57 protein-coding genes (2 of these 57 cut by a window edge) are annotated in these 57671 nt (G+C 40.0%); 18 read left to right on the forward strand and 39 right to left on the reverse strand.

Annotated features, from left to right (window positions below; genetic code table 11):
• Positions 1–538, reverse strand: partial view of a cytochrome c biogenesis heme-transporting ATPase CcmA gene (gene ccmA / locus H5201_RS03940; RefSeq protein WP_149981467.1) — the 5' portion only. 83 nt of this gene lie to the left of the window's left edge; 538 of the gene's 621 nt are visible here — the first part of the coding sequence; it begins with the start codon at positions 536–538; its stop codon lies off the left edge, out of view.
• 102 nt (positions 539–640) lie between these two features.
• Here ccmA and H5201_RS23060 point away from each other — a divergent pair, with 102 nt between their 5' ends.
• Together H5201_RS23060 and H5201_RS03950 are read left to right on the forward strand one after the other, a co-directional pair.
• Positions 641–3307, forward strand: a complete 2667-nt coding sequence (locus H5201_RS23060; RefSeq protein ID WP_259399651.1) for a flagellar hook-length control protein FliK — start codon at positions 641–643, stop codon at positions 3305–3307.
• 3 nt (positions 3308–3310) lie between these two features.
• Entirely contained in the window at positions 3311–3619 is a 309-nt protein-coding gene (locus H5201_RS03950; protein ID WP_145239329.1) for an EscU/YscU/HrcU family type III secretion system export apparatus switch protein, read from the forward strand.
• 13 nt (positions 3620–3632) lie between these two features.
• On the opposite strand, the gene H5201_RS03955 is transcribed toward H5201_RS03950, so the two are convergent.
• From H5201_RS03955 to H5201_RS04105, 31 genes are all read right to left on the reverse strand, one after another.
• Entirely contained in the window at positions 3633–4037 is a 405-nt protein-coding gene (locus tag H5201_RS03955; protein WP_145239332.1) for a DUF2802 domain-containing protein, read from the reverse strand.
• 16 nt (positions 4038–4053) lie between these two features.
• On the reverse strand, positions 4054–4551 hold the full coding sequence (locus H5201_RS03960; protein ID WP_145239335.1) for a chemotaxis protein CheW: 498 nt from the start codon (positions 4549–4551) through the stop codon (positions 4054–4056).
• A 19-nt stretch (positions 4552–4570) separates the two neighbouring features.
• Positions 4571–5356 (reverse strand): chemotaxis protein CheW, encoded by a 786-nt coding sequence (locus H5201_RS03965; RefSeq protein ID WP_149981468.1) that lies wholly within the window; start codon positions 5354–5356, stop codon positions 4571–4573.
• Positions 5357–5359: 3 nt separating this feature from the next.
• Positions 5360–6130: a ParA family protein gene (locus H5201_RS03970; RefSeq protein ID WP_149981469.1), complete on the reverse strand. Its 771-nt coding sequence runs from the start codon at positions 6128–6130 to the stop codon at positions 5360–5362.
• An 8-nt stretch (positions 6131–6138) separates the two neighbouring features.
• Positions 6139–7098, reverse strand: a complete 960-nt coding sequence (locus H5201_RS03975) for a flagellar motor protein MotB (protein ID WP_149981470.1) — start codon at positions 7096–7098, stop codon at positions 6139–6141.
• Positions 7099–7103: 5 nt separating this feature from the next.
• Positions 7104–7868, reverse strand: coding sequence for a flagellar motor protein (locus tag H5201_RS03980; protein ID WP_149981471.1), 765 nt, complete (start codon positions 7866–7868; stop codon positions 7104–7106).
• Positions 7861–9003 carry a chemotaxis response regulator protein-glutamate methylesterase gene (locus tag H5201_RS03985; protein WP_182718173.1) on the reverse strand — a complete coding sequence of 381 codons (1143 nt, stop codon included), beginning with the start codon at positions 9001–9003 and terminating at the stop codon, positions 7861–7863. Before H5201_RS03985 ends, H5201_RS03980 begins: the two co-directional genes overlap by 8 nt.
• 68 nt (positions 9004–9071) lie before the next feature.
• Complete coding sequence (locus H5201_RS03990; protein ID WP_182783758.1) at positions 9072–11279, reverse strand: chemotaxis protein CheA; 2208 nt, start codon at positions 11277–11279, stop codon at positions 9072–9074.
• A 14-nt stretch (positions 11280–11293) separates the two neighbouring features.
• The gene (locus H5201_RS03995) at positions 11294–12058 is read right to left on the reverse strand and encodes a protein phosphatase CheZ (RefSeq protein ID WP_145239357.1); all 765 of its coding nucleotides are present in this window, start codon (positions 12056–12058) and stop codon (positions 11294–11296) included.
• A 17-nt stretch (positions 12059–12075) separates the two neighbouring features.
• On the reverse strand, positions 12076–12459 hold the full coding sequence (gene cheY / locus H5201_RS04000; RefSeq protein ID WP_016708035.1) for a chemotaxis response regulator CheY: 384 nt from the start codon (positions 12457–12459) through the stop codon (positions 12076–12078).
• A 40-nt stretch (positions 12460–12499) separates the two neighbouring features.
• Complete coding sequence (locus tag H5201_RS04005) at positions 12500–13210, reverse strand: RNA polymerase sigma factor FliA (protein ID WP_149981786.1); 711 nt, start codon at positions 13208–13210, stop codon at positions 12500–12502.
• A gap of 26 nt (positions 13211–13236) precedes the next feature.
• Positions 13237–14097 carry a MinD/ParA family protein gene (locus H5201_RS04010; RefSeq protein WP_149981477.1) on the reverse strand — a complete coding sequence of 287 codons (861 nt, stop codon included), beginning with the start codon at positions 14095–14097 and terminating at the stop codon, positions 13237–13239.
• Positions 14090–15553: a flagellar biosynthesis protein FlhF gene (flhF, locus tag H5201_RS04015; protein ID WP_182718176.1), complete on the reverse strand. Its 1464-nt coding sequence runs from the start codon at positions 15551–15553 to the stop codon at positions 14090–14092. Before flhF ends, H5201_RS04010 begins: the two co-directional genes overlap by 8 nt.
• 23 nt (positions 15554–15576) lie before the next feature.
• Positions 15577–17685: a flagellar biosynthesis protein FlhA gene (gene flhA / locus H5201_RS04020; RefSeq protein ID WP_149981479.1), complete on the reverse strand. Its 2109-nt coding sequence runs from the start codon at positions 17683–17685 to the stop codon at positions 15577–15579.
• Between the two features lie 95 nt (positions 17686–17780).
• A complete protein-coding gene (flhB, locus tag H5201_RS04025) occupies positions 17781–18911 on the reverse strand; it encodes a flagellar biosynthesis protein FlhB (RefSeq protein WP_182718178.1) in 1131 nt (376 codons plus the stop codon).
• A 9-nt stretch (positions 18912–18920) separates the two neighbouring features.
• Positions 18921–19700, reverse strand: coding sequence for a flagellar biosynthetic protein FliR (fliR, locus tag H5201_RS04030; protein ID WP_145239372.1), 780 nt, complete (start codon positions 19698–19700; stop codon positions 18921–18923).
• 1 nt (position 19701) lies between these two features.
• Positions 19702–19971 carry a flagellar biosynthetic protein FliQ gene (locus H5201_RS04035; protein ID WP_182718179.1) on the reverse strand — a complete coding sequence of 90 codons (270 nt, stop codon included), beginning with the start codon at positions 19969–19971 and terminating at the stop codon, positions 19702–19704.
• A gap of 43 nt (positions 19972–20014) precedes the next feature.
• Positions 20015–20755, reverse strand: a complete 741-nt coding sequence (fliP, locus tag H5201_RS04040) for a flagellar type III secretion system pore protein FliP (protein ID WP_182718180.1) — start codon at positions 20753–20755, stop codon at positions 20015–20017.
• Positions 20756–20759: 4 nt separating this feature from the next.
• Positions 20760–21143, reverse strand: coding sequence for a flagellar biosynthetic protein FliO (fliO, locus tag H5201_RS04045; protein WP_145239382.1), 384 nt, complete (start codon positions 21141–21143; stop codon positions 20760–20762).
• Positions 21140–21538 carry a flagellar motor switch protein FliN gene (gene fliN / locus H5201_RS04050; RefSeq protein WP_149981486.1) on the reverse strand — a complete coding sequence of 133 codons (399 nt, stop codon included), beginning with the start codon at positions 21536–21538 and terminating at the stop codon, positions 21140–21142. The genes fliO and fliN overlap by 4 nt, the downstream gene beginning before the upstream one ends.
• A gap of 22 nt (positions 21539–21560) precedes the next feature.
• Positions 21561–22652 (reverse strand): flagellar motor switch protein FliM, encoded by a 1092-nt coding sequence (fliM, locus tag H5201_RS04055; protein WP_149981487.1) that lies wholly within the window; start codon positions 22650–22652, stop codon positions 21561–21563.
• 9 nt (positions 22653–22661) lie between these two features.
• Positions 22662–23192, reverse strand: a complete 531-nt coding sequence (fliL, locus tag H5201_RS04060) for a flagellar basal body-associated protein FliL (RefSeq protein ID WP_149981489.1) — start codon at positions 23190–23192, stop codon at positions 22662–22664.
• A 102-nt stretch (positions 23193–23294) separates the two neighbouring features.
• Positions 23295–25589 carry a flagellar hook-length control protein FliK gene (locus H5201_RS04065; protein ID WP_182783759.1) on the reverse strand — a complete coding sequence of 765 codons (2295 nt, stop codon included), beginning with the start codon at positions 25587–25589 and terminating at the stop codon, positions 23295–23297.
• 129 nt (positions 25590–25718) lie between these two features.
• Positions 25719–26165: a flagellar export protein FliJ gene (gene fliJ, locus H5201_RS04070; protein ID WP_149981493.1), complete on the reverse strand. Its 447-nt coding sequence runs from the start codon at positions 26163–26165 to the stop codon at positions 25719–25721.
• Positions 26165–27499, reverse strand: a complete 1335-nt coding sequence (gene fliI, locus H5201_RS04075; protein ID WP_149981495.1) for a flagellar protein export ATPase FliI — start codon at positions 27497–27499, stop codon at positions 26165–26167. The genes fliJ and fliI overlap by 1 nt, the downstream gene beginning before the upstream one ends.
• 18 nt (positions 27500–27517) lie before the next feature.
• Entirely contained in the window at positions 27518–28336 is an 819-nt protein-coding gene (gene fliH, locus H5201_RS04080) for a flagellar assembly protein FliH (RefSeq protein WP_145239404.1), read from the reverse strand.
• Between the two features lie 3 nt (positions 28337–28339).
• Positions 28340–29380 carry a flagellar motor switch protein FliG gene (gene fliG / locus H5201_RS04085; protein ID WP_145239407.1) on the reverse strand — a complete coding sequence of 347 codons (1041 nt, stop codon included), beginning with the start codon at positions 29378–29380 and terminating at the stop codon, positions 28340–28342.
• Entirely contained in the window at positions 29373–31088 is a 1716-nt protein-coding gene (gene fliF, locus H5201_RS04090; protein ID WP_182718183.1) for a flagellar basal-body MS-ring/collar protein FliF, read from the reverse strand. Before fliF ends, fliG begins: the two co-directional genes overlap by 8 nt.
• A gap of 20 nt (positions 31089–31108) precedes the next feature.
• Positions 31109–31441 carry a flagellar hook-basal body complex protein FliE gene (gene fliE / locus H5201_RS04095; protein ID WP_145239413.1) on the reverse strand — a complete coding sequence of 111 codons (333 nt, stop codon included), beginning with the start codon at positions 31439–31441 and terminating at the stop codon, positions 31109–31111.
• 178 nt (positions 31442–31619) lie between these two features.
• A complete protein-coding gene (locus H5201_RS04100) occupies positions 31620–33098 on the reverse strand; it encodes a sigma-54 dependent transcriptional regulator (protein WP_182718184.1) in 1479 nt (492 codons plus the stop codon).
• Positions 33095–34207, reverse strand: coding sequence for a PAS domain-containing sensor histidine kinase (locus H5201_RS04105; protein WP_182739663.1), 1113 nt, complete (start codon positions 34205–34207; stop codon positions 33095–33097). Before H5201_RS04105 ends, H5201_RS04100 begins: the two co-directional genes overlap by 4 nt.
• Before the next feature lie 140 nt (positions 34208–34347).
• On the opposite strand from H5201_RS04105, the gene H5201_RS04110 reads away from it, so the two are divergent.
• On the forward strand, positions 34348–34968 hold the full coding sequence (locus tag H5201_RS04110; RefSeq protein WP_182783762.1) for a DNA-3-methyladenine glycosylase I: 621 nt from the start codon (positions 34348–34350) through the stop codon (positions 34966–34968).
• Between the two features lie 385 nt (positions 34969–35353).
• On the opposite strand, the gene H5201_RS04115 is transcribed toward H5201_RS04110, so the two are convergent.
• Positions 35354–36790 (reverse strand): sigma-54 dependent transcriptional regulator, encoded by a 1437-nt coding sequence (locus H5201_RS04115; RefSeq protein ID WP_149981502.1) that lies wholly within the window; start codon positions 36788–36790, stop codon positions 35354–35356.
• A 163-nt stretch (positions 36791–36953) separates the two neighbouring features.
• The gene (locus H5201_RS04120) at positions 36954–37739 is read right to left on the reverse strand and encodes a flagellin (protein WP_182783764.1); all 786 of its coding nucleotides are present in this window, start codon (positions 37737–37739) and stop codon (positions 36954–36956) included.
• 210 nt (positions 37740–37949) lie between these two features.
• Here H5201_RS04120 and pseB point away from each other — a divergent pair, with 210 nt between their 5' ends.
• Genes pseB through H5201_RS04135 form a run of 3 tightly spaced genes read left to right on the forward strand, consistent with a single transcriptional unit; the run spans position 37950 to position 41295 of the window.
• Entirely contained in the window at positions 37950–38951 is a 1002-nt protein-coding gene (gene pseB, locus H5201_RS04125) for a UDP-N-acetylglucosamine 4,6-dehydratase (inverting) (RefSeq protein WP_149981506.1), read from the forward strand.
• Complete coding sequence (gene pseC / locus H5201_RS04130; RefSeq protein WP_182783766.1) at positions 38948–40102, forward strand: UDP-4-amino-4,6-dideoxy-N-acetyl-beta-L-altrosamine transaminase; 1155 nt, start codon at positions 38948–38950, stop codon at positions 40100–40102. The genes pseB and pseC overlap by 4 nt, the downstream gene beginning before the upstream one ends.
• 56 nt (positions 40103–40158) lie before the next feature.
• A complete protein-coding gene (locus tag H5201_RS04135) occupies positions 40159–41295 on the forward strand; it encodes a Gfo/Idh/MocA family protein (protein ID WP_182761093.1) in 1137 nt (378 codons plus the stop codon).
• A 5-nt stretch (positions 41296–41300) separates the two neighbouring features.
• Here H5201_RS04135 and H5201_RS04140 read toward each other — a convergent pair whose 3' ends face one another.
• The 5 genes from H5201_RS04140 to pseI are packed head-to-tail and all read right to left on the reverse strand — an operon-like array spanning position 41301 to position 46779.
• Positions 41301–42827 (reverse strand): class I adenylate-forming enzyme family protein, encoded by a 1527-nt coding sequence (locus tag H5201_RS04140; RefSeq protein ID WP_182718188.1) that lies wholly within the window; start codon positions 42825–42827, stop codon positions 41301–41303.
• The gene (locus H5201_RS04145; protein ID WP_182783768.1) at positions 42817–44400 is read right to left on the reverse strand and encodes a hypothetical protein; all 1584 of its coding nucleotides are present in this window, start codon (positions 44398–44400) and stop codon (positions 42817–42819) included. The genes H5201_RS04140 and H5201_RS04145 overlap by 11 nt, the downstream gene beginning before the upstream one ends.
• A gap of 2 nt (positions 44401–44402) precedes the next feature.
• Positions 44403–44645, reverse strand: a complete 243-nt coding sequence (locus tag H5201_RS04150; RefSeq protein WP_076923517.1) for an acyl carrier protein — start codon at positions 44643–44645, stop codon at positions 44403–44405.
• Positions 44645–45733: an FkbM family methyltransferase gene (locus H5201_RS04155; protein ID WP_182718190.1), complete on the reverse strand. Its 1089-nt coding sequence runs from the start codon at positions 45731–45733 to the stop codon at positions 44645–44647. The genes H5201_RS04150 and H5201_RS04155 overlap by 1 nt, the downstream gene beginning before the upstream one ends.
• On the reverse strand, positions 45730–46779 hold the full coding sequence (gene pseI, locus H5201_RS04160; RefSeq protein WP_182783770.1) for a pseudaminic acid synthase: 1050 nt from the start codon (positions 46777–46779) through the stop codon (positions 45730–45732). Before pseI ends, H5201_RS04155 begins: the two co-directional genes overlap by 4 nt.
• Positions 46780–46965: 186 nt before the next feature.
• Between pseI and H5201_RS04165 the strand changes: the two genes are divergently transcribed.
• The 12 genes from H5201_RS04165 to H5201_RS04220 all read left to right on the forward strand — a co-directional run.
• On the forward strand, positions 46966–47691 hold the full coding sequence (locus H5201_RS04165) for a cytidylyltransferase domain-containing protein (protein WP_076923520.1): 726 nt from the start codon (positions 46966–46968) through the stop codon (positions 47689–47691).
• A gap of 68 nt (positions 47692–47759) precedes the next feature.
• The gene (locus tag H5201_RS04170) at positions 47760–48707 is read left to right on the forward strand and encodes an NAD(P)-dependent oxidoreductase (RefSeq protein WP_145239453.1); all 948 of its coding nucleotides are present in this window, start codon (positions 47760–47762) and stop codon (positions 48705–48707) included.
• On the forward strand, positions 48704–49312 hold the full coding sequence (locus H5201_RS04175; protein WP_182718193.1) for an SIS domain-containing protein: 609 nt from the start codon (positions 48704–48706) through the stop codon (positions 49310–49312). Before H5201_RS04170 ends, H5201_RS04175 begins: the two co-directional genes overlap by 4 nt.
• Positions 49312–50586: a hypothetical protein gene (locus tag H5201_RS04180; protein WP_182739662.1), complete on the forward strand. Its 1275-nt coding sequence runs from the start codon at positions 49312–49314 to the stop codon at positions 50584–50586. Before H5201_RS04175 ends, H5201_RS04180 begins: the two co-directional genes overlap by 1 nt.
• Positions 50587–50589: 3 nt before the next feature.
• Positions 50590–51585 carry a GDP-mannose 4,6-dehydratase gene (locus H5201_RS04185; protein ID WP_182783772.1) on the forward strand — a complete coding sequence of 332 codons (996 nt, stop codon included), beginning with the start codon at positions 50590–50592 and terminating at the stop codon, positions 51583–51585.
• Positions 51563–52255 carry a class I SAM-dependent methyltransferase gene (locus tag H5201_RS04190; protein ID WP_253188782.1) on the forward strand — a complete coding sequence of 231 codons (693 nt, stop codon included), beginning with the start codon at positions 51563–51565 and terminating at the stop codon, positions 52253–52255. Before H5201_RS04185 ends, H5201_RS04190 begins: the two co-directional genes overlap by 23 nt.
• Positions 52255–53211 carry a thiamine pyrophosphate-dependent dehydrogenase E1 component subunit alpha gene (locus tag H5201_RS04195; RefSeq protein WP_169019240.1) on the forward strand — a complete coding sequence of 319 codons (957 nt, stop codon included), beginning with the start codon at positions 52255–52257 and terminating at the stop codon, positions 53209–53211. The genes H5201_RS04190 and H5201_RS04195 overlap by 1 nt, the downstream gene beginning before the upstream one ends.
• The gene (locus H5201_RS04200; protein ID WP_076923526.1) at positions 53201–54256 is read left to right on the forward strand and encodes an alpha-ketoacid dehydrogenase subunit beta; all 1056 of its coding nucleotides are present in this window, start codon (positions 53201–53203) and stop codon (positions 54254–54256) included. Before H5201_RS04195 ends, H5201_RS04200 begins: the two co-directional genes overlap by 11 nt.
• A complete protein-coding gene (locus H5201_RS04205; RefSeq protein ID WP_145239465.1) occupies positions 54256–55026 on the forward strand; it encodes an SDR family oxidoreductase in 771 nt (256 codons plus the stop codon). The genes H5201_RS04200 and H5201_RS04205 overlap by 1 nt, the downstream gene beginning before the upstream one ends.
• On the forward strand, positions 55027–56805 hold the full coding sequence (locus H5201_RS04210) for a thiamine pyrophosphate-binding protein (RefSeq protein WP_076923528.1): 1779 nt from the start codon (positions 55027–55029) through the stop codon (positions 56803–56805).
• Positions 56805–57653, forward strand: a complete 849-nt coding sequence (locus H5201_RS04215) for an FkbM family methyltransferase (protein ID WP_145239468.1) — start codon at positions 56805–56807, stop codon at positions 57651–57653. Before H5201_RS04210 ends, H5201_RS04215 begins: the two co-directional genes overlap by 1 nt.
• A gap of 3 nt (positions 57654–57656) precedes the next feature.
• Positions 57657–57671 carry the 5' portion of an alcohol dehydrogenase catalytic domain-containing protein gene (locus H5201_RS04220; RefSeq protein WP_182718196.1) on the forward strand. Its footprint extends 1041 nt past the window's final position, so the window shows 15 of its 1056 coding nt (coding positions 1–15); its start codon is at positions 57657–57659; the stop codon falls past the right edge of the window.

Here is a 57671-nt window from a genome sequence, read left to right on the forward strand (position 1 = left end):
CACCTTGTGCTAGGTGAGCTAAAAAGCGTTGCTGCAAAAATGCGATACCGGCTTTATCTAAGGCTGTAAATGGCTCATCCAGCACCCATAACTTCGCATCATTAAGCCAAAGTCTGATCAACGCAACACGACGTTGTTGACCAGCAGATAGAGTACGCACAGGTACATCTTCAAGACCAACTAAGCCAATCTTAGCTAATAATGAGTAAAGATCTTGCTCAGTGTCGTAACCTTGAATCTGTAACCAAAATCGCAGGTTTTCAATCGCACTAAGTTGGCTATTCACCCCTGTTTTATGGCCGATAAATAACAATTGCCGGGCAAATTCATCATAATTTTTAGCAATTGATTCACCTTGCCACATAACTTGTCCTTCATCGGGCGCAGAAAAACCCGCAATTATACGCAGCAAGGATGTTTTACCAGCCCCATTTGGGCCTGCTAATTGCATGATTTGGCCTGATTTCAAGCTGAAATTAAGATCCGCAAACAAACAACGTTCTTGCTTGATGCAGGTGACGGACTTAATGTGTAACAAGATGATGATTCTCTATACCCAAAATTAGGCGTTAGTCTAGCATAATGATAGGGTAATACGAATAATGCTTTGCACCGATTAACAAAAACTTGATTTAAAATAATGAACAAACCTACACAGATAACATTAGCGAATTCGCTTCCTGTCAGTCATTCGTCGCACAATGGCGTTGCACAGCAATTACCTGTTTTCAGCGAGCAAACACTCAGCGCTAAAAACATCGTGTTCGCCAAAGGCTCTGTGCAGATGGAAGTCTATGTTGATAAGCATTGGCAAACATTACGCTTAGCTACAACTGGCACTGAAACAAACACTCAAAAAATTGCCAGTGCCGATATTCAACTCAGTAATGATGGTAAACAACTCACTATTTTACCAAAGCAAGCTGAGATCAGCTTGCGTCAAACAAACCAACTGCAAAGTGTTTTAAATTTAATTAACAGTGGTGTTCAGGTCGAGAATAAACCTTTGTCGTTGCAAATTATTTTACAGCCTGCTGCAAAATTACTGTTAAATCAGTTACACGCCAGTATTCCTATCAATAAAGAAGTCGCCCAACTACTGCACAATGAGCAAGATCTAAAAGCAATAATTACCCCGAACCGCAATAATTTTACCTTAAGTGTTGTTAATCGCTTTGCTGATACACTTCACCAGCAGCCAATCAGCCAAGCAAAACTTGCTCTTTGGCTTAGTAAACTGGTACCAAATGGGCAGCTACAGCTAGATAAAAATACCGCAATACTGAGCTTTAATAATTATAATGGCAATATTAAGCTCGCACTGCAGCAGCCGTTAAATAATCACAGCATACACTCAACTCAGCCTGGTGGGGTAATTCAAAAAGTACAATTAAATGCGCTTAATGAACAATTAATAATAAAAACGCAGCTACCAAAAATAGCTCTGCAGTTAAAAAATTCATTAGCCCATACTTTTAATTCATTGCTACAAAAAAGCCATGTACCAGGCCAGTTTAATACCCAAACAAGTGTCGCACCTAGCAGCCCCTTATTGGTCAGCAGCAGCCCAATAAGCTCGTGGTTGCAAGACAGTTTTGCTGACTTAAAAACCCGGATCAGTGACGCTGTACGCTATTTTGAAAGCAAACCATTTAGTCAAGTCAGCAATAAATCAGCTGTAGCACAATCACTAACACCAACAGATCAAACTGCACAAACCTTACTACCCAAATCACTCAGGCAAATAAACCTTGTGGCAATGGCGACAAGCAACACCCAACCATTACTGACAGATATTAGCCAAGGTACCGCGCTGCCAAAGCATTATCATCAATCGCCTCCCCTGGTACAGTTATTTCAGCGATTAAAAGCCAGTTTAGCAAGTATTACAGAGCCTAATGCGGTTAAAAATAACAGTACTACTGCGGCGCCACTGAGCAAAGATACCGATAACTACAAACAATTAAATAAACTAGCTGCCGCGATTCAATCCAGCGAGCAAACTACAGTAGCGCAAAATAAAACACCGCAGGTTACTGTTAATCCAAAACAAGCAGCATCTGATATTAATGCTCAACCTGCTCAGCTAAACAAAGAACCTATCGCTAAAGCGCTAGCACACAGTCCCGAACAAGTTCTACCCAGCAAAACCAATAGTACAACTGTCAATGTCAGTGATAATAGCGCTGTCGCCAAAACAGTTATAGCCGATGCTCAGCAAAAATTAAAAACAACTCCACCTTTTGCTGCAGGAGTAGATACCAAAGTAGCATCTCTAACAGCACAGCTAAACAACGACAACCTAAAAGCAAGTACTCACTTACATATAGAAGCACTATTAAAAGGACCGATAACCAGCGCTTTGCCAGCCAGCCAGATTAGCTTGCCACTGGAAGCCAAATTATTGGCACCACTTTTAAAAACGCCTATCGAAAAGCCGCTACCTAATTTTAAATCAGCAGCAAACTACGATAAACAGCATATCGCTTCACAAATTAATAAACTAGCAGCGACCAAAGTAAGTAATAATGTCGATTTAAATCGGCTAGTCAATCAAGCTTTTAGCCGCATGATTGACAGCCAATCGTTGCAACCGTTAACCATTCAACGAGAAATACTCAGTGTTTTGCGTCCAGAAAGCTTAACCACTAGTGCCCTGCAAAATAGTTTTAGCCAATCTATTGAGCATTTGGCAGTGGCGATTTTAGCGGCTCCAAGCTTAGCAAATATCAGTGCGTTGAATTTTAACAGTCAAAGCTCACTTGATGCTTTATTACAAATATTAGTGCCTAACTTTAAAGCAACTAACCCACAGAAACTGCAAGAACAATTACTACAGCCACAATCACAAGCCTTAGCGGCTGAGCTGAGCCAAATAAAAACTGCAATTAGCCAAATTAACAGCACCCCCATCAATCAGCAGCCTGATAATAATCCGTTAGTACAATTTTTACTGCCGATGCGACTGCCACCGGAAACCGCACAAACAGAAATTTCATTAGGACAATATAAAAAACCAAGCCAAAATAAACTCGAAGCTAAAAATGTTTGGTTTGTGCGACTTAATTTTGATTACGCTGAGCTTGGCCAATTACAGATCACCGCTGAATTAATGGATAAAGCACTCGATTGTCAATTACTTGCCTCAAGCCAAGATATCACCGCAATGGCTCATCCGCACCTTGAGAGTTTGCGTCATAAATTAACAGCTCATGGCCTACAAGTTGGTGAAATGAAGCTAAGCCAAGGTGCGCCGCAACACCAAGCTTTTTATCAATCCCATGCCATTATTAATATTAAGGTTTAAGCCATGAGTGAGATACCAAAACATAAGTCTGCAATTGGTTTAGTTTACGAAGCCGGTCGTACTCCTACAGTCAGTAGTAAAGGGTTTGGTGAGCTCGCAGAAGAGATCATTAAAGCTGCAGAAGAAAAAGGAATTTTGATCCACAAAGATGAAGCATTGGCTAAAACGTTATCGCATTTAGAGCTTGGCGAAGAGATCCCAAGAGAACTGTATTATGTGATTGCCGAACTGATTGCTTTTTCATATGTACTGCGGGGTAAATTCCCACCAGGCTGGCAAGACTTTCAAGGCAAGTTAAATATTCAGGCGTAAAAAGTAAAAGGCGCTAATTAGCGCCCTTTTGATGATGTAACGACATTAATAGTTCTGCTTCGGCACGCGGAAGTTCACACTCTCGTATGATCTCTTCAATATCGGCACCTAGTTCAACCATTTTCACTGCTCGAGAATAAATTTTCGCATCAGGATCGTCATATTTTTGCGCATCTTGTAATTGCGCTAACTCTTGATTTCGCTGCTCTACAGCGACTAATCGCTTACCAATACTTAGCATACCGGTGCGCATTTCTGCGACTTCACTGCGTAAAATACTGAGCTGTTGTTGAGTTTCTTGCAGTTGCAGTATTTTGCTTTTTAATGCTGCAGCGTACTTATTATTATTAATAAAAATTAGTCCCAAGCATACTAACACCAGTACAATTGAGACTCCAAGCAACGAGTATAACAACATAGTTTTTCCGTAAGCGTTATAAATCGCTCAACTCATCCCACTCTTCGTCATTTAGTAATTTATTTAAATCAACTAAAATCAATAATTCACCATCACGATTACTGACACCTTGAATAAACTTGGCACTTTCTTCAGTACCAATGTTTGGTGCACTATCAATTTCTGAGCTACGCAAATAAACCACTTCTGCTACACTGTCGGCTAAGATACCAATGACTTGCTCTTCAGCTTCAATAATTAATACTCGTGAATTGTCTGTTGCTTCTGCAGACATCAAACCAAATCGTGCACGCGTATCGATTACTGTTACAACATTGCCACGTAAATTAATAATCCCTAAAACATAGCTTGGAGCACCTGGTACTGGAGCAATTTCTGTATAACGCAAAATCTCTTGCACTTGCATCACATTCACACCATAGGTTTCTGATTCAAGCTTAAAAGTTACCCACTGCAATACTTCATCATTGCCATCGGTATTTTTACTGCTTGATAATAATCTTTGTTCACTCATGTTATTACTCCGAATATCGTTACTGGTCGCGGCTATCTAAACCTTGCTCTAATAATTGACCTAAGCTTTGCACATCAATTAAGGCACACATTTTTTCTTTAATTACACCTGCAAGCCAAGGCCGCTTGCCACTTTTAGCTCGCCATTTCACATCTTCACTGCGTAGTGTAATGTTATTAACCAGCTTTTCAGCCAACAATCCCCATTGGCTATTACCTAAAGTAATTAAGTATTGGTAGTTTAATTTGTCTTCTAACTCTTGGGTATACTTTTCTGGCATCACCCAAAGCGCTGTATCAACTACATTAAGATTCTCATCACGATTTAGCATCACTCCTTTAAACCACTTGGGTTTACCAAAAAGCTGATTAACTTCACCTAATTGATGAATACCACCTAATGCTTTTAATGGTACTGCGAGGGTAAGCCCAGCCACTTCAAAGAATAACGCCTGAAACTCACCATCAAAATAATCTTCTTGACGCTGTACAGGAGTTTTAGCTTCAGCAACATTTAGCTGTTCACTCACTTTAGCTATATCTTTGATATTAGCTTGGATCTGTGGTTTCTCAAGGGGCGCGGGTATTTCTTCCTCAATACTAGTCTTTGGCTCATCAAGTGCGTTTGGCTGCACAATGGTTTGCTGCGACGCCTTGAGTGGCATTTTATTGCTACTTTCTGTGGATGGAACTTGTTCGAGTAATTTTGCAACCGGGTGTAAGTCTGTTGACTCATCGTCTTCGCACAGTAAAGCCCCCAAGTACTGGGTCATTACTTTTTCATTAGCAAATAATTGCTTACTCATTCATTAACCTTGTTCAATCAAATAATCGAGTAATGCGCGATAAGCATAAACACCTCTTGAGCGTGGACAATACTGAATCGGTACTTGTTGAGCTAAACTTGCATCACGGAACTTAGTATCTACGGGTATTACCCCTGGCCATACTTTTTCTTGGTACGTTTGCTGTAATGTCTTATATGCTTCAAGGGATGCATTAGTGCGCTTATCATACATTGTAGGGATAATGGTATATTGATACTGCTTTGATTGCGAGCTTTGCATTAATTCCATGGTCCGCATCATTCGGTCTAGTCCTTTGAGTGCTAAAAACTCAGTTTGTACTGGCACTAAAATGCGCTCACTTGCAGCCAATGCGTTAACCATTAATACACCTAACACTGGCGGACAGTCTAAAATAGCGTAATCATAATGCTCACTAATTTTTGCTAAAGCTTTTTTTAAGATAAGCCCCATTCCGGTCTTATTACCCATACTGCGGTCAAGTGTCGCGATTGCCATCGTTGCAGGAAGAATATCTAAGTTATCTATGTTCGATGGACACAAAGCTTGCAATATTTCTTCACTTGCCATGCTGTTTCCACGGGCAAATATATCATATACACTGACTTCTAAATCTTCTGAATCAATGCCAAAGTAATACGTTAAAGATGCATGAGGATCGGTATCAATCAGTAATACTCGCTTTCCTTGCAGCGCTAATATACCAGCTAAGCTCACAGCCGTGGTCGTCTTCCCTACTCCACCTTTTTGATTTGCTACCGTCCAAATTTTCACATCACACCTTATTTTTGTTCGTTGCGCGTTGTAATTCTTATACCACCGTGTGGGAGTTGGATCACTTTAATAGTGTTGTCATCACTTGGCAACTCAATTGGTTGCTCTGCTTCAGTTTCTGTTGCTGGTTGCTCGGTTGTAACAATGGGCTTGGGTGGCAAACCATATTTTGATAATGCAACGACTACTTTACGATTTTCAGCACGTCCTTGCTCTGTATCATTATCAGCAAAAGGTGAATACTGTCCATATCCTTCAATGGCCATGCGCGCAGGGTTGATACCTAATGCATCAAGTTCGACTAAAATCGAGGTCGCTCTTGCAACAGATAGCTCCCAATTAGAACGAAACATTTCATTATGAATGGTTTCATTATCGGTATAACCACGCACTCTAACGTAGTTATCTACTGGGGCAATAATATCGTTTACTAATTTTATCACTGCTTTCGCGCGTTGATGCGCCACAGCACTGCCACTGGAAAATAACATTCCTGAGCTTAATTCAATGATCAACCAGTCTTGGTGCAACTCTAAACTTGCTTCGCCATCGCGTATTTCATCGATCAAGGCTGATTGTAATTTAGTTAATAAGCTATCTAAAGGTTTGCCTAAGTGTTTTTGTTTTATATTACTGGTATCGCTTTGTCCATCCAGTAACTCTGGGCCAGCTTCTTGCTTTTGAATACTTTCACCAAACAGTAGTTCGTTTTCAGGAGTCACTCTATCGGTTAATAAACCGGTCCCCGTCACGCCTTGACCCTCTTGACTATACTGACGAGCTGACTTGTCAAAAACCTGCTCCAGCGAATCAGATAAAATTTGGAAGCTTTCTTCTTTATTAATCGCAATCGCATACATCACTACAAAGAATGCAAACATAATAGTCATGTAATCAGCGTACGACACTAGCCAACGTTCTGTATGCTGACTTTTGGTCGATGAGTGACGAAGTCGACGGCGCATCATAATAATTATTCTTGAAGCTGACTTGGACGCTCTACACGATACGCTTCAAGTTTCAGCTCAATATTGACAGGGCTATCACCTTGGCTCATGGCAATAATTCCTTCAGCTAATAACTCATGAAACAGCATCTTTTGTTCTACTTGTTGTTTGAGCTTGTTAGCCATAGGTAAAAACAATAAATTTGCTAAGCCAACCCCATAAATGGTGGCAAGAAAAGCAGTCGCAACCCCTGCACCTAACTTTTCAGGTTCAGTGATAAATGACATCGCTTGGATCAGACCAAGCACTGCGCCTAATATACCGATGGTAGGACTGTAACCGCCCAACGCCTCATAAACTCGACTGGCTTCAAGCAGCCGTTCTCTTTCTAGCAACAAATCAATTTCTAGTGTGTCTCTGAGTTTTTGCTCACTGTTGCCATCAATCAGTAAACTCAAGCCTTTGGCAACATATGGATCCGGATGGGTTAACGCTATTTCTTCAAGTGCTAAATACCCTTCTTGGCGGGCTTTTTGTGACCAACTTTTAACTTGCTCAATTGCTCTGTTGATATCGTAACTTGGTGGGAAAAATACCCAGTGGCTTATTCTTAATGCTTTATTAAACGTACTTGCTGGTGTTTGTAGCATTACAGCACCTAACGTACCGCCCAACACAATGATTAATGCCGGGCCATTAAATAAAGCACTCACAACACCGCCTTCTAGTGAGTAGCCATAACCAATCGCCAAAAGTGCAACGAACAGGCCTAGAAACGACAACTTATCCACAACCAATCTCTCGAACTAACCGATTAGCAACGTCTTCAAGCGCAATGCTTGCCGATGATAACCCTGCGTTAGCAACCGCTTGTGGCATACCATATACCACACTGGTTTTTTCATCTTGTGCCCAAATAGTAGCGCCGGCTTGTTTAAGCATTCTTGCACCGTCTCTTCCATCTGCGCCCATGCCTGTAAGTACCACAGCTAATACATCACCTTGGAACGATTTGGCTGTACTTGCAAAAGTAACATCAACACTTGGTTTATAGGTGATCCGGGCACTATCGTCTTCAAAAACACGTAAAGTGCGATTGCCAGCCCGTCCCTCAATCAACATTTGTTGACCGCCCGGCGCTAGATACGCGACGCCTGGCATTAATCGGTCGCCTTGTTGTGCTTCTTTTACTTTTATTTTGCACAAGCCGTTTAAACGTGTGGCAAATGCTGGCGTAAACGCAGCTGGCATATGCTGTATTAACAAAATAGGGTGCGGAAAATTAGCGGGCAACTGAGTCAGAATTGTTTGCAGTGCAACAGGTCCTCCCGTTGAAGTACCTATTGCAACTATTTGATATTTCTTTCCTGAAGCGCGAGTGTTAGCTGCAATATTAGTCGCAGGTGCAGCGCTCCGGTTAAAGCTTCGATCTGGTTGAGTTATCGCAGGGCGACTTGTTGTACCTGCAGAAACGGGAGGTATTGGTGCCGATGCAGGAGGCGTTGTCGGCCGACTAAAGCGCGAAAGACGCTTGCGTCCAATTTCTTTTACTTTATTTTGTAATAACTTAATCGCATCTTCATTATTACGAGCAATATCTTCAAATTTTTTCGGTAAAAAATCTAGAGCACCCGCATCAAGTGCGTCTAAGGTTGCTGTTGCGCCATCACGAGTCAGTGAGGAGAACATCAGAATAGGGGTTGGATTTGCTGCCATGATTTCTTTTACAGCACTAATGCCATCAAGCACGGGCATTTCAACATCCATGGTGATTACATCTGGACGAAGTTGATTTGTTTTATCGACCGCTTCTCGGCCATTTACCGCAAAACCAATTACTTCGATATCCTTATCTTGCTCGAGTATTTCGCTCACTCTGCGGCGAAAGAAACTTGAATCATCAACAACTAAAACTTTAACTGCCATTGGCATACTCTTGTTAAATTTTATCTGTGAGAGCCATATTTAGCCCTCACAATAAGATAAGAATTGGCCTAACCTGCGTAGTGTTTTAACAGGTTTGGAACATCTAAGATCAGCGCTATACCACCGTCAGACGTGATCGTTGCACCTGCCATACCAGGTGTTCCTTGTAGTAAAGCATCAAGCGGTTTAATAACAACTTCTTCTTGACCAATCAATGAATCCACTACAAAACCAACTTGTTGCGTACCAATTTGTACAATTACAACATGGCCTTGAGCTTTGCGTAATGATCTGTCAGCACCTTTAACTAACCAATGTTCTAAATAAAACAACGGTCGTGCTTTCTTACGAACAATAATGGTTAATTGACCATCAACTACATTCGTTTTAGTTAGATCTAGGTGGAATATTTCATTAACACCAGCCAGTGGTAATGCAAATGTTTGCTCACCGACAACCACCATCAATGTCGGCAAAATAGCCAACGTTAACGGTACTTTAATTTCTAGGATTGTGCCTACACCTAGCTCAGATTGAATACTCACAGAACCATTTAGTTGGGTAATTTTGGTTTTCACCACATCCATACCCACACCACGACCCGAAATATCAGAGATCTGTTCTTTGGTGGAAAAGCCTGGTGCAAAAATAAGGTTATAGGCTTCTGTATCAGATAATCGAGCTGCTTGCTCGTGATCAAGCACCCCTTTATTGATTGCTATTTTTTTCAGTTTTTCAGGGTCCATACCTGCACCATCATCACGAATGGTGAGCAAAATATGATCACCCTCTTGCGATGCTGATAAAGTAACAGTCCCAGTTCTTGACTTACCTGCCGCTTCACGCACATCAGGCATTTCAATACCATGGTCAACCGAGTTGCGCACCAAGTGGACTAAAGGATCTGCCAGTGCCTCAACTAAGTTTTTATCTAAATCGGTTTCTTCACCCACGAGCAGTAAGTTAATGTCTTTTCTCAAACTGCGGGCTAAATCACGGACTACGCGAGGAAAACGACCAAACACTTTCTTGATCGGTTGCATCCGCGTTTTCATTACCGCACCTTGCAAGTCTGCGGTTACTACATCAAGATTCGAAATGGCTTTACCCATCGCTTCACTTTCAGTATTGGTTGCTAAACTGACTAAACGATTGCGAACCAATACCAGTTCACCAACCATGTTCATTATTTGATCTAGGCGTTTTGTATCAACACGCACCGTCGTATCAGCTTGTGGAGGAGCTGGTTTTTTAGCAACAGCTGTCGCTAGAGCTGGTGCGGATTTTTCAGCTGCTTTCACAGGCTCAGACACTGCTGGTTTGGGCACTGGCTTAGCTGCGGCAACAGGTGCAGGTGCAGGTGTTGGTGCTTTTTTAGCGGGTGCTGGCTCAGTCTCAGCGACCGCTTGTGGCGCGCTGCCTTTACCATGTAATTCATCAAGTAAAGCTTCAAATTCATCATCGCTGATTTCATCTGGACCATTACTTTTCGTCGATGCTGAAGGTGCTTGGGTCGGTTTAGGCGCAGCACTTTCGGTGCCTGCAGTATCTTTATTACTTACTAGACCGAAGCTACCAATACCGTGCAATTCATCCAATAAATTATCAAATTCATCATCAGTAATATCACTATTTGATGATTCATTGCTGACAGTGGTTGTTGGCGTTATAGGACTTTTCCCTTGTCCGTGGAGCTCATCAAGCAGACTCTCAAATTCATCTTCTGTTATCTCATCGATTTGAACATCTTTTTGATCGCTATCAACTTGACCATCAAATAATGAGTCTAGCGCAAATGGATCGTCAGAATCATCTAAAATATCATCAGCATCAACAACAGGGATATCGCCTGCAGGTTCAGCACTGCCAGTTAATTCTTCAGCCGTTGGCGGCAGCCCCAATTTATGTAAAACAGCGAGTAATTCTGGATTTGCTGGTTCTGGTTTTTCTCTACTTTGGATAGTCGCAAACATTTCGTTGATAGTATCGAGTGCTTGCAAGATCACGTCCATCAGTTCGGAATTAACCTTACGAACACCTTGACGCAATAAATCGAAAACGTTCTCTGCACCATGGCAAGCATCGACTAGTTCAGTCATGCTTAAAAAGCCTGCGCCGCCTTTTACCGTATGAAAACCACGGAAAATTGCATTGAGTAATTCGGTATCATCTGGGTTATTTTCAAGCTCCACCAGCTGTTCTGACAAAAGCTCAAGAATTTCTCCAGCCTCTACTAGAAAATCTTGTAAAATATCTTCATCGACTTCAAAGCTCATGCAGTTTTCTCCTCTTAGAAGCCCAAGCTTGATAATAAATCATCAACATCATCTTGTCCTGAGACAACATCATCACGAGATTCTTTATCAATAATTGGCCCTTCAGGGCCTGCAAGTGTATTTTCAGCAGGCGGTTTTTCAATGACTGGTGCTATTGTTTTTGTTTCGCTATCATCTTGGCTGCCAAATGCTGTCAACAAGTGGATCAAGCTGTCTTCTACTTCTCTAACAAGCTCGATAACCCGACGGATCACTTGACCGGTTAAATCTTGAAAATCTTGTGCCATTAACACATTGGTCATGAGTCCTTGCAACTCATCCGTTTTAGTTTGCGAGCTATTCATGAACTTATCTAAGCTATGGCAAAGTGTTTTAAATTCACCTAGCTCAATTTCACGGTTCATTAAACGATCCCAAGTGGGTTTAATGTCTGAAATGTCATCAGCAAGCTGTTGGGCAATGGGTAAACTTGCTTCTACAGCATCCATGGTTTTATTAGCAGCGTTTTCGGTCATTTCCATAACATAGTTAAGACGCTGCTTCGCGTCGGGTAGTGCATCTTTGGTCAAATCAGCTAAACGTGTATCAAGCTCAAAATTTTTCAACGCATCATGAAGCTGACGCGTAAGTTTGCCTACTTCGGCAAATAATTCTGATTGCTCTTTTGACGCCGCATCAATAATTAACTGATCAGCTTTATCTTGTTCACCGTTTTCAAGGTAAACCACAAGCTGACGGGCTTGTTCTAAACTGATCTGAGGCGCAGCAGGTGCTGACATAAGCCTCTCCTATTTATTTAACCTAAACGCTCAAACACTTTTTCCAATTTGGTTTTCAGTGTTGCAGCTGTAAATGGTTTAACGATATAACCGTTAACACCAGCTTGTGCAGCAGCAACAATTTGTTCTTTTTTAGCTTCTGCTGTTACCATTAAAACAGGAATGTGTTTCAGGCTGTCATCGGCCCTAATAGCGCGCAAGAGATCGATTCCTTGCATGCCAGGCATGTTCCAATCTGTAACTACAAAATCAAATTCTTGATTCTGCAACATCGGTAAAGCTGTTGAGCCATCGTCAGCTTCTTGTACATTTGTAAAACCCAAATCTCTTAACAGATTTTTGATAATACGTCTCATCGTCGAAAAATCATCAACAACAAGAATTTTCATGTTTTTATCCAAAACATCCTCCGGTGAGGTCTGAACCTATATTTACTTACTACTAATTAATCCAGTCATTGATTTTTGCTTTGAGCTTAATCATCGCCTGACCATGTATCTGACTCACACGCGATTCACTTACATCGAGTATATGTCCAATCTCTTTTAAATTCATTTCATCGTTATAATACAGCGACAATACTAACCCATCTCGTTCAGGTAAAGATTGTATAGCTGTTAATAATGATTGATTAAAGCGTTCATTTTTAACGTTATTAAAGGGCTTGTCCAGTGCTAAATCATGTCCCACTGGTGTGATAACATCTTCATCTACCCCTAAGTCTTCTATACCTAACACTTTACTTGAATTTACATCACTAAGAATATGATGGTACTCATCTAGCGTAATATCAAGTTTTTCAGCAACTTCACTGTCTTTAGGTTCTCGATTCAGGCTGCTTTCTAGCTCACTAATCGCTTCAGCGACTCTGCGGCTATTACGGTGCACTGAGCGTGGAGCCCAATCACCTCGGCGCATTTCATCCAGCATCGCACCACGGATACGAATGCCTGCAAAGGTTTCAAAGCTTGCACCTTTAGTCGCATCAAAGTTCTTTGATGCTTCAATTAACCCTATCATCCCCGATTGAATCAAATCATCGAGTTGCACACTCGCGGGTAAACGAGCGATTAAATGACAAGCCACTTTTTTGACTAAGGAAGCATGTCGCTCAACAATCACATTTAAATTTTGTGTCGATTGATATCCCATCGCTTTATTCACCGATGCCGTCATAGTTAGCCGTTTACTAATTTTTCTATGAAAAATTCTAAATGACCAGATGGTTGATTAGGTATAGGCCATTTAACTGCTTTTGTCGCTAATGTTTTAAATGCTATTGCTGCTGGGGAACTTGGAAATAAATCAACAATCACTTTCTGACGACGAGTTGCTTTACGCATATTTTCATCATACGGGACTGTTGCTACCAATTCCATTGAGACATCCAAAAAGCGATCCGTTACTTTTGAGAGCTTAGCAAATAGTTCCTGGCCTTCACGCATGCTGCGCACCATATTAGCAACGATTTTAAATTTATACACACCGTGCTCACGACTCAATACTTTGATTAATGCATAAGCATCAGTTATTGAGCTCGGTTCATCACATACTACTACCATGACATCTTGCGCTGCGCGCGAAAAACTTAATACCATGTCAGAGATACCAGCAGCAGTATCAACAATTAATATATCAAATTCGGTATTTAATTCACTAAAAGCGCGAATTAAACCAGCATGTTCTGATGGTGAAAGTTCCACCATACTTTGTGAGCCTGACGTCGCTGGTACTATTTTAATTCCTGCAGGCCCTTCAACTAAAATTTCATCGAGCTCGCATTCACCTGATAGTACATGAGATAGATTACGCTCTACCCTAAGTCCTAACATCACATCACAATTTGCTAAACCCAAATCGGCATCCAGTACTAACACTCGGTTTCCGAGCTGACCCAACGCAATCGCAGTGTTAAGTGAGACGTTAGTTTTCCCTACGCCACCTTTGCCACCTGTTACAGCGATAACTTTAACGCCGTTATTATTGTTTTGACTCATTTTACGCAGGCCACTTGCTTGATCTAATACTGTGTTAATCATACATCCCTACTGTGCTTGACGCTACTGCTTGGCGTCGTGAATGTTGTGCTTTTGTTCTTTTTAAATACAATTGTTCTGCTTTTTTTACTAATTTCTCTGCATTGGCGACCCGAATGTCCTCTGGAACGCGCTGACCGTTAGTAAGATACCCTATTGGAAGGCGATTTTGAATCGCTATACTAATAATCTCACCTAAACTTAATGATTCGTCTAATTTAGTGAAAATACAGCCACTTAATTGTACCTTCTTAAAGTGTCTTACGGTTTCTTGTAAAACATTAATTTGTGCGGTCGCACTGAGCACTAAATAATTGCGAATATCGACACGTTGATTACGCATTAGTGTATTTAACTGCTCAGTTAAACGTAAATCACGTTGGCTCATTCCCGCTGTATCTATTAATACTAGACGCTTATTTCGTAAATGATATAAAACTTCTGCTAATTCATTGGCATCTTTAACTTGTTTTACACCACAACCGATGATTCGGCCATAAGTAGCAAGCTGTTCATAAGCGCCAATACGGTAAGTATCAGTGGTAATAAGCGCAACTTTATCTGCGCCATATTTTTGTGCGCCAAGGGCTGCAAGTTTTGCCACGGTTGTAGTTTTACCAACCCCAGTAGGGCCAACAAGTGCATATACGCCGCCTTGGCGTAGTATTTCATTATTTGTAGTATGCATTTGGTTTTCAACCATTTGCAATAGCGCTTGCCATGCTTGCTGACGTGACACATCATCGGGAATAAAACAGGCCATTTGCTCTGCAACTTCACTGTCAATACCCATTCCGACTAAACGATCGATCATGCATGCGCGAGTAGGGTCGCGACGCGCTAAATCTTGTTGCATCAAGCCAGATACTTGATACTCAAGTAATTGACGCATCGCTGCCATTTCATCACGCATAGCGGTAATTTCATCTGTTTTGGCTGCACTTTTTGTTGGCATCGGAGTATCTAAATCATCAAAACCACTTTCTAGATCATCATCAAAACCTAAGCTATGTGCTTGCGTTTGTGGACGCGACGCAGTATCGCGACGAGCAAAATCATTATGTGCTTGTGGTTCATGGCGAGTTTGCTGTGGTTGATACTGAGTTGATGTATCAATCCCTGACTGGCTAAACATCGATGCAAGCTCAGGTGAGCGTGGACGCGGTGATTGGCGCTCTAATAATGCTTGTAAGCTATCAGCTACCGCAGCTTGCGGCTCAGGCTGTGAACGTTGTGGCGCAGGTTTAACAAAGTTAGCATTTGTTTGTGCTTGTGCCGTAGCAACATGTGCTTGTGCAGGTGCTTTCGGGGCTGCTTTTTCATAATCAACGGCGGCAACAATCTCTACCCCATTGGCTAATTTTTTATTTGACATGATTACAGCATCTACACCGAGTTCATCTTTAACTTCTTTCAGTGCGGTGCGCATATCTTTAGCAAAAAAACGTTTTATTTTCATGGTTCAACCCCTTTAAAATCCGATTATTGGCCTACTGAGCTGACAATCTTGATCTGTCTTTCGTCTGGTACCTCTTGATAAGACATCACTCGCAATCCTGGAATGGTGTACTTAACAAAACGAGATAACACAGTGCGTAACATTCCTGACGTTAGCAATATCGAAGGTTCACCGGCCATTTCTTGATTTTGATGCGCTTCATTTAATGATTGTTGAAGTCGCTCTGCAAGTCCTGGCTCTATTCCGGCACCTTCGTCGCCTGCATTTTGTAGTGACTGATGCAACATCTGTTCCAACTCAGGCGCCAAGGTTATGACAGGGATTTCTGATGACATTCCAACCGCGTCTTGAACAATTAATCTGCGCAGTGAAATTCGCACTGCTGCGGTTAATACATCAGGATCTTGGCTTCGAGGGCCATACTCAACAAGGGTTTGTACAATTGAACGCATATCGCGAATAGCAACGCCTTCATTTAATAAATTTTGTAATACTTTAACAATTGCTGTTAGTGGTAAAATATCTGGCACTAGCCCTTCAACTAAACGAGGATGACTTTTTGCCAGCATATCTAATAGATTTTGCACTTCCTCGTGGCCGAGTAACAAGGCCGCGCTGTTAGTTAGTAACTGACTAATATGCGTTGCTACCACTGTTGCTGCATCAACCACGGTATAACCGAGTGATTGTGCTTCATCTTTTTGATCTGGTTTGATCCAAATAGCGTCTAGACCAAAGGCCGGATCTTTAGTAGCAATGCCTTTTATTGGACCAAATACTTGGCCAGGATTAATAGCCAACTCATCACCGTGCTTAAGCTCCCCCTCACCACTTGAAACACCCATCATGGTAATTCTGTATGCATTTGGGTCTAACTCTAAGTTATCGCGAATATGCACCGGTGGAATTAAAAAACCAAGTTCTTGAGATAACTTTTTACGTACCCCTTTGATCCGGTTTAATAGTTCGCCACCTTGTGATTGATCAACTAATGGAATTAAGCGATAGCCAACTTCAAGGCCAATTACATCAACTTGTTGTACATCATCCCAACCTAGCTCTTTTTGCTCTTGCTTGTTAGCAACACCAGTGCCTGTTGCACCACCATTGGTAGCTTCTGCTTCTTTTGCTGCTGCTTCTTTTAGCTTATTTTGCTGGGTGTAATACGCTAAGTAACCAAGTAATGCACCAAGACTTAAAAAGGCAAAATGTGGCATACCCGGTACTAAACCCATCACGATTAAAATACCCGAGGCGATAAATAATGATTTCTCGTTACCGAGTTGTTTCTTAAATTGATCGCCCATATTGAGCGATTCATTTTGACGAGTAACAACAATTGCAGTGCCAATTGATAACAGTAATGATGGTAATTGTGCGACTAAGCCATCACCAATGGTCAGCAAAGTATACACTTCCATGGCGTTGCCAAAGCTTAAATCATGCTGGATCATACCAACAAACAAGCCGCCAACAATATTGATGATCAGTATTACAATACCAGCAATCGCATCACCTTTTACAAACTTGCTCGCACCATCCATAGAGCCATAAAAGTCCGCTTCACGGGTGACTTCTTCACGGCGATCTCGTGCTTGCTCTGCACTAATAAAACCCGCATTCAAGTCAGCATCAATGGCCATTTGTTTGCCTGGCATCGCATCTAAGGTAAAGCGTGCCGATACTTCAGAGATCCTGCCTGCACCTTTGGTGATTACCACAAAGTTGATGATAATCAAAATCAAAAACACCACTAAACCAACCGCGTAGTTGCCACCAATTACCACTGAACCAAAAGCTTCAATAACTTTACCTGCGGCATCACCACCGTTATGACCTTCAAGCAGCACCACCCGGGTACTGGCAACATTTAGTGCCAAACGCATAATCGTTGCAATCAATAGCACTGCTGGAAACATACCAAATTCAACAGGCTTCATGGTGTAAACTGTCACTAACAACACCACTAATGCTAAAGCTATATTAAACGAGAAAAGAATGTCGAGTAAAAATGGCGGTAACGGTAAAATCACCATACCCAACGCAGCGAGCACCAGCAAAGGTGTACCAACACCTTTTAAATACTCTTTTTTATCTTTATTAAGTTGTTGTAATACAGCTTTAAATTCCATAATTCTACAATTTCAAAAAATTGACACTAAACGGAATTTGCAATAACTATTCCAAGTTATTAATTACTAGCTTAAAAGAATACTGATTATTCAAATCAATACTTATAGGCATCTGGAATTGGGAGTGTTTTATTCAATTTTGTAGGGCGTTTACCACGGCCTTTTTGAAAGCGTTTAAGCTGAAATACATAAGCTAAAACTTGTGCGACTGCAGTAAATAGTTGGTCAGGGATTTGCTCTCCTACTTCGGCGGTATGATACAGTGCTCGAGTTAGCATGGGGGATTCAAGGATGGGTACCTCGTTACCAATGGCTATTTTCCTAATTTGCATCGCCATCTCATCAATGCCTTTGGCAACGACTATCGGCGCGCCAGCGCGCTCTGTGTCGTACTTTAATGCCACAGAGTAATGAGTAGGGTTGGTGACAACTACATCGGCATCTGGCACATCCTGCATCATGCGTCGCTGCGACATTTGTCTTTGCGTTTGTCTTATACGCGCTTTAATTTGCGGATCACCTTCAGAATTTTTATATTCATCTTTGACTTCTTGTAGAGTCATTTTTAATTCTTTGTGATGTTTATGGCTTTGGTATGGCGCATCAATCGCAGCAATAATGGTTAAGGTGCAGGTCAGTCCTAAAAACATCCATGCGAGTATCTCTAAGGCATGAATGATATTGCCCGGCGCACTTTCAATACTCAGATGAAGAATTTCATCAAAGAAGGTGTTGATCAAAAAGATAGCAAAGCCAGCTACTACCACAAACTTTAAAATCGATTTCACCAACTCGACGCCCGCTTGTGGACCTAACATCCGCTTTATACCTTTTGCTGGTGACATTTTACTGGCTTTAGGTGCTGCCGCCTCCCAACTAAAGTTAAAACCACCTAACAAGGTATTACCTATGATACCCGCCAGCACAATAATAAACACAAACATCGCCATCGGAAATACTAGCGCATCGGCCACCGCTCCCCACACTGAAAACATTTTAGTGGTATCGTACGTTTCATTACGGTTCAAGCTGAGCATGCGACCCATTATATTATACAGTCCCTTGCCAATCTCAGGTCCGTACATAAGTAATGAAATGGCTGAAAAAATAAGTACAAACATGGTGCCAAGCTCTTTTGAGCGCGCAACTTGGCCTTTCTTTTTCGCGTCGCTTACTTTTTTCCCCGTGGGTTCTTCGGTTTTTTCTTGACCTGAATCTTCAGCCATCACTCTCTCCTATGGGGAACAACCAACTAAAGTACACATTAACTCAATCATTTTTAACCATTGAAATTCAAATTGAGTAACAAAGTTACCTAAGGTTGCCCAAATAATGACTAAACCTGCAACCAAGGTAAACGGAAAACCGATTGAAAAAATGTTTAACTGCGGTGCTGCACGGGTCATCACACCAAACGACATATTAATCACCAGCATAGCTGTTAAAGGCGCCAAAGATAGCACCAAGGCGGTAGTAAACATCCAGCCGCCCCACGTCACTATGTCCCAATAATGATCAACCGCCCACCAATTACCGTCGATTGGCAGCACTTCAAAGCTATGCACTACCATTTGGATCATCATTAAATGGCCATTAAATACAAAGAATAATAGCGTTGCTAGAATCAAATAAAACTGCCCAACAGCAGGCACACTCATACCATTAGAAGGATCAACAACTGAGGCGAAACCAAGACCAGTTTGCATTGCTAATATTTGCCCTGCTAACACAAAAGTATTCAACATCAATACAGAAGCAAAACCTATCGCAACACCGATTAACATTTGTTGAATAACTACCAAGATCATCTCAAAAGAGAATAAGTTATTAAATGTCGCAGGCGGAAGTACTGGTACAACTAAAAAGGTAATCATTACCGCTAGACCCATCTTGATCCGCGTAGGCACATTTTTAGCACCCAGCCCCGCCATGATCATAATCATCGAGCTGATCCGTACTAGTGGTAACAAAAAGTCACTCAGCCACTGAATAATGACTGAAAAAGGAAACTCCATACTAGCCTGCTATCTCTGGGATGATAAGCACTAAACGAGTGAAAAAATCCATTAACTCTTGCGTTAACCAATGCCCTCCAGCAATTAACGCACTGATGGTAATTAATAAGCGCGGCAAAAAGCTTAATGTTTGTTCATTGATTGATGTAGCAGCTTGAAAAACGGCAACCACTAAACCCACTAATAAACCTGGTACCACAATTGCGGAGACTAACTTAATAACTAAAAACAAAGAATCGCTGAGTATGTCAACAAAAATTTCCGGTTCCATGGTCCCCTCCTAACCTTTGTAGGCAAAGTATTGTATTGCCATATCAAGTACCTAAGCCAAAACTCTTCGCTAAAGTGCCCATTACTAAACTCCAGCCATCGACAAGTACAAACAACATAATTTTAAACGGCATAGACACAATCATCGGCGAGAGCATCATCATACCCATGGCCATTAAAACTGACGCAACTACTAAATCGACTATCAAAAATGGAATAAAAAACATAAAACCAATAATAAATGCAGTTTGTAATTCACTGGTTATAAATGCGGGGATCAATACAATTAATGGCGTCGCTTCAGGTGAGTCTAACTTGTCATACCCAGCAATTTTAGCGAAGGTTTCTAAATCTTTTATGCGCACCTGTGAGAGCATGAATTCCTTCATCGGCTCTTTGGCAAGTTCAAGCGCTTGAATCGAGGTCACCTGCTCATTTAAATATGGCTCAATGGCTTGCTGATTCACTTTTTGATAAACCGGCGTCATTATAAAAATACTTAGAAATAGCGACATACCTAACAGTATTTGATTTGATGGTGTTTGTTGCAAACCAATTGCTTGGCGCAAAATAGCCAGTACTACAATAATGCGAGTAAATGAGGTCATCATGATCACCGCAGCGGGTATAAAGCTCAGCGCGGTCATAATAGCCAGAACTTGCAAGGTTACAGAATAATCTTGCGAGCCATCTGGATTAGTCGTAATACTTAACGCTTCAATGCCTTCGGCGTTAACTGAGGGAATAAAAACGAATGCAAAAAGTATAAGCAGCCACTTAGTCATATTATTAATTCTTTTTAATGTGGTTAGTTTGTGGGTTTAATAGCTTGCCAAAACGTTGTGCTAGGGCTGGCAACTCTTTTTCTGTTAACGGGGTTTCTAATTTATGCAGGTAGTTAATACTATGCGGCGTTACACCTAATAAATGCTGACAATTATCAATTTCGACGACCATTAATCGCTCTCGCGCACTTAATGGTAAACTACGCACCACTTTAAATTCGTCGGTATTTGCTAAATTGGGGTTTAGTTTTTTAACCAAAAATGCCAGTACCACAATCAGTACTAGCACCATGATTAAAGACATTACCATTGAGAGTAAGTCGCCCATAGGTGTCGCTGCGGGCAGTGCTGAGCTTGCTGCAGTCGATAAAAAAAGCCAACTGCTCATCGCAGCTTTTTGATCCGTTCAACTTGGCTGATCACGTCAGTGAGGCGGATACCAAATTTATCATTAACTACGACGACTTCACCGTGCGCTATCAATGTACCATTAACTAATACATCCAGTGGTTCACCGGCAACACGATCAAGTTCAACAACTGAACCTTGGTTAAGCTGAAGTAAGTTACGAATATTGATTTTTGAACGCCCAACTTCCATCGAAATAGTTACCGGGATATCTAAAATTGTATCGAGTTTGCGTTTTTCTTCGCCACTCATTTCATGTCTAGTATCACTTAACTCGTCAAGTTCAGTTACTTTGGCACCGTCAGAACTGTCGGTTCCTTCGGCTTCGGCTAAAGCAGCCGCCCATTCGTCCATTGTATCTTGGTCATCACTCATACTATTAAACCTTTTAATTCTCTTACCAGTCTAAATCTACGCCTTCTGAAAGGTGTAGATCATCTTCTAGTTCTGCTAATTCCGCATCTGAATCAAGCTTTTTGCCACCTTTTGTAAAGACATGCAACTCTGATTTGACTGATTCAGGACGTCTAATTTTTTCACTAATTTGCAGCGCAACGTTATCACGAGAACGACCCATTTTCGCCCTAAAGGTCGGCAGCTCTTCGACAAACACCGTTATGTGCTCTGGCATTTCAACAGGAATAATATCCCCAGCCTTAAGCTCCATAATTTGCGCTAAGGTTAAATCAACTTCAAGCAGTTGTGTTGATATTTCAACTTCAACATCCATAATTTCATCACGTAAGGCTTTGCTCCAACGTAAATCGGTATCTTCAGTATCTGATTGCACACCAGCATCGAGTAATTCACGAATAGGTTCAAGCATTGAATACGGCAATGCGATATGGAAATCTCCGCCACCGCCATCCAGCTCAATATGGAATGAACTGATCACTACTACTTCGGTGGGGCTGACGATATTCGCCATTGCTGGATTAACTTCTGAATCAAGATATTCAAAAGACACGTCCATTACCGGCGCCCATGCTTCTTTGTAATCTTCAAAGATTATTTTTAATAGCATTTGTACAATACGGCGCTCAGTAGGCGTAAATTCACGACCTTCTATTTTCGCATGATAGCGACCATCGCCACCAAAAAAGTTATCAACCAAGATAAACACTAACCGTGCTTCCATGGTGATTAATCCAGTACCTTTAAGAGGACGAAAGCGCACCATGTTAAGACTGGTAGGAACAAATAAAGTGTGGATATATTCACCAAACTTTATCATTTGTACGCCATTGATAGAAACCTCAGCAGTGCGGCGCATCATATTAAACAAGCTAATTCGCATGTGTCGAGCAAATCGTTCGTTCACAATCTCCAGAGTCGGCATGCGACCACGAACAATACGATCTTGTGAAGAAAAATCGTATTGTAGCGTATTACCGCTGCCATCATCACCGTCCTGTAGATCCTCCTCTTCGACTTCATCGACACCATGCAACAGGGCATCGATTTCATCTTGGGATAATAAATCGCTCACGCTGACCCCTTATTGCATTACAAAGCCGGTAAACAACACCCGCTCGATTACTTTACTTCCCTCTACGTCCATTAACGCCGCTTGTACTTTATCAAGCGCTGCTACTCGCAGGGTTTCTTTTCCTTCGCTAGTGCCCAGTTCATCTGCGGTGGTGGTTGAAAACACACCAAGCAATGTACCTTCAATTAGTGGAATATGCTTTTTGGCCGTTTCTTCATTCACATCACCGCGCACTAATAATTGCACTTTTATTTGCACAATACGGTCACGACTTGCACCTGGTACGTTAAAAATAAAAGGTCGAGGCATCGCAACATATAAAGCACTGCCAACCTTTGCACCACTGCCACTTACCTCTGCAGTTTCAGTTGCAGGTGCAACCGATTCGTCTGCAAGTGTTTCAGGAGCAGCGTCTGAGCCTGACATCAAGAAAAAGCCAGCGGCACCACCAATTACCAATACCGCAGCAATAATAATTATAATCAGCTTTTTTTTACTTTTACTGCCATCTTCAATTTCTAAATTTGCTTCTTCAGCCATGCCGCTTTCCTTTATGCCTTGATAATAGCGATATTACGAGTGTCACCGCGCACCATCAAGTTATTTATTTTTATAGTCTTATACCTCATATAATAGCAGGTGTTAGGCATAGTAATCTATTGATGATGAAGATTGTTGCCCAGAGCCGCGAATTGGTTGCTGAGTTAATGCAGTTTCCTCTTCATTTTGTTGCTGATTTGCCTGTTGACCACGACCATTTTGTTGTCCGTCACCACCAGTATCACTTTGACTATTCCCCTGCTGGATACTGCTTTCACCCAGTTCAATTCCCTGCTGCGCTAACATTTCCCGTAATCTCGGCATTGATTGCTCAAGGGCTTCTTTGGCTTGCTGATTTTGCACCACAAAGTTAATGTGAGCTTGTTCTGCATCGCTACGAATACGAATTTGCATACTGCCCATTTCTGGCGGATCAAGACGTATTTCAGCTTCTTTATTATTAATGCTTAACAATGCACTCACTCGTTCTTGCAGTAACTTGGCAGCATCACTTTTCATGATATTCAACGCTTGTAACGCAGTTGGATCAATATTTATTTGTCTTGTCTGTGATGTAGGACTCGCTTGCTGAGCATGCATTACTTGCATATCAGCCAAAGCTTGTTGATAACTTTGCTCACTCCCTTCTACAGCCGTGGCTGTTGTAACTGCAGTGGTTAATCCGGTGAGCTGGCCAAACAATTGATTTACACGTGCCAATGTGTTGTCGCGCACAGGGCTTTGCTCTGCTTTAATATTTTCAGCAAATTGCTCGCTTTTTAGAACATTATCTTGTACTGCCAGTTTCACTTCTTGCTCTTTGCTTGCAGCCTTTATAAGTGCATCTTGTGGCGCAGATACTTTATTTGTATCTGATTTAGCGGTGCTGCTATTGGTAGTTGTAGTGCTTGCTAAATTATCTGCCATTGACTGAACCGTCAATTGAGCTTTTGACTCAGTCCTTTTTTCAGTACTCTCTGGCTGGGCTAATTCAGTAATCGCCTTATTGATCTGAGTTAATAAAGCCCCTTTGGGCTGCTCATTGCTCACAAAATTTCGTAATTGCTGGCTTAATGCCTGTTTTTGCATAGGGCTTAACAGCGAAATATCTTTACTTAGTTGAGTTAGCTCTGCGGTGTTAATTGTCGCAACTGCCGTGGTAGGTTTTGCAGCTTCTTTACTATTAAGCGCTACAAATTCAGCCAGCATTTTTTTTAAGTCAGTTATGTTAGCCGGTGATGGATCTTGCTGACGAATGACATCAACCTGAGTTTGTAGCTGTTTTTGCTGCTCCGGTGTTAAGCTCGCCAACAGTGGATTTTCATTTTTTTGCACAGTTGTCGTTGAGTTAAGTAATACCTTGCTGATTTGCTCTAGTACAGCACTATTATTACGCTTTGACTGTTCAGCTGCTTTTTCTGATACATCAGTTTGAGAGCTTGAAGCAACACCTTTAACCGCTTCAGCGTCCATTGCTACTTCAGTGGCACTTTTGATTGCTTGTTTAGCGTTAGCAGTAACGTTAGTAACTGCTGCATCTGCAGTTAGTGCTGCGCTCTGTTGAGGTTTTCCTTGCTGAGCAAGCATAGCGTCGGAACCTTTAGCTAATACTTCACTGTCTTGTGGTTTACCTTGGCTTGTATTTGCAGCAGCAATTATTTGAGCTGCGTCATTGTCAACTTGCCCGCTTTTTAAAGCAGTTGTAGTAGCAACCGCTTGTTGGATTGTTGGCTGCATTGCCATCGCTTTATTTTGCGATGTCTCTTTTGCGACTTGAATATCATCAATAATAGGAGTAACTGCATCATCAGGCGGAGTGTTCCCCTTTAGCTGAAGTTGTTTATCAATTGCCTCTGCCAGCAGCGTTTTTTCTGTAAGTAACGATGGTTTTAGCTGTTTATCGACTAATTGTGCAATCGGATCATCAGTAGCAGGAGTCTCTGTATCAATAATAGGCGTAACATCATCAATTGGACGGGCTCCAGTGACTTTAACAAGCTTAGGGTCTATTTTTTCCTCGCTGTATTTCCCCAACTTTGAAAGTAATGAGGAATTTTCAACAGTTGGCGTATTATTTACCCGAGTGTCCATGTTATTAGCCGCCGTTATTTGCGCAAGCATTGCATCACCAGACATCGCATTTTCATCACTGTTGTCAACAGACGTTTCTTGTGCTTTTTCAGCAACAATTACGGCTTCAGCTGAACGTGGCTCAGCACCCGTTGAATTAACCTTGGTAGATGTTTCCGCAGCATTGTTGGCACTTTGTAATTGGCTAAAAAAGTCACTATCAGTACTTTCTTTATCTGCTGCTGCACCACCTTTGGCACTGTCTTTTTTATTTAACTGAACATCCAGCTCAGTTGAGATAAACACTGAAAGATCACTAATAGCCATAATTCACCTAGATTAAAAGTGGCAATTTGCCGCCGCAGTTTGCCAGAATAAATACTTATTACATCAAACAAGCAAATAATATGCCTAAGCTGATTTGAATTAATAAATAACCCTTTTTTGGGCAATAGACTATAAAACGCGACGTCTTTGGTAAAATTGATTTGCGGAAAATTCATCAAGCATTTTTTGTTCATTTTTTTGTGCGATCACATTCGCTTTAAGTTGCTGTTTTTCTATTAACTTAGCAACCGCTTTAGCCTTAATCTGCTGTTTAAGCCATAAACTTTGGCGTTGTGAGACAACTTGTTTAGCGGTACTGACAGTATTCGCTTGTTGACGAATGGCTTCTTCGATTTTGGCAATGAAAGCATGATATTGACTAAACCCGGCGCTACTTAAACCGGACTTTCCTTTTACATGTAATTGCTGAGTATATTCTAAGCGAAAGTTATTCAAGCCTTGCAATTTTTGTTGATTGCCTTGCAAGTTTTGCTGCGCTTGTAAATAATTTATCCGTAAAGCTTCTTCTTTATCATTTTCTATTTTCAGCAATAAACTGAGCTTATTGGTTGCCATTATGCTTGTCCTAATAATTGCGCAAGCCCTTGTAGGCCATCGTCATAGCTGATCACATCCTTCATGCCTTGTTGTAAAAATGCATTCACTCTTGGCATCATATTAATGGCCTGATCAAGCATTTGGTCGGTGCCTTTTTGATAAGCACCTAAAGTAATCATATCTTTATTTTGCTGGAACATTGAATACACTTGTTTTAACACTCGCGCTTGTTGCATATGTGCTTCTGAGACAACTTGTGGCATCACCCGTGAAATCGATTTTTCTATATCAATAGCAGGATAATGACCACTGTCAGCGAGCTCTCTGGATAACACGATATGACCGTCTAAAATGGCTCGCGCCGCATCAGCAATCGGATCTTGCATATCATCCCCTTCACTCAGTACAGTAAAAAACGCTGTGATAGAGCCTTGCCCTTCGCCGCCATTACCAGCACGTTCCACCAGCGCGGGTAGCTTTGCAAATACTGAAGGCGGATAACCTTTAGTCGCCGGTGGTTCACCAACCGCAAGCGCTATTTCGCGCTGCGCCATGGCATAACGCGTTACAGAATCCAGTAGCAATAAAACATTTAAACCTTGATCGCGAAAGTACTCTGCGATAGTTACCGCACTTTCACAACCTTTCAATCGCATTAATGGCGATGCATCGGCTGGAGCAGCAACTACGACAGAACGCTTACGCCCTTCCACACCGAGTATTTCTTCGATAAATTCTTTTACTTCGCGGCCACGCTCCCCCACTAAACCAACAACTATTACATCAGCTTCTGAGCCTCGGGTCATCATACCCAGTAATACCGACTTACCCACCCCGGAGCCTGCAAATAGCCCCATGCGCTGGCCTTGGCCAACAGTTATCACTGAATTAATAGCGCGTACGCCAACATCCATCGGCTGCGTAATTGGTCGTCGAGATAATGGGTTAATGGAATTTTGTGCAAATTTTAAGTAATGCTCTGCTTTAATAGCTCCAAGCCCATCCAACGGACGCCCTAAGCCATCAACAACACGACCAAGTAAACACATACCAACAGGCAGTCCGGTATCATTTACTTGTGGGATCACTCGCGCACCAGGTAGTACACCAGAAATATGGTCATTTGGCATCAAGTAAAGCGTCTGGTCATTAAAACCAACAATTTCAGCATCAACAAAACCATTCATGGTTTCAATTTTACATTGGCTGCCAACTGGCGCGCGTAATCCTTTCGCCTCTAATGTTAACCCTACAACACGGGTTAAAATTCCCGCAACAGCAGGCGTTGGACTATGAATATGTTTTTGATACTGTTGTAAGCGTTCACTTAATGGGCGTGGTTGAGAACTCATTGCAAACCAAAAATGGAGTTAGATACCACTACTATGCAAAAAACTATCCAACGTTTCTTTGACGCGGGTTTTTATAGTCATATCAATAGATGATTGTGGTGTTTTTACTTGGCAACCACCGCGATCTAAAGTCGGCTCTGCAACTAACTGCCAATGGTTTTCAGCTAGTGCAGCTTCGCCATAACTATTTTTAACCAGTTCAATGTCTTCAGGGTGTAAATGAATACGCACACTTTGCTGCTCATTGGCTAACGCATCGATACACTGCTTTAAACTTTGCAAAATGATTTCAGGGGAGGTTTTAATTTCTTGATAAACTAACGCTTCGGTTAGCATTACGGTTAACTGTACAAGTTGCTTTTCGGCGTCATCATCGACTTTAGCTAATGGCGCTGACAAACTATCCAACAATGCTTTTAGACCCGTTAGCTGTTCTTCAATCAGTGGTTTTACTTCTTCTTGACCTTGTGTTTTACCAAGCTCAATGCCTTCTTTATAACCGGCTTCTTTTCCCTCACCTACGCCTTTTTCAAAACCATCAATATAACCCTGCTCGTGGCCTTGTTTTAAGCCTTCTTCGTAGGCATCTTGACGAATTCGTTCCAGCTCAGCCATCGTTAACGAAGGCAGCTCAGGCTCTTCGGGCTCTAGTGCTTGTTCACTTTCTTCAAGCTCTTTACGATATAAATCGGCCAGCGGTGTACCAAACGCCGTTGAACGACCATCGAATTTTCGAGTGTCTTGCGTAACATCTGGAATTGGCCAGTTTTCTAATAATTCATCAACTGCTTCACTGGCACGTAAAGGACGACCTTGATATTGAGTAGGTTTGCTCATGGTTTACAAGAACTCCTCACCACCACCACCACCAAGCATAATTTCACCTGAATCAGCGAGACGACGTGCCGTAGATAAGATCTCTTTTTGCGCGGCTTCAACTTCGCTGATCCGCACAGGTGCCATTGCTTCTAAATCATCAGCAAGCATCTCTGCAGCCCGTTTTGACATATTGCCGAGGATTTTCTCTTTCAATGCATCATCAGTGCCTTTGATGGCTTTCATCAGTACATCTTGTTGGACTTCACGCAAGATAGCTTGAATACCACGATCATCAACATCCATTAAGTTTTCAAATACGAACATTAAATCTTGGATTTGTTGCGACATCTCTTCGTCATGCTCGCGGATTGAATCCATCAACTGACCTTCAATATTGGTATCGAGGTAGTTCATAATATCAGCCGCCGCTTTCAAACCGCCCATTTTCGCAGCTTGCGCACCAGCTTGTCCGGCAAATTGTTTTTCCATGATCTCGTTCAATTCTTGTAAAGCCGCAGGTTGAACTTCTTCAAGGTTGGCGATGCGCATGGTTAAATCTAAGCGCACTTTTTCAGGAAACTGCGCTAAAATTTCGGCCGATTGCTCAGGCTCCAAATACGATAAAACGATAGTTTGTATTTGCGGATGCTCATTGCGAATAATATTGGCAACTTGCTTTGAGTCCATCCATTTCAATGAATCAAGACCCTTGGCACCAGATCCCATAACAATTTGATCTATCAGGCTTGCCGCTTTATCTTCACCAAGTGCCGCAGTAAGCGCTTTTTTGATAAAATCTTCTGATTGGAAGCCAATCGTACTAAAGCTTTGTATTTGTTCTATAAATAAATTGTGCACGGCACTGATTTTGGCTTGCGATAGATCATCTATCGCCGCCATTGCCATACCCACTTTTTGCACCTGTTTAGGTTCAAGGTGCTTTAATATTTGCGCTGCATCTTCTTCGGATAAGCTTAGCAATAAAATTGCGGCTTTATCTACACCGTCTAATTTATCAACATCAAACGCTGCTGGCAGTTGTTTTTGTTCTTGATCAGTCATCTTCAGTTAACCACGCTTTCACAACTTGTGAGGAGAGTTCTGGCTCATTTGCTACTAAGGCACGAACAGCTTTTAATAAGTCTTCATCGCCATGTAGGTCTGGTAACTGTAGTGTACCATCACTTGAGAAGCCAACCGAAGCAGAATCAAAATCTTTATTTAGCATATCTAGGGTGTTATCACCAATATCTACACCAGAACTAAGCGCATCATCATCATACTCTTCAAGGGTATCATCTGGGTAAATCAAGCGTTTCAGCATAGGTTTAACCACCGCCATGATTAGCACTATAATAACCAATGCGCCAAGCACTAAACGCACAACTTTCATAAACCAGTTTTGTTCCCACAGTGGTACTTCAATAGCTAAGTCCATCGGTTCACGTACAAACGGTACTGTCACTACTTCTAATGCATCACCACGCTGTAAGTCAAAACCCACACCACCTTGCAGTAAACGACGAATATTTGACAGTGCTTCAACTGAGCGAGGCTCCATAGTCGTTTCACCATTTTCACCCACTTTTGCCACATAATCGACTGCCACAGACACACTAATTCGACGAATAACACCACTTTGCTGACGTGTATGGGAAATAGTAGTATCAAGTTCATAGTTACGTGTCGCCTCTTTATGAGTGCGACTGGGTGATGAACCAGAGCCTGCACCACCTTGACCGGCAACTTCAGGAATATTCGAATCCACTGGGGGCTGATTTGTCAGCGCGCCAGGAATACCGATAGCTAACCCGCCGATGTTGTTTTCTTCAAAAGTGGTTTCGCTGCGTACCGCTGGTAAATCAGGGTTGTAGCGTTTTTGAGTTTCTTCAATCGCGCTAAAGTCCATACTTAAATCGACTTGTGCAGTGTAGTTACCCATGCCAATAACTGGCATTAAGATACCATCTATTTTATCTAGATATTCTTGTTCACGTTTACGTTCAATATCGTATTCTTTACGTGAGCGAGCAGCTAACGCACTTTGCGATCCTGAATTAAGTAATCGGCCATTTTGGTCTGTTACAGTTACTCGTGACGGCTCTAAACCTTGCACTGCTGAACCAATAATATCAACAATGGCGTCCACTTCTTCACTACCGAGCATACGACCACGTTTTAAAGTTAATACAACTGTTGCGGATGGTTTTTTCTCACGACGAGCAAAAACATTTTCTTTCGGGATTGCCAATAATACTTTAGCACGCGTGACATTTTGTAGTTCCTCGATCGTGCGCGCAAGTTGTTGTTCACGACCGTGCTTTAAACGTTCACGCTCTAAACGCTGACTAACACCAAAACCCATATCTTGCATGATAATATCAGTACCCGAGTTCGGCGCTTGCTCAATACCTTCGCGGGTCATTAACAATTTAATATTTTGATATTCATTTTCAGGAACAGAAACCACATTGCCATCAAGTTGATAGTCAATTTTTTGTGCATCTAAAAAATCGAGCGTTTGAATTAGCTCTTCCGTTGGCATTTTTCCAAGTGGACGCATATCTGGTTGACGTGCCCAAATAATCACAAAAATAGCGATCGCTAAACAAATCGCTAATGCAATAATTAAAGTGACCTGACGTAATACATCAACGCCGTTTAATGCACTTAAATAGCCTGACTTTTGTTCTTGTTGATCGTCATTATCAGTTTGGTCGATACCGCCGCCGGCCAAAGCAAGATCTGTTGATTGATTAGATTGCGCCACAATAATTCTCCACTACCTAGTTAAACAGGCATGTTCATGATTTCTTTATAGGCTTCTACAAGTTTGTTACGAACTTGTACAGTGGCTTCAAAGGCAACCGATGATTTTTGTGATGCGATCATCGCATCCGCTAATGACACATTTCGGTCGCCCATTTCAACCGCTACGACTTTTTGTTTTGCATCAGCTTGAAGGCCATTCACGGTATTGAGTGCATCACTTAACAAATCGCCAAATTGGGCGCTCGAAGTAGGCTGCGCCTGCGTCGGTAATTTGTTTACTTGATTACTACGACCAGCTTCGAGAGCCATAGATTGCATTTCTTGAAATAATGCGCTGTTTTGAATTTTCATAATTGTCTCTGACGATGCAGTTTACTAATAACTTAATAAAGCACAAAGCATGCCAACTAATAAATTAATTAATATCAATAGCTTGAGATGTGTTTTTGTTGTCAGAGTTTTGACAAGTTTACGCCCAGCAAGGCTGAGCGTAAATTAAATAGTGAAGGAAAACAAAAATTATAGAGGCTTAAGCAGGTAAGGTGATCCCCAAATCACGCATTTGTGCCAATTTATAACGTAATGTTCGTGGGCTGATCCCTAATGTTTCAGCTACATCTTTACGCTTGCCTTGACAACGATTTAGGGTCTCTAAAATAATTCTATGCTCTTTATCTTTAAGTTCATCTTTGTAACTTCCCGAATCCAAGCTTGGTAATTCTTCACGCAGCTGATTGCGTTCTGCTGTCGCTTTTATTGCTGGCGCTTGCAGATCATAATAAGCATCATTAGTTGGTGAACTTGTAACCGCCGAAGTAGTGTTTTCTGGTGCTGAATTAACCGGCACTAAACTTGCTGATAAAGCCGCAGTTAGAGGAGTCTGGGTTAAATTTTCAATAAAAATAGCACTTTCGTCAATCATATCACCGTGGCGTAATATCAACGCACGCTGGATCACATTATCCAGTTCACGCACATTACCTGGCCAAGTATGAGCTAATAATTTTTTCTCTGCCGGTTCGCTAAGTACAGCGATAGGCTCTTTGCTTTTATTGAGATGACGTTCAATTAAATGCTTTGCCAACACGACAATATCGCCTGGACGTTGACAAAGTGGACGCCACATCAACGGAAATACATTTAACCGATAATATAAATCTTCTCTAAACTGGTGCTTAGCCACAGCCTCTTTTAAATCACGGTTACTGGTAGCCAAAATACGCACATCTAGCTTAATAGTTTTGCGACCACCTAAACGTTCAACTTCGCGTTCTTGTAATACACGTAGTAACTTAGCCTGTAGGCCTAAATCCATCTCAGTGATTTCATCAAGTAAAATTGTGCCACCTTGTGCTTGCTCAAATTTACCCGGACAAGCTTGAATCGCACCAGTAAACGCGCCTTTCTCGTAGCCAAATAATGTAGCTTCGAGCATATTTTCAGGGATCGCAGCACAGTTTATTGCGACGAATGGCTGCTCTGCGCGATCTGATTTATCATGGATAAAGCGTGCGAGTACTTCTTTACCTGAGCCACTAGGACCAAGCACCATCACACTGGCATCCGATTTAGCAACCCGACTTGCAAGTTCTAATAGCTGAATGCTACTCGGATCGGCGACAATCGGGCCATCAGTTTCTTTTTCTGGCTCAGGTAGATAGCGGCTTACCATATTAAGTAGCACTTCGGGCGCAAACGGTTTGGCCATATAGTCAATTGCCCCTAACCGCATAGCCTCAACAGCATCATCAATAGTCGCATACGCTGTCATCATTAAAACCGGTAGATCAGGGTAATTAAGATTTATGCTGCGCAGTAAATCAAGACCACTCATCGCGCCCATTTGCACATCGCTCACGACCAGCGAAAAGCTGTCTTTTTTAAGTAGCACCATAGCTTGCTCGGCACTGTCAGCCGCAACGCAATCTATTCCAGACATTTCAAGCGTATCAATCAAGGCTTCACGAAGCCCTGCATCATCTTCAACCACTAAAATCGTGTTGTTCATATTGCCTCCGCCGATGTTGACTTTGTACAAATAGGTAACAGTAAACTAAAGCAGGCTCCGCCTTGAGCATTGTTCGTTACTGCAACTCGTCCTTGGTGTGCATTTGCGACTGAACTAACTACCGCTAAGCCTAAACCTGTGCCTTGGCTTCGGGTAGTAAAAAATGGTTCAAATAATTTATCAAGTAAGCTTAAATCGACCCCAGGGCCATTATCACTTACAGTAATACACACTAGCTCGGGGTCACTCGCATCCCGCTGCGCACTTAATTGAACGAGTGCATTACTGCCAATGACTTGAATACTATTGTGAATAAGGTTTTGAATGGCACTGGCAAGCGCAGTTTTATTGCCCATTATCTCGATATCAGGCTCAGGTAAACTGACCTGAAGTTCACTATTATTAAGTGCGACCATAGCATCAGCGCCAGTTTTCACTTCAGTTAATAATTGCTGCATGGAAACATGTTCAACAACTTGCTGATCGCCACTTTTTGCGAACAACAACATATCGTTTACTTGGGTTTCGAGATCTTTTAAACGCGACATTAACTTAGTATGAAAATTGCCTCGCGAGCTTTCGGGTAACCGCTTTGAACCTAAATTAGCGGCATACAAAATCGCAGCAGACAGTGGTGTTCGCACTTGATGTGCCAAAGATGCCACCATTTTACCCAATGCACTTAAACGCTGCATATGTGCAACGCGTGTTTGTAGACGACGCGTTTCGGTTAAGTCAGTCATTAAGATTAATTGCCCTGGCTCTGGCGCTAATGCCGTTATTTCTAACTTAATTAAGCGTCCATCTTTTAGCGATACTTCATGGCCATCATCTTGTTGGGGCCGAAACGAGCGCTGGATCACACTGAACCACTTTTCACCTTCGAGTGGCTCCCCTAGCATGTCTGTTGCAATTTGATTAGCTTTAGCGATCAAACCGCGACCATCAAGCACCACAACACCCGCAGGCATTGTATCTACTAAATGACTTAACCAACTGGCTTGCTGGCGTAATTCACTTAACTCACCAATGTACTCTTCTTGCAGTAAACATGGGTTATACTGGGTCGCTGTGATAAATTGTGGTTTTAAGACATTAGCTAAGGCCATAATGCATTCTCATTTACAGGATCTAACTAGCTAAATGCACAAATTGTACCAACAATTATATTGATTAATTTCATTTACTTAGCGTATAAATAACGCGACAAAAAAATGACAAACTAAAATAAGCAAAGCAAGGAGACACTATGAATTCAACAAATTTATGTCGCTGCCCTTGGCTCGATACCAGTAAAGATGACTATGTTGCCTATCACGATGATGAATGGGGGATCCCAGTATATGATGACCAAACACTTTTTGAATTTATTACTCTGGAATCAGCACAAGCAGGATTAAGTTGGTATACGATTTTAAAGAAACGTGATGGCTATCGTCGTGCATTTTTGGATTTTGATGTAGAAAAAGTCGCACAAATGAACGAGCACGATGTTGAACGATTAATGCTTGATGAAACAATTATACGTAATCGTTTAAAAATTGTAGCAACTATAAATAACGCCAAACGTTTTATTGAAATTCAGCAAGAATTTGGCAGCTTCAGTAACTATCAATGGCAGTTTGTAGGTGGTAAGCCGTTAGTGAATGAGTTAGATAAACTTAGTGACTACCCTGCAATCACAGAGGCCTCAACTGCATTTGCAAAAGATTTAAAAAAACGGGGATTTAAGTTTTTAGGTCCAACCACAGTGTACGCCCATATGCAGGCCTGTGGTATGGTGAATGATCACAGTAATGATTGTTTTCGTAAAGCTGAGATTATTGAAAAATACTCGGTGTTAAGAGCTAGAAAAGTGACTAGGCGCTAGGATCCTAAATCTAGCGTCTAGGAATTAATGGCTGAAGCCATTTCCTACAAATGCTTAAACCACATATAAGCAGGCTTCAGCCACGAAAGATTTATATATATTTTTATCTGCTCATTTGATCTCATTCACTTCTCTTTGTGCAAAAGACCTTTAAATGATTGATCCACCACAGAGAACTCCGAGTTCAAAGAGGAAGGGATTAGGGTCCTAGCCCTTCAGCTCCGTGTAGCGCGCAGCGCCTCGGTGGTAAAAATTAAGTAACTATTTGCAAGCACCGAAATGGTAGGTAGTGCTTTAGCGCGTCAATGAACTTATCACCGTAAACGACGACCACACTCTGTAATTACTGATATTGCGAAGTAAAATATTAGCAACTTAGCACGTGTTAATCTCGTGATAGGTTATATTTTTTCATTTTTTCAACTAAGGTTGTGCGGCGTACACCCAAGATCTCCGCAGCACGCGCTACGACATAATCATAACGCTCTAAGGCCTGAGTGATCAGGCTAATTTCCAGCTCAGCTAAATAATCTTTTAGCTCAATCCCTTCGTCGGGTAAAAGGTCTGCTGATGGCTGAATTGCTTCAACTTCTGGCTCATCGTCGTAATCACTAAAACCAGTACTGAAAATATCATTGAAAGCATCACGCTCCATCAGCTCTTCGGGATATTGTGGTTCATAAGCATCAACTTCAATATAACGATATTTTGCTGGTAGATCGGGAATATCAACCACTTTATCTGGCAACATGATCACCATACGCTCAACTAAGTTCGCTAACTCGCGAATATTCCCCGGCCATGTGTGCTCTTTTAAACTATCAATTGCCCGCTCAGTAAACTTAGCGGTAGTACCACTTTGCTCATTAATACGGCGCATTAACTCTTTTAATAATAATGGAATATCATCAGCACGTTCTGCAAGAGATGGGTTTTCGATAGGAAAAACATTGAGTCGATAATATAGATCTTCGCGGAAACTTCCTTGCTCTATCATTTGTTCAAGATCACGGTGTGTTGCAGCAATCACCCGCACATCGGCTTGAATTGGTTTTGTACCACCAACCCGCTCATAGCTGCGCTCTTGTAACACTCGTAATAACTTTACTTGCATTTGTAGCGGCATATCGCCAATTTCATCTAAAAAAAGCGTCCCACCTTGGGCAAGTTCAAAGCGGCCTTTACGCGCTGAAATAGCACCAGTGAACGCGCCTTTTTCATGACCAAATAACTCACTTTCTAACAGCTCCGCAGGTATCGCCCCACAGTTAACGGGTACAAATGGCCCTGTATTACGTTTTGATAGTAAATGAACATTACGAGCAACCACTTCTTTACCAGTACCTGATTCGCCTAAAATTAATACATTAGCGTCCGTTTTAGCAACTTGTTCAATTAAAAAGCGTACATCTTTAACCGCTTCAGTTTCACCAACTAAGCCATCAAAGGTTTTGTGCGGTTTTGCGTGTTTATGCTCATTTGGTAACATCCGTTGATACTGTTGGCAATCATGCAGTAATTGAGTCGTTACATCATGGTTAAAAGGTTCACAGATAAGGCCAACTACATTGGCAATGCTCAACAGTGGTTTAAGGGTTTCACCAATTAATAGAAATGGTATTGTTGGATGGCGCTTGATCACGCTTTCATGATCTAAGCTTTGCAATGCACCGAGGATCACCATACATGATTGCTTTTGGTATTTTTCACATTCTTGTTCAAGGCTTGCATCGTCAAGCAGTTGCACTGCCTCACCAATAAAGGTAAGCGCAGCATGTAAACCAATCGCACGATTATTATTATTGTCTAAAATCAAGATCATTATTTAGCGAACCACAGTTACTACAAGCTATTAATAATTTAAATTGTAAGCGAGTTTGACAGGGATGCAAGCACAAAGCGGCAGTTTTTTGACATAGATGCCAAAAAACAGACACTAAGCTAATTGCAAGTAATACTTAAGAATTACTGTTTTATCATAGCCGTTATAATAACCCTAAAATAGATTCAGCCGATTGGTTAGCTTGGCCACGCAGTGCAACTGACGCTTGTGCTAAAATATCATTTGATACTTGCTGTGAAACCGCCTGAGCATAATCGGTATCTTGAATTCGACTTTGGCTCGCGGCAATATTTTCTTGCTGAGTACCCAAGCCTTTAATGGTACTTGCCAATGTATTTTGAAAAGCACCAAGTTCAGCTCGCTGGGCGTTAATTTCGTCCGCCGCTTGGTCACTAATATCAATTGCAGCTTGTGCACCTGCTTGAGTAGAAATATCAATTGTTGATATTACTGATGCAAAACTACCATCCGAAGGAGTAACCGTTTGATTTGCATTCGCATCTGGACCAACTTGAAACGACACCGACTGACCATCAAACAAAGGTTTACCTGCAAAATTGGCATTTTCAAACGTCTCTGTAACCTGACTTTGTAATTGCACCACTTCTTCTTGCAAAGCAGCACGGTCATTATCATTTAATGCGCCATTACCTGCTTGAATAGATAATTCACGAATACGCGAGACAGCATCGTTGACACCCGACAAGTTTGACTCGGTCGCTTGCGAATAAGAAATACCATCATAGGCATTATTCACCGCTTGGCTGTAACCGTCTTGCTGGGAGGTTAACCGATCTATAATTTGCAATGCCGCGGCATCATCTGCCGCAGAGTTGACTTTTTTACCCGTAGCAAGTTGCTCTGCAAGCTTGTTACTGGTTTGTTGTGTTTGGTTTAAAAAACTAGTTGCTGGTGATTGAATTTTCATAACAGGCTCCGACACGCTGATTGGTTAAATTATAGCTTAATTTGCCAAATTTTGCACTTTGTACCATTGTTTAATTAAATTAACTTGGCATCGTGCTTGCTAACCTACTCTGTTAATAGGTAAAGTACTGAGCAGTGTATTAAATTTCACTTTTTGCGTATTTAATTTTTTACTATAACTACGCCAATGATAAATAACTTGGGTAAAACTATGTTCGATAACAAAACAATTTTAATTACCGGTGGTACCGGATCATTCGGTAAAAAATACGTAAAAACGTTACTTGAGCGATACAAGCCAAAAAAAATAATTATTTTCTCTCGTGATGAGTTAAAACAATTTGAAATGCAGCAAGACTTTGATCAACCATGTATGCGTTACTTCATCGGTGATGTACGCGACAAAGACCGCTTACGCCGTGCAATGCGTGGAGTAAATTACGTTATTCATGCTGCAGCTCTTAAACAGGTCCCTGCCGCAGAATATAACCCGATGGAATGCATCAAAACTAACATTAATGGTGCTGAAAATGTCATTGATGCTGCCTTAGACAATAATGTTGAAAAAGTCATTGCGCTTTCTACTGATAAAGCAGCCAACCCAATTAATTTATATGGTGCGACAAAATTAGCATCCGATAAATTGTTTGTTGCCGCTAATAATATTGCCGGTGGTAATCGCACCACATTTTCAGTTGTTCGCTACGGTAATGTAGTCTGCTCGCGCGGTTCAGTAGTGCCTATTTTTCAAAAGTTTATTGATCAAGGCCGCGACCATATCCCTATCACCCATGAAGAAATGACCCGCTTTTGGATCAGCCTTCAGCAAGGTGTTGATTTCGTTTTAACTAACTTTGAGAGGATGTTAGGAGGAGAAATTTTTGTTCCCAAGATCCCATCAATTCGTATTACTGATTTAGCAACAGCAATGGCACCAAACCTGCCACAAAAAAATATCGGTATTCGCCCGGGCGAAAAATTACATGAGGTGATGTGCCCTTCTGATTTGTGTTTTGATACCTACGAATTTGATGATCATTTTGTGATTGCACCTGGCATTAAATTTAGTAGTCGCAGCAATAATTTTGATACAAATGCATTAAATGAGTGCGGTAGGAAAGTTGAGATCGGATTTGAATATAGTTCTTTAAGTAACCCCCACTTTTTAACGATAGAAGAAATAGCAGCTTTTAATATTCAGGCACTTTTATGATCCCATATGGAAAGCAATCTATTGACCAAGCAGATATTGATGCGGTACTCAATGTCTTACAATCTGACTGGCTCACGCAAGGTCCTAAAGTACCTGCATTTGAAGCTGGCATTGCTAGTTACTGTAAAGTAAAGCATGGCATTGCAGTAAATAGTGCAACATCGGCGTTACATATCGCATGCCTAGCATTAGGCGTTGGAGAAAACGATATAGTCTGGACATCTCCTATTTCTTTTGTAGCATCAAGTAATTGCGCACTTTATTGTGGTGCTAAGATTGACTTTGTTGATATTGACTTAGATACCGGCAACATGTCGATTAAGGAACTTGAGCAGAAGTTGATCCTAGCAGAAAAAAATAACTGCTTACCTAAAGTTGTCATACCGGTACACTTGGCGGGTCAATCATGCGATATGCAAGCCATTCATCAGCTCGCTACTAAATATGATTTTAAAATTATCGAAGATGCCTCTCACGCCATTGGTGCTAAATATTTAGATAAACCTGTTGGTAATTGTGAGTTTTCAGATATTTGCGTATTCAGCTTTCATCCTGTGAAAATCATCACGTCAGCTGAAGGCGGTATGGCGGTTACAAATGATGATAATTTAGCAAAGCGTTTAAAAAGATTAAGAAGCCATGGGATCACATCAGATGAAAGTGAAATGACCGATGCAAGCCATGGGCCTTGGTACTATCAGCAAATCGAGCTTGGCTTTAATTATCGAATGACTGATTTACACGCAGCGTTAGGGCTTAGCCAACTAAGTAAAGTTGACGAATTTATTAAGCAGCGACATCACCTTGCTAAAATATATGATACACATCTTAATTTAAATTTGGTTCGTCCATTGCAACAAATTGATACCTGTTATTCCGCTTATCACTTGTACATAATTCAACTTAATTATAGCGATGCAACTCGTCATAAAAACGCTGTAACTCAGCTTCGAGCAGTAGGGATCATTGGCCACGTTCATTATATTCCAATACATTTACAGCCATACTATCAAGCTCTAGGCTTTAAGGCTGGTGATTTCCCTAATGCTGAAAAATATTATCAAGGTGCTATCACCCTTCCTCTTCATCCATCGTTGAAAGAGCAAGAAGTGCATTTTATACTGAACACTCTACAGCAAATCTTAAATTAAAGTTTTCAACCTTTTTGACGATATAAACATATTATTTAATGAACCTTGAGGCAACTATGTTACAAACTCACCCGACTTTCAAACTTGCTTTTATTGGCGGGGGTAACACGTCAGCTGTTGGCTATGTACACTTTTGCGCAGCTCACATGGATCATAAATTTCAAGTTGTTGCCGGTGCCTTTTGTCGTAATCAAGAAAATAATCAAGCTACAGGTATTCATTGGGGGATCCCAGCAGAATGTGTTTACGCAGATTGGAAAGAAATGGTCGAAGCTGAAAAGGGTCACATTGATGCTTTTGTAGTGCTCACTCCAACACCGCATCATTTAGAAGTTTTACAGTATTTATTCGAAAAAAAATTACCCGTAATCTGTGAAAAAGCGATGGTTTGTGGACCACGAGAAATTGCAATTCTTCGCCCTTATTATGATCCAAAGAAACAATTTTTAGCTGTTACTTTTAACTACAGTGGCTATGCAATGGTACGTGAGTTAAAGCATTTAATAAATTCAGGAAAGCTGGGAACAATTCAAAAAATTCATTTAGAAATGCCGCAAGAAGGCTTTCGCCGCCCCCCCGATATCGCGGGAAAAACATCACAACCGCAGGCGTGGCGTCTGCGAGATGCTGAAGTACCAACCATTTGCTTAGATTTAGGTGTTCACCTTCATCACCTAAGTAGCTTTTTATTGGGTGAGGAACCAACTCACACATTAGCTGAATTTAGTAACCACTCTCAATATGCTAATTTAGTCGATGACGTACAAATGCTAGTAAAGTATGCCAGTGGCGTCAAAGGCAGCATGTGGATGTCAAAAACGGCTATTGGTCATCGTAACGGTTTACAGATCAGAGTGTATGGAGATACCGGAAGTGCTAAATGGTTACAGCTCAACCCCGATGAGTTAGAACTAAATTTTAATGATGGTAGGCGAGAGATATTAGACCGAGCGGGTCAGTGCGACTACGCCCACCAATTTAGATATAACCGCATGAAACCAGGCCACCCTACTGGTTTTGTAGAAGCATTTGCAAACTTATACAGCGACATCGCTGAAGATTTACAATGTTTTCAACTAGGGCAAGAAAATAACCAACCATACGTATTTGGTTTAGAACACGCCGCAGATGGCTTAAAGTTATTTGCTGCTGCTAAACGTTCGACACAAACACTTGGCTGGGAAAGCGTGTAATACGCTTAATTACAACTCTCTAGATATGCCTGCTTGATACTCGGTTTATGGATTTTACCCATTTCGGTTTTTGGCAGTCTTTTCATCTCAAACAAAATTCGCGGTTGCTGATAGTCAGTAAGTTCTTTGAATAAATGCATTTGCAACTGCATTTTTGCATTCACTGGCGCAGTATCATTACAAACAAAAGATAATAAAATGACTTCTCCAAATTTATCATCACTTACTCCAAAAGCCGCACACTCAGCAATCCAAGGTAAGTAATTAGTTACCAACTCAATATCGCTCGGGTAAACATTGATCCCGCCCGATTTAATAACTTCTTTTGTTCGACCAACATAATAAAGATAATTATCATCATCCAAATAACCAAGGTCACCAGTAAAAAAATAACCATCACTGTCGTAACTCTGCGCAGTTTGCTCTGGTAAGTTATAATATTGTGCAAACGCAGTTGGTGAGCGACAAGCTATTTCACCGATATTACCATTAGACAAAGTATTACGTTCAGCATCACATATTTTTATTTTCAGATTTGGTAAAGGCTTACCTACACTATTGATCGGTACATTCGGCTCGGTTATATCAAAATCACTGATCACCCCCATTTCTGATGCCCCATAACATTCATGGAAACGGCAATTCAAGGCTAATAACAGTGACTTTTTGTCGTCGCTTTCAAGTGTTGCAGAAGATGATACAACACACTTCAAGCTTGTTAACTGCGCTTTTGCTAACTCTGGGATCAAGGCCTTTAGTTGACTTGAAACAGCAAATAAAAAACTAATTTTATGAGTATTGATTGCATCAAGCCAAGCATTAACTGAGAACTTGGGTAAAATAACTACACTTGCGCCCAACATTAGTGGCATCAGTAAAGAGCGCTGTGCAAGTGAATGATATAAAGGTGTTGAAACCAACACAACATCGCTTTTATCTAATTGGTAATACTGAGCCGTCGCATCAAATGCGCGAACAATTTTAGTCGCTTGAGTAAATACTATTGGCTTAGGTTGACCAGTAGAACCTGAAGTCATGGTAAGAATATAAGGTAAATTGATATTTTCTACTGGAAACTCATCATATTGCGCCGTGGATGCAGACATTACATTGACCAAATCAATCAAGTTATCACTATTGCCACCTATCGTAATTATATTGTCGGTAGCTAAAACATCATTATTAACAAGTTGTTCAGCCACACTTATCCATGCTATAGCATACTCGCAATCAGCTACTTGTAACGCTTTTGATAAAGCCTGTCCTTTGAGAGTTAGTGGTAATGGCGCAAGCGCAATACCCAGTTTAGCCGCAGCTAATAAACAATATGTAAACTCGAGGTTATTTGGACAAAATAACGCAACTTTATGTCCTTGCTTAATTCCTAACTGAGTCAGGCCAGCAGCTAAAGAATCAACCTTATTTATTAGTTGTTGGTAGTTAATTTGGGTCTGTTGATATATACACGCAATTTTCTCAGGTTGAGTAACCGTATGTGATTGAACAAGCTGGTATATATTTTTATTGTGCATTTGGGTCCCACATTACAAAATTAAACTGCTCATCGGCCAAAGGAAATAACTGTTGCGTTACTTTATATTCTTTTGAATGTATTGGTATTGCCACAAATCCCATATAGCGATTTAGCAAATTTACAAATTTGTTGTCTTTATGGATCACCGCAAGCCAAATAGCATTGGGATGACTCGCTTTACAAAACTCAAGTTGCCATTGTAAGGCGATCATAGCTATGGGCAAGGAAAGATCTTGATTACAAGAAAACCAGCCGCCATATAAATACTTATCTTTATATAAATTATGCCAGATATACAAACTTTGAGATTGCCTACTGCCTTCTCGCTCTGTAATCACAAAGTTAAAACGTGATTGATTAAACCACCATAAATAATGTTCCAATGGCTTAATAGCATTCTGCACAGTCATTCTCACGCTATTGCTAGGTAAGTTTCTAGCCGATAAATAACTATTTATATGGGTATCATCAACTTGGCAAACAACCAAATTATCTGTTAATTCAGTCTTTACTTCGCAGTGCTGCTCAGCAATAGCAAAACAATTTGTTGATATCTTCTCACCGACAAGAGCTTTAGCTATTCGCCGTGCCCCCTCGCCATCAACCGATACTTTTCTTTTGGCTACCAGCAATTGTAATCTTGGTAATTGACTAAGAGCGATATCAATTAACTCTCCTAATCGCAAAAAATCATCAATAGAAACATCATTAATATGGAGGTAGTGACCTAACCACTCCAAGATATCAATATCATTAGTCTGGTTATCCTCAAGAGAAAAAGTAATCGCTGGTGTTTTAGTCGCAGCACATTCATAAAAAGAGGTGCCTAATGCACCCACAAAAAGTGAGGCTCTTTCATAATACTCTTTCAGGCAAGTTACATTCTCTAAAATATTAATATTTGGAAACTCTTGCCCAATAGCATACATAGTATCTTTATTCGTTGCATAGGGACCTACCACTATATCAAAAAGAACATTTGCTTGAATGGCTCTTGGTAATCCATCAAAGATTCTTTTTAGAATAAAAAGATCACCACCGCCACCTAATGAAAATAAAACTCGAACGGGAAGATCTGACTCCGAAGAGTGCTTTTCAACGGTACGATATGTGGGATCTAAAATACAATAATTCGGGCCTAAAAGACGAACGCAATCAGTCGGTACTAGCGATTCATAACGGCTCTTTGTAATCGGTCCTACCCATTTATAATCAATCAAAAAATCGCAAGTATGTTGTCGCTCGTTATCATCAATAACGGTTAAGGTAAAACCGGATTTCTTTATCAACTGCTCGTATTCATGCGGTAAAGTATAACTATCAACTATTAAATGCGATAAACTATTCTGATGCATATAATTAATTGTTAAAAGTGCGTCCTCTTCATAATTTTGCCAATGAACATCAGCCACTTTAAAATCTGCATACAGCGTTTGGCTAAACTGACATAAATCATCAAGAATTATGTGGACACCTAATTGATGCTGTTTTAATGCAGAAGCCAAATGTTTCATTCGCATTAAATGACCAATGCCATTGTCTTGCTTATTAGTGATACGAATTGCAAACATAATTATTGCTTTGCCATAACCATATCAACAAATCCACTCACATAATTCGTCTTTGGATCAAGCAATTCCTGAGGTTCAATTTTTATACCGAAAGTCAATTCAATCTGCATTACTAATGTCAGAATCTCAAATGAATCCAAAGCTATATCATCCTTGAATGAAAGCTCTAAAATATTATCAATATCAACAGCGCAACCTCTGTCTGTAAAAAACTGATATAAAAAGTTAATAAGTTGATTTTTCATTAATGAGAACCTTTTGGAATACAATACAAAACGGTGCTTAACCCTAAATGTTCATGTACTCGTAAATACATATCGTAATTAGGCTGCAATTGATCGATAAATTGAGGGAGTTCCCATAAATCTTTCGGTTTATGGTAAACACAAATAGCTAGCACAGGCTGTTGGGTTTGAATTAAACTTTTGGCACCTTCAAGAGCAGCTAATTCGGCCCCCTCTATGTCCATTTTTATATAGTTTATATCCATAGCTTGACAAGTTGAGTCTAAATCAACAACAGATACTGAAGAATCATTTATAACTTCACTTTGTATAATATTGCTGGAGCTTGTTTGCCCTTGATTAAAATTAAGTAAATCAACACATTTCCAAACCCCCGAAGGGAATGCTTGAAAAGAAATTTCAGGATTATTTTTCTTTAGCCTGTTTTGTGTATTTGTAAGTGTTTGATAATTATTTGTATCGGGTTCAAATGAGGAAATATGCTCAAGTGTTATAATATTTTTTTTATGAAGTTCTACAAACGCCTCTACTGTATCCCCAGTATAAGCACCACAATCGATAAAACGAATTGGTGATTGAAAATTGAAAGGTATATCATCTGGGAAGTACTCAATTTTTCTATCCGGTTCAGGGTAGTCATCAATAGAAAGGGATGCCCTAAAAGCACACAATTTATCTAATATATTTTTACTTTTATCATCCCCCAAACGCGCTCGTAACCACTTAATACTTGGTAAATTCAACATATCATGATGACTTGTGCGCATCCATAAATGCTCTAGCTGCGCATATTCCTTAAACACTTCTGGGAACTCTCGTGCAGCCTCAAAAAAGCCAAGAACATTATTATAACCGAGCTCTTGTAGGCGCTCTTTGATTTGCCCTCTATTAGAGTTAACTAACGGCGTTACAGCAACAATGACTGTCATATTACGATCAGCTGTATGCTCATCAAAAATAGGTAAATTATACTTCATCTGGCTAACTAAACGTTGATCGATCCACCCATTAACTTGTAGCTTTTGCTTTACTAAAATTCTATAAAAACATTCTCCAAAATGACCCGCTCCGTAAATTAGATAGTTCATTTAATCGCTCCAACGTGATGCCAAGTCAAAGGCATACCTTTTTTAATCGCTTTCGTTGCGAGTCTGCCCGTTATAAATCCTAAATCCTTTGGCATCAGCTCACCTACACCAGGCCTTAGATTGACCACATTCTCTTTGTTCAAAACTTCACCAGCAGCAATATCCCTCACTGCAAATAGGCAACGCCTTGCTTTACTGGGCTCACTAGGGAAATGTACACTGCCAATAGCCAACTCAACTTGCCTAACTCCTTGAACTAAATCTTCAAGTTCATCTGGTGTCATGGAAAAAAAGCTATCAGCCGTTTCATCTTCTTTACTCATCACAAAATGCTTTTCTATAATTGTCGCCCCCATAGCTACAGAGGCGACAGGTATATGGTTACCTAATGTGTGATCCGATAAGCCTATTGGTACTTTAAAAACATCTGCTAAATGAGGGATTGTTTTTAAATTAATGCTTTGCGGGGGAGCTGGGTAGCTACTTGTACATTTCAATATAGCTAAATCTGTTACTCCTGCTTGGTGAGCAACTTTCACAGCTTCGTCAATCTCAGCAAGCGTTGCTCCACCTGTTGACATAATCACCGGCTTTCCAGTCGCAGCAACTTTTCGAATGAGGTCATGATCGATCAACTCTGGCGAAGCTATTTTATATGCAGGTGAATCAAAAGATTCCAATAAATCGACTGCAGAATCATCAAATGGTGAAGAAAAAATAGTGATACCGATTTCATTCGCCAGCTGAATTAAAGGGGCGTGAAAATCCCATGGCATATATGCCCCTTCGTATAAATCATATAAATATTGTCCTTGCCATGGACCTGTTGCTTCAAAATGCGATAATTTACAATCCATTGTTAAAGTATCTGCGCGGTAAGTTTGTAACTTTATCGCATCAGCTCCGGCCTCTTTTGCGGCTCTAACTAACGCTTTCGCCTGCTCTAAATTTTGACCATGGTTTGCTGACATTTCGGCAATAATATACACAGGATGACCTGGCCCAATTTTTCTACCATCGATGGTAATTTCAGAATTAAACGCCATTTGCGCCCCTTAAATTGCACTGTCAAAAAATCATTAAATCAAAGCAAATTTCATACCTAATTATCTACAATAGCTTACAATTTGATAAACTATATTGATCCAAAAGGATTTTAACTTTTAAGTTATGTGCAAGAGTGTAATGATTTGCTATATTTATCTCAATAATAATTACGATTACCAGTGACCATGTCTGATGTATTAATAATAATTCAAGCACGTATGACATCAACCAGATTGCCTGCCAAAGTGATGTTGCCGCTGTGTGGCAAACCAGTGTTACAAATTATGCTTGAACGCTTACCAAACTGGCACGATCAAATCATTGTCGCAACAACTAATGATGGCACTGAGCAGCCTATCTTGGATTTATGCACACAGCTGAATATTAAAACCTACCAAGGGGATACACAAGACGTACTAAGCCGCTATTATCTGGCTGCTAAACATTATAATGCTCAATCATCTACAACCATAGTTAGGCTAACGAGTGATTGTCCACTGATTGATGAAGAGCTATGTAACAAAGTGATTAATGAAAGAGTGACTCAAACCTATGACATGGTTAATTTAGGTCCTCATAGTGGTTACCCTAGAGGACTTGACTGCTGCGCATTTTCATTTGATTTACTAGAGAATACCCATCTAAAAGCAACATCACCGGACGATCGTGAGCATGTTACGTTAGGCATGGCAAAATTTAATACTATAACGACTCACACATTCAGTGCGTATGAAGATTATAGCCACTTTCGCCTAACACTTGATGAACCAGACGATTACAAAGCAATTACCGCTGTTTATGAGCATTTTTTGAATAAAGTAGATTTTTCCTATAATGATTTAATAAAAACATTAAAGGAAAACCCTCACATCACCGATATAAATAAACATGTAGAGCAAAAATCTACTTAAGTTAGGCATAATAATTGTATGTCATTGAACATTATATTTATGACTACCAAAGAATTAGAGAATATTAAATGAATCCAAAAACAATATTAGTTACCGGTGCAACTGGCTATAAAGGAACTGTACTGGTTCCAAAACTACTGGCTTTAGGCCATCGCGTAATCGCGTTTGACATCCAATGGTTTGGTAATTTTTTGCCCTCTCATGACAACCTCTCAGTCATTAAAGGTGACGTACGCGACACTGATACGATTAACTTAGACGGTGTGGATTCTATTATTCATCTTGCTTCTATCGCAAACGATCCCTGTGGTGATTTAAACCCTAAATTAACATGGGAAGTGAGTGCGTTAGCAACTATGCGCTTAGCCGATAAAGCAAAGCGCTGTGGAATAAAACAGTTTATTTATGCGTCATCGGGTAGCGTATACGGCGTTAAAGATGAAGAGCAAGTAACTGAGGACTTAACGCTTGAGCCTATTTCTGAATACAACAAAACGAAAATGGTTGCAGAGCGTGTACTTCTTAGTTATGCCGACGACATGGCGGTACAAATTGTACGCCCAGCAACTGTATGCGGTTTATCTAAACGAATGCGCTTAGATGTTTCTGTCAATATGCTGACAATGCAAGCTCTAAAAAATGGAAAAATCACAGTGTTTGGCGGCGATCAAGTCAGACCAAATATTCATATTGACGATATTACTGATCTCTATATTTATATGCTGGATAATCCAGAGAAAGTCTCTGGTGTCTTTAATGCAGGGTTTGAAAATATCTCAATTATGGATATAGCAAAAATGGTACAGGCTAAAATAGCATGTGAGATTGAGGTTACTCCTTCAAATGACCCTCGTTGTTACCGTATTAATTCAGATAAGTTACTATCTACCGGTTTTACACCCAATAAAAATGTCGACACAGCCATTACCGAAATTATTACAGCTTACAAACAAGACTTACTTAAAGATGAAGACCATTTTTACAACCTTAAATGGATGCAAAGAGAAGTTTTATGACTAACAACCAATCTGCAACCACTATAGCCAAGGATTCAGTGAAAAAACTGACAACAAACTATGTGAACACCCTAACGGATGTATTAAAACAGTTAGATAGTGAACAAGTTAAGAGTCTTGTTGATACCTTACTTACTATGAAGGCAAATAACGGCACTTTATATTTATGTGGCAATGGCGGCTCAGCAGCAAATGCAATCCACCTTGCAAATGACTTTACATTTGGTATTAGCCCAGAAGGTAATGCATTAAAAGTTGAAGCATTACCAGCAAACAGCTCTGTTTTAACTTGCCTAGGCAATGACATTGGTTATGAAAATATTTTTGCACATCAGCTAAAAGTTAAAGCAAACAGCAATGATATTTTACTTGTTTTATCTGGTAGCGGTAACTCTGAAAATATAATTAGAGCGACTCAACAAGCACTCGACATTGGCATGAAAACAGTGGGCATTTTAGGATTTTCTGGCGGTAAAGTTAAGCCGATGCTTGACCAAGTTTTCCATTTCGAAGTCCAAGATATGCAGATATCAGAAGATACTCAAGTTATTGTCGGGCATATCTTAATGAAAGCTCTATACAATGCATTACGTGAGGCTAATTAATGACCACCATTGTCTACGGAATTACAGCCTCAACAGAAATGTTTATCCGATCAGAATATAATACTGACAATAATATTTTTGCTTGTACAAATGGTGGCGAATCATACAAAGGCACGCCTGCAAAATCATTAGAAGAATTATCAAAACTAGAAAAAAAACAAACGCTCCAAGTAGTAATTTGTTCTGAATTTGTCTTTGATATCTTACAATCTTTAAATAAAATTGGTATTACCACTAATCAATGTTCTTTTTTTAACCACATGAGCGGTAAGCTCATTCCTTGTATACAAATGCAATTTGCTATTGATACTAAATCAACGTTATATGCTTTTTATGATCTCTCTTATAATTTGCCCTGCTTTGATGTAACTACTTTTATCGTTTTAGCTGAAATAGAACGAAAAAAACAAAATAAAAAAAATATTCAATTTGTAATTATCCCTAGCCATAGTGACGATACTCCAGGATTAAATGTATATCACGATAACGTTGATGCTAAATGGCGTATCGAAAAGGTTATTAAACCCATGTTTAATTGTCTTGCCTCATGCATAGGTATTGATCAGCCGATTTCGCAAAGTAGCCTTGTATACTATAAAAGCTTGAACCCTAGCATATATCCAAATAACTACTTTCAAAACCCTAGACAAGCAGCTGGAGATTTTAAATTATTAAAATCTTATGCCGAGCAAAATATTAAATTAAGTAACTTAGCACCTCCACAACAAGCTTATACTATTGTTAATGACTTCATAAGACATAACGTGGGCAAAAAAAAGCTAATAACAATTACATTGAGAGAATATTGGGCAAATTCCGAGCACAGAAATAGCAATACAACGGCATGGCTTGATTTTGCATTATCACTAGACCTCAATGAATACTTTCCGCTAATTATTAGAGATACTTATAAAGTAAGTGAGCCCCTTGAAGAAAAATATCAATCGCTTACAACGTATCCCCTTGCAGCTGTAGATTTAAGTATCAGGCTCGCCTTATACCATGAAGCGTATATAAATATGGGTGTTGACAGTGGTCCTCTTTATCCGATTAGCTATCTTGAAGGGGCTCGCTCAATCATTTTTAGATGGTGTTCGAATGATATTCCAAATCTATCAGACAGAACAAATAACATGCACGGCTTTGAAGTTGGAAAAAATCATTACTTTAATGATAATGAATTTCAAATAAATGCATGGATGGATGATTCATTTGAAAATATTCAAACTCAATTTTCTCTTCTTGAGAATAAAATAAATAAGGCGGCAATCTAAACTATGAATGACTCATCAATTTTAGTTTTAGGAAGCAATTCATTTTCAGGGGCATCATTTTGTGCGCATATGCTAAAAAATGATCAGCAAATTGTTGCTGTTAGTCGCTCATCAGAACCTAATTCAGCATTACTACCATATAGTTGGCAAAAAAATGCAGATAAATTGCAATTTAGCCAACTGGATATAAATCATCATCTGCAAAAAATTATTGATATTGTTAAACAGAAAAAAATTAAAAAAATTTATAACTTTGCTGCACAAAGCATGGTTGATCAAAGCTGGCAACATCCTGAACATTGGTTTATGACTAACACTGTTTCAACGATAAAGTTACACAATTCTCTCCGACAATTAGATTTCCTTGAAAAATATATCCATATATCAACACCCGAAGTGTATGGTAGTTGTAACGGATTAGTACCAGAGCATACTAATTACCAACCCAGTACACCTTATGCAGTCTCCCGTGCTGCAGCAGATATGAGTCTACATACATTCGCAGATGTTTATAACTTTCCAGTGGTATTTACACGAGCTGCCAATGTTTATGGCGAAGGCCAACAGCTTTATCGCATAATCCCTCGTACTATTTTATATGCCTTACTAGGCAAAAAATTACAGCTGCATGGCGGAGGGCATTCAACACGATCATTTATACATATTGACGATGTATCTTCAGCGACACAACTTATTGGCGAAAAGGGTAAAAATGGTGATATTTACCATATTTCAACAGATAAAATGATCTCTATTCGAGTACTCGTTGAAACAATCTGCAATATGCTTAAGCTCCCATTTGAACAAGTGTGCCAATCGACTGAAGATCGATTAGGAAAAGATGCAGCATATTTATTAGACACAAAAAAAATTCGCTCCGAGCTAAATTGGCAAGATTCTATTTCATTAGAAAACGGCTTAGAACGAACAATTTATTGGATGAAGCAAAATTTAGATGTACTCGCCAAGCAAGAACATGACTATATTCACAAACCTTGAGGTAATCATGATAGGACAAGAAATAGATTTACTAAAAAATTACCCTAAGTCTAAGCGTGATCTTTCTGGTAGATTAGAAGCCAAAAGTGAAGCAGTTAGAGCTATAGCGCGCCAATTTGACGAGGAATTCTTTGATGGTGATAGAGAGCACGGCTATGGTGGTTTTAACTATCATTCAAGATTTTGGCAGCCAGTCGTGCCTGACTTTATTACGCACTTTGGCCTGCAAGAAAATAGCAGTTTATTAGACGTAGGCTGTGCAAAAGGATTTATGCTTTATGATATTTTACAACAGCTACCAACAATGACATTAAGTGGAATAGATATATCCCATTACGCATTAGACAATGCCAAACAGGAAGTAAAGCACTTATTACAACAAGGTTGCGCTACTAAATTACCTTTCGAAGACAATAGTTTTGATACTGTAATATCAATTAACACTATTCATAATTTAGATCTTAATAATTGTGCAAAAGCACTGCAAGAAATAGAGCGAGTTTCTAAAGCTAAAGCATTTATTACTGTTGATGCATATAGAAATGAACAAGAAAAAGAGCGCATGGAAGCCTGGAATCTAACAGCCAAAACAATGATGCATGTTGATCAGTGGAAAGAGTTTTTCAAAGATACAGGCTACACTGGCGATTTTTATTGGTTTATACCCTAATGAAAAAACTTGATGCATATTTTGAATCATTAAGAATTCGAAAAATAGAAGAAATGATAGCCTTACGCTACCCTGAGCAAGAAATGAGATGCCCAACACATCTGTCAATAGGTCAAGAGCTAGTACCTGTTGTTGTTTCTAATTTTTTATCTAAAGATGATAAGGCTTTCAGTTCACATAGAGCACATGCCCACTATCTAGCCAAAGGCGGATCATTAAAGAAAATGATAGCTGAATTATATGGCAAGGCGACAGGCTGCACAGGTGGCAGAGGTGGCTCTATGCACTTAACAGACTTGGATTGCGGTTTTATAGCTAGCACTGCAATTGTGGGTAATAGTATACCACTAGCGGTTGGCAGTGCGCTAAGTCAAAAACTACAAAATAGCAATTTTTTGACCGTAAGTTATTTTGGTGACGGTGCAACGGAAGAAGGCGCTTTTTACGAGTCGTTAAATTTTGCAGCAGTTAAATCTCTTCCTATATTATTCATATGTGAGAATAACCGCTATTCAGTGTATAGCCCATTAGAAGTTCGCCAGCCGGTTAATAGAAGCATTACGGATTTATCGCAATCAATTGGAGTTGAAAGCTTTCACGCTGATGGAAATCTTTTAATACCACTAACCCATGCCGTTGAGAGTGCTATTGAATATATTAGAAAGAATAATGCCCCAGCACTCTTAGAGCTTGATACATATCGTCACAGAGAGCATTGCGGTCCTAATTTTGATGATGACTTAAACTACAGAGCCGCAGGTGAAGTCAAAACATGGCTTGAAAAAGATCCGTTAAAATTATTATTCGCGGAACTATCAGCAGATCAACATTTCGAGAAAACTCATAACGAAATGATTATCAAAATAAAAAATGAAATAGAAGATGCTTTTCTTTTTGCTGAAAATAGCCCTTTTCCAAATCCACAGTTAAACGAAGAGTTTCTTTATGCAAAATAAAACAACAACATTCGCTGAAGAAATAAACCAAGCACAGCACTGTGCCATGGCTGAAGACGATAGCATGATTTGTATGGGATTAGGTATTAATGATCCAAAAGCTATTTTTGGTACAACTACAGGCTTACAATCAAAGTTTGGCTCAGACCGTGTCTTTGATATGCCAACATCTGAAAATGCAATGACGGGTGTAGGGATTGGCGCAGCTATTACTGGCACACGTGTATTAATGACCCATCAACGAGTCGATTTTTTCTTGCTTGCCATGGACCAACTTGTAAATAATGCCGCTAAGTGGCACTACATGTTTAATGGGCAAATGACTGTACCTTTAACAATACGTTTAATCATAGGTAGGGGTTGGGGTCAAGGACCCACTCATCAACAAAGCTTGCAATCATGGTTTGCACATATCCCTGGACTTAAAGTTGTTACTCCAAGCTTAACTGATAATGTAGGACAGCTACTTTATCAAAGTATAATGGATAATAATCCAACTATTTTCCTTGAACATCGATGGCTGCATAACCAAAACATCGACAAAGAAACGTGCGTCGATTACAACTCAAACATGCAAACAACGAGAGTCATCAAAGAAGGTGAAGATGTCACTATCATCGCTAATAGCTATATGCTCCTAGAAGCCATACACTGCCACAACTTCCTAAAAAAACAAGGTGTTAACTGCGAGGTAATTGAGGTATCTGAACCGACAAATATTGATTGGCAAACTATTTATAACTCTGTCAATAAGACTCAAACCTGCATATGCACTGATATAGGACATAACTCATTTTCTGTCTCTAGTGAAATTTCAGCAAAAATATATGAAGCATGCTTTACTTCCTTAAAAAAACCAATAAAACGAATAGCACTCCCCTCTTACCCTGAACCTACGAGCTTTGGATTAACAAAAAAATACTACAAAACCAGAACTGAGATTACTAAAGCTGTATCTGAACTCCTTGATAGGGAAATATTTATGACCGAAGATGTAGAATTTCCTCACGATGTTCCTGGTAACTGGTTTAAAGGCCCGTTTTAATGAATCGAGTATTAATTACAGGAATAAATAGTGGTATTGGGCAAGCACTTGCTGAGCGCTTAAGCCAAAATACGATTATTCACGGTACTTATCGAGGGCGAAAATCAAACTTAGATTTTGCTGAACTAACAAAAGTTGATTTTAGCTCACAAAAAAACGTTGACGATTGGTGCCATAAAACGAACTTTTCAATATATGATAGTATAATTTTTGTTCATGGCACACTCGAGCCAATCGGTTCTCTATCAGATTGCTCTTATGACGATTGGGAAAATGCATATAGAATTAATTACTTATCTATAGTGCAAGTGTTAAGTTCAGCAGTTCTAAAAATGAAATCAAACTGCAAAATCCTGACTTTTGCTGGCGGAGGCGTCAATAGCGCCCCGACGAAGTTCAACTCTTATATAAATGCGAAAGTAGCATTAATAAAAATGACTGAAGTTTTAGCTGCTGAATATCCCGATTTAATCTTTCTAAATGTTGGTCCTGGCTGGGTAGATACACCTATTCACCAACAAACACTCCACGCAAAAGAAATAGTGCCGGAAGCATATAAGGAAACAGCCAGAAGATATGAGGAAAATGACTTTGTGTCTATGCAACTGGTCATCGACTCCTTAATTTTTCTTCTTGATAATGCAAATAGTAAGTTTAGTGGACGAAACTATAGCATTGCATCCAAAGAAATTTTTCATGAGGATTTTTTGGAGTCTCTTGAAAACCCAAATATCTACAAATTGCGTAGACTCAATAAAGAGCATACATAAATGAAACTAACGGATTATATTGCATCTTACCTTGCTCAATTAGATATCAAGCATGTATTTGTTCTGCAAGGCGGTGCTGCTTTACATTTAATTGACTCAATTGAAAAACACCCTTCGCTTTCAGCTATTGCAATGCAACATGAGCAATCATGTGCGATGGCTGCTGATAGTTATGCAAAAACACACCATGTACTAGGCGTGACTATAGCCACATCAGGCCCAGGCGCTACAAATTTATTAACAGGTATCGCAAGCTCCTACTTTGACTCTGTAGCTACTTTACATATAACTGGAAATGTAGCTTCATTTAGGCAATCGCATAAATTAGGGGTTCGCCAATATGGTTTCCAAGAAACCGATATTGTTTCTATGGCAAAGCCAATAACAAAGTACGCAATACAATTAAAAAGACCTAATGACATTATCACTGTATTACCTGAAGCTATAAAAGCAGCATTAAGTGGCCGGCCAGGGCCTGTGTTAATAGATATTCCTGATGACTTTCAGCGAGAGATATTAGATATAAAAAAAATACCATTTGAAGCTTTTAATCAATCAACTGTAAACCATAAAGTAATTCAAGAAAACATATTTAATAACTTCATAGTGTCATTAAAACAAGCGAAAAAACCTTTATTTATTCTTGGTGCTGGGTGCCATAACTCAGCAGAACGGTTAATTTCACTTGCAACAAAACTAAAAATCCCCTTTCTATCGACTTGGCCGCTCAAAGGGATTGCAAATCATGATGACGAGCTAAATCTAGGGAATTTTGGAACTCATTCTTTACGTGGGAATAATATCGTTTTACAAAATTGCGATTTTATCATTTCTATTGGGTGCAGACTAGATTCAAAAGCCACAGCAAAATTAGATACCTTTGCACGTGAAGCTAAAATCGCAATGGTGGATATTGACCATAACGAAATAGAGAAATTTGCCCAATTAGGCAAAGTAATCAACTATCAATTTCCTGTATCTGTACAAGTTTTTTTAGATGCTTTTTCACTGCATTGTGAAGATTTAATTGAAATATTTAAAAATAACGATGTGTGGCTAAATTATATTACGGATGTCACACAAGAGTTTAACTACATACCTGAATATAATTACGGTGGTGTAAACCCATATTTAGCTGTTGAGTTGTTTAGTGGTGCTTTCTGTGATGACCAAAATATATGTGTGGATACAGGTACTTGCTTACCTTTAACTCTTGTCTACGGTAAAGAGAAAAAAGGCCAGCAGTATATTTCTTCATATAATAATACCCCCATGGGCTATGCTTTACCTGCATCGATTGGTGTTGCCCTAGCAAAAGAAAAAGAAGTATTTTGTATAGTTGGCGATGGTGGTTTGCAAATGAATATCCAAGAACTTTCAACGTTAAATCACTTGAAACTTCCAGTCATTATTATTGTATTTAACAATAGTGGTCATTGTATGATAAAACAAACCCAAGATGATTGGCTAGACTCAAATTATTTTTCTGCTGATTGTAATAATGGCTTGCCTCACATAAATTTTTCTGAAGTTGCTAAAGCTTATGGGATCGACTCTGAAAAAGTTGAAAATAATGAGCAATTAAAATTATTAGTAGAACGTTTACACCTTCGCATGGATCAAGAAGGGCCAAAGCTTATCGAATTAGTAATTAACCCAAACTTTAGATATGAACCGATTATCAAGTATGGCAATCCATTAGAGAATATGAGCCCTGAACTTGCTTACATAAAACAAAAAAAAGCTATGCTTATACCCAGTTTGAAGGAAAATCTATAATGATAAACTTACACCAAGAGCTGGTTATGCTAGCTAGGAATACACAATCACACGTACAATCAAGCAGTGATTACCAGCTTCTTAACAAAAAACTATCAAAAGTAATTGCCAGCGCTTATAACACGACATCAACACCAACATTTTTATTAACGGATAATATTACATTTTCTCTTCCGTATTACGATATGGGCAATATTAATACGACTCATTTGTTTGGTATTGATGAGCTAATCATTTTAAGCTTTTACTTGAAAAATAAAAATAACTATAAGAATGTGTTAGATCTTGGCGCTAATATCGGTCTGCATTCAATAGTGCTGAGCTTATTAGATTATCAAGTTACATGTTTTGAAGCGGACCCTGAAACATTCCGCGTTTTAAAACAAAACCTAGAATTAAATAATTGTAAAAAGATTAAGCCAATAAATGAAGCCGCGGCAAGTTTTGATGGCAAAGCTGAATTTACACGAGTATGTGGAAACTTAACTGGAAGTCATTTGAGCGGCGCAAAAAGTAATCCCTATGGAGAGCTAGATAAATTTGAAGTTAAAGTTAATAACATAGGTAATATAGCTAAAGAATTTGACTTAATTAAAATTGATATTGAAGGTCAAGAAGCAGATGTATTAACTTCAATTTCTTCGGAGGACGCTTTAAAAATTGATTTTATGATGGAAATTAATGGCGAAAAAAATGCAAAAACTATTTTCGACTACAGTTTACAAGTCGGCTTAAATATTTTTCTTCAAAAAAATGATTGGAAAAAAGTGAACTCTCTTGCCGAATTACCCCTAAGTCATAGAGAAGGTAGTGTTTTCCTTTCTAGTAAAAATAAGATGCCTTGGTAAAATATGAATATTCCAACT

The organism is Pseudoalteromonas sp. SG43-6, from assembly GCF_014164365.1.
Lineage (GTDB): Bacteria > Pseudomonadota > Gammaproteobacteria > Enterobacterales > Alteromonadaceae > Pseudoalteromonas > Pseudoalteromonas rhizosphaerae.

Bases quoted from the DNA above. Each gene is read 5' to 3' on its own strand.
- H5201_RS03975 (WP_149981470.1), bottom strand. From the start codon at position 7,098: ATGATGCGCCGTCGACTTCGTCACTCATCGACCAAAAGTCAGCATACA.
- fliH (WP_145239404.1), bottom strand. From the start codon at position 28,336: ATGAGCAAACCTACTCAATATCAAGGTCGTCCTTTACGTGCCAGTGAA.
- H5201_RS03965 (WP_149981468.1), bottom strand. From the start codon at position 5,356: ATGAGTAAGCAATTATTTGCTAATGAAAAAGTAATGACCCAGTACTTG.
- H5201_RS04105 (WP_182739663.1), bottom strand. From the start codon at position 34,207: ATGGCCTTAGCTAATGTCTTAAAACCACAATTTATCACAGCGACCCAG.
- H5201_RS03960 (WP_145239335.1), bottom strand. From the start codon at position 4,551: ATGAGTGAACAAAGATTATTATCAAGCAGTAAAAATACCGATGGCAAT.
- H5201_RS03985 (WP_182718173.1), bottom strand. From the start codon at position 9,003: ATGGCAGTTAAAGTTTTAGTTGTTGATGATTCAAGTTTCTTTCGCCGC.
- fliL (WP_149981489.1), bottom strand. From the start codon at position 23,192: ATGGCTGAAGAAGCAAATTTAGAAATTGAAGATGGCAGTAAAAGTAAA.
- H5201_RS04175 (WP_182718193.1), top strand. From the start codon at position 48,704: ATGACTAACAACCAATCTGCAACCACTATAGCCAAGGATTCAGTGAAA.
- H5201_RS04205 (WP_145239465.1), top strand. From the start codon at position 54,256: ATGAATCGAGTATTAATTACAGGAATAAATAGTGGTATTGGGCAAGCA.
- H5201_RS04195 (WP_169019240.1), top strand. From the start codon at position 52,255: ATGAAAAAACTTGATGCATATTTTGAATCATTAAGAATTCGAAAAATA.
- H5201_RS04200 (WP_076923526.1), top strand. From the start codon at position 53,201: ATGCAAAATAAAACAACAACATTCGCTGAAGAAATAAACCAAGCACAG.
- H5201_RS04190 (WP_253188782.1), top strand. From the start codon at position 51,563: ATGACTATATTCACAAACCTTGAGGTAATCATGATAGGACAAGAAATA.
- H5201_RS04155 (WP_182718190.1), bottom strand. From the start codon at position 45,733: ATGAACTATCTAATTTACGGAGCGGGTCATTTTGGAGAATGTTTTTAT.
- fliE (WP_145239413.1), bottom strand. From the start codon at position 31,441: ATGAAAATTCAAAACAGCGCATTATTTCAAGAAATGCAATCTATGGCT.
- fliP (WP_182718180.1), bottom strand. From the start codon at position 20,755: ATGACTAAGTGGCTGCTTATACTTTTTGCATTCGTTTTTATTCCCTCA.
- H5201_RS04005 (WP_149981786.1), bottom strand. From the start codon at position 13,210: ATGGGATATCAATCGACACAAAATTTAAATGTGATTGTTGAGCGACAT.
- fliI (WP_149981495.1), bottom strand. From the start codon at position 27,499: ATGAGTTCTCAACCACGCCCATTAAGTGAACGCTTACAACAGTATCAA.
- H5201_RS04035 (WP_182718179.1), bottom strand. From the start codon at position 19,971: ATGGAACCGGAAATTTTTGTTGACATACTCAGCGATTCTTTGTTTTTA.
- H5201_RS04100 (WP_182718184.1), bottom strand. From the start codon at position 33,098: ATGAACAACACGATTTTAGTGGTTGAAGATGATGCAGGGCTTCGTGAA.
- fliJ (WP_149981493.1), bottom strand. From the start codon at position 26,165: ATGGCAACCAATAAGCTCAGTTTATTGCTGAAAATAGAAAATGATAAA.
- H5201_RS04065 (WP_182783759.1), bottom strand. From the start codon at position 25,589: ATGGCTATTAGTGATCTTTCAGTGTTTATCTCAACTGAGCTGGATGTT.
- pseB (WP_149981506.1), top strand. From the start codon at position 37,950: ATGTTCGATAACAAAACAATTTTAATTACCGGTGGTACCGGATCATTC.
- H5201_RS04010 (WP_149981477.1), bottom strand. From the start codon at position 14,097: ATGATTAACACAGTATTAGATCAAGCAAGTGGCCTGCGTAAAATGAGT.
- fliN (WP_149981486.1), bottom strand. From the start codon at position 21,538: ATGAGTGATGACCAAGATACAATGGACGAATGGGCGGCTGCTTTAGCC.
- pseI (WP_182783770.1), bottom strand. From the start codon at position 46,779: ATGGCGTTTAATTCTGAAATTACCATCGATGGTAGAAAAATTGGGCCA.
- H5201_RS04120 (WP_182783764.1), bottom strand. From the start codon at position 37,739: ATGAAAATTCAATCACCAGCAACTAGTTTTTTAAACCAAACACAACAA.
- H5201_RS04180 (WP_182739662.1), top strand. From the start codon at position 49,312: ATGACCACCATTGTCTACGGAATTACAGCCTCAACAGAAATGTTTATC.
- H5201_RS04115 (WP_149981502.1), bottom strand. From the start codon at position 36,790: ATGATCTTGATTTTAGACAATAATAATAATCGTGCGATTGGTTTACAT.
- H5201_RS04170 (WP_145239453.1), top strand. From the start codon at position 47,760: ATGAATCCAAAAACAATATTAGTTACCGGTGCAACTGGCTATAAAGGA.
- H5201_RS23060 (WP_259399651.1), top strand. From the start codon at position 641: ATGAACAAACCTACACAGATAACATTAGCGAATTCGCTTCCTGTCAGT.
- H5201_RS04215 (WP_145239468.1), top strand. From the start codon at position 56,805: ATGATAAACTTACACCAAGAGCTGGTTATGCTAGCTAGGAATACACAA.
- H5201_RS04145 (WP_182783768.1), bottom strand. From the start codon at position 44,400: ATGTTTGCAATTCGTATCACTAATAAGCAAGACAATGGCATTGGTCAT.
- H5201_RS04150 (WP_076923517.1), bottom strand. From the start codon at position 44,645: ATGAAAAATCAACTTATTAACTTTTTATATCAGTTTTTTACAGACAGA.
- fliG (WP_145239407.1), bottom strand. From the start codon at position 29,380: ATGACTGATCAAGAACAAAAACAACTGCCAGCAGCGTTTGATGTTGAT.
- flhA (WP_149981479.1), bottom strand. From the start codon at position 17,685: ATGGAATTTAAAGCTGTATTACAACAACTTAATAAAGATAAAAAAGAG.
- flhF (WP_182718176.1), bottom strand. From the start codon at position 15,553: ATGAAAATAAAACGTTTTTTTGCTAAAGATATGCGCACCGCACTGAAA.
- H5201_RS04135 (WP_182761093.1), top strand. From the start codon at position 40,159: ATGTTACAAACTCACCCGACTTTCAAACTTGCTTTTATTGGCGGGGGT.
- fliO (WP_145239382.1), bottom strand. From the start codon at position 21,143: ATGAGCAGTTGGCTTTTTTTATCGACTGCAGCAAGCTCAGCACTGCCC.
- flhB (WP_182718178.1), bottom strand. From the start codon at position 18,911: ATGGCTGAAGATTCAGGTCAAGAAAAAACCGAAGAACCCACGGGGAAA.
- pseC (WP_182783766.1), top strand. From the start codon at position 38,948: ATGATCCCATATGGAAAGCAATCTATTGACCAAGCAGATATTGATGCG.
- H5201_RS03995 (WP_145239357.1), bottom strand. From the start codon at position 12,058: ATGTCAGCACCTGCTGCGCCTCAGATCAGTTTAGAACAAGCCCGTCAG.
- H5201_RS03950 (WP_145239329.1), top strand. From the start codon at position 3,311: ATGAGTGAGATACCAAAACATAAGTCTGCAATTGGTTTAGTTTACGAA.
- H5201_RS03955 (WP_145239332.1), bottom strand. From the start codon at position 4,037: ATGTTGTTATACTCGTTGCTTGGAGTCTCAATTGTACTGGTGTTAGTA.
- H5201_RS04185 (WP_182783772.1), top strand. From the start codon at position 50,590: ATGAATGACTCATCAATTTTAGTTTTAGGAAGCAATTCATTTTCAGGG.
- fliR (WP_145239372.1), bottom strand. From the start codon at position 19,700: ATGGAGTTTCCTTTTTCAGTCATTATTCAGTGGCTGAGTGACTTTTTG.
- H5201_RS04110 (WP_182783762.1), top strand. From the start codon at position 34,348: ATGAATTCAACAAATTTATGTCGCTGCCCTTGGCTCGATACCAGTAAA.
- H5201_RS04165 (WP_076923520.1), top strand. From the start codon at position 46,966: ATGTCTGATGTATTAATAATAATTCAAGCACGTATGACATCAACCAGA.
- H5201_RS04140 (WP_182718188.1), bottom strand. From the start codon at position 42,827: ATGCACAATAAAAATATATACCAGCTTGTTCAATCACATACGGTTACT.
- H5201_RS04210 (WP_076923528.1), top strand. From the start codon at position 55,027: ATGAAACTAACGGATTATATTGCATCTTACCTTGCTCAATTAGATATC.
- H5201_RS03990 (WP_182783758.1), bottom strand. From the start codon at position 11,279: ATGAGCTTTGAAGTCGATGAAGATATTTTACAAGATTTTCTAGTAGAG.